Source organism: Streptomyces sp. NPDC048664 (genome assembly GCF_040650555.1).
Lineage (GTDB): Bacteria > Actinomycetota > Actinomycetes > Streptomycetales > Streptomycetaceae > Streptomyces.
Genome location: NZ_JBEZHK010000042.1, coordinates 1 through 55379, shown reverse-complemented (window position 1 = coordinate 55379; position 55379 = coordinate 1). Strand labels below are relative to the sequence as shown.

Here is a 55379-nt window from a genome sequence, read left to right as displayed (position 1 = left end):
CCCAGGGCGAGGTCGCCGCCGTCCTGCGCCTTCAGCGCGAGGATCTCGTCCATGGCGATGTCCCGGACGATGGTGGTGTGCCAGTCGGCGTGCCGCAGGGTCCGGGAGAACACCACCTTCGGCATGTTCCGCCAGATGCGGGCGAACTCGGCCATGGGGCCGGTGTGCTGCGGGTCCGCGTCGGCGGTGGGCCAGAAGCCGGCCATGAGCTCGTAGGTCACACGGCCGTTGAGGAAGGCACCCATCCGCCCCAGCACGTCGTTGAAGTGCCGGTGCAGCTCGTCGTCCACGAGGTGCCAGTCGATCTCGCGGTTGGGGCCCTCCATGTAGCCGTCCAGGGACATCGACATCATCAGGACGATCTTTCTCATGGCAGCTCCCGGGTGTGGCGCACGGCACCGACCGACTGGACGGCACGAGCATCGCGCAGCGCCGCCGCGCGGGCGGGGAGGCGGCCCCGGGAATTCGCCCCTCCCGCCCCTACGAGGAGCCGCCCCCGGCGCCTCGCGGGAACGACACCTCCACCCGGCGGTTCTTGCGGCGGCCCTCCTCGGTGGAGTTGTCGGCGATCGGGTAGTCCTCGCTGTAGCCGCGCACCTCGAAGGTGACGTCACCGCCGAGGGTCGCGGCCAGCTGGTCGTGGACCGCCTCCGCGCGCTGCTTGGACAGGACCAGGCCGTGGGCGTAGGTACCGAGGTCGTCGGTGAAGCCGAACACCCGGACGTTCGTCGCGCTCTGCTTCTTGATCTCGTCCGCGATGGCGTCGATACGGGAGCGGGCCTCGGGGTTCAGCCGCGCGCTGTCCTTGGCGAACAGCACCTCGGCCTGGAGCGCGAAGGTCACGGTCTGGTTGGTGTCCTCCCGGCGCTCCTCACCGCCGAGATCCTCCACGACGGACTTGATGTCCAGCACCCTGGCCGGCGCGAGCGTCGCCCCGTCGGCGAGCTTCAGCCCCGGGCTGGAGGGGTCCACGGAGGGCGGCGGCGGGGTGGTGATTGTTCCGGGGGGTGCGCTGGGGGTGGGCCCGGCGGCGGCCCGGGGGGCGGTGGGGAGGGTGAGCAGGGCCAGCAGGCAGAGGGTGGCGGCGAGACGGGGAGCGGGGCGCATCGCGGGTCATCCCTCGGAGAGGTCGATGGAGGCCGGCGGCATGGCGCCGACCTCGAAGTCGAGGTGGGTGGTGGACTGCGGGGGGGCGGGGAACTGGGCGAACCACTGCGTGGTCGCGCCGTTCCTCACGCCTCCCGTGAACTGTGTGCACAGGCAGCGGCCCGAGGTGTCACGAAGAATGAGGTACTTCTTCTTGCCCTTCTGGTCGATCAGGCTGGCACCGGCGACAGATCCGCCGTTCCTCGCCAGTTCCTGCTCGTCCCCGCGCCAGTCCGCCGCGACCCAGAGGGTTCCCGTGTCGTTGGTGACCGTTCCCTCGACTGTCACGAAGCCTCCGCCGTCCCGCTTGGCGGAGGTGACGCTCAGGGTGAGTCCGTTCTCGCCTTTGACCTCGGCCAGGACGGGGGCCGCCTGAGGGTCCTGTGACTCCTGCCGGGCGCTGCCGCTGCTCCGCGCCGGAGCGGGGGAAGCCGGGGTCTTCTCACCCTGCTTGTCGCCGCCTCCCAGACCACAACCGGCGGCCATGAAGAGCAGCCCGCTCGTGATCGCGACCGCGCTCAGCGCCCTGCCGCCCTTCATGATGCGCCGCAAGTCCATCGGTACAGCTTCCTCTCACTTGGCCAGGTGTACGGAGAACAGCACGGACGCGTCAGGCAACTCACCCGATGCGACATGTTCGGGGTCGATGTCGATGGGCTGCCCGCCACAGTCCAACCGCACGGACTTCTTGGGGTCGGCGTCCGTCGCGAAGGTGCAGCGGGGTTGGATCACCGCGACGGCGGTGGCCGTGGCATGCCGCGACTCCGTGCCAGGAATGATCGACTTGCCGACGGTGTAGCGGGTCTCGATCGACACCTCGTATCCCGGATAGCCGCCCGCCTCGGTCGGTACGGCACCGCCCCGCACGCTCGCGTCGTTCTCGGCGGCCAGCCGGTCGGCCGCGGCCGTGGCTCCCGTGCCCTGAAAGCGCTCGCCCTTCAGCCAGTCCAGCCAGTGGTCGTCATGGCCGACGGCCCCCTGGAGACCGGTCATCAACTCGTCCCGGGAGTCCTGCGCGGCGGCCAACGCCGCAGCGTCCGCCGCGGACTGAGCACCATTGCGGGCGGACGCTGCCTGAGCGAAGACGAAGAAGGCGAACGCGGCGAACAGCAGGATCCCCGTCAGCCAGATGTACAGAGGGAGGGTCTGCCCGCGATCGCCCAGCCGATTCGAGGTGGTCAGCCACCACCGATGACGTTGTCCACGGCCCGCATGATCGCTCCGGAGATGGCGCCGTCCAGGCCCAGGCCGTCGATCATCGTGAAGATCCCCGCAATGATGATCATCAGCCCCGCGTACTCCACGAACCCCGCCCCCGCGTCCCCCCGCATCCGCGAAGCGACCCAGTGCCTCACCCTCGTCATCACGGCTCCCGCCCTTCCGCTTCCTGCGGCTGTCAGCAACCCGAGCACCGTACGTGAGGTGGTACTCACCGCGAGTGGGCCCAGGGGCCCAACTTGGCCGACGCGACGGTGTCATCGTCCCCACCCCTCCCGGGCCGTGCCCAGCCAGTACGCGATGGCTTCGCTGCGCGAGGAACTGTGCAGTTTCGCGAAGATGCGATTGATGTGGTTCTTGACGGTCTTCTCGCTGATGAAGCAGACGGCGGCGATCTGCCGGTTGTTCATGCCGGACGCGATGAGATCCATGACCTCCACCTCCCTGGAGCTGAGCCCGAACTCCAGCCACCCCGCGACGCGTCGGCGCGCTCCCGCCGCCGGGGCGGGACGTGCCCTCGGCGACTGTGCCACATCATGTTGCACATGCGAATACGGATCGCCCGGTTCGTAGGAAGCACCGATCGAGGACGAGACAACGGGGCCCCGCCGCCCCCTCCCCCGACTCACCTCCCGCACGGCGGCGACCAGTTCGGCGGTCGTGAAGTCACCGTGCACCAGGTAGCCGGAGGCTCCGCGGCGCAGCGCCCGGGCCGCCACCTCGGGTTCCCTGCTGTAGGTCAGCATCAGCACGGGTGCCAGGCGGGCGAGCGCGGGCAGCGCGGTCAGGCCGTCCGTGCCGGGCATGCGGACGTCCAGGAGGATGGCGTCGGGGCGGTGCCGGGCGGCGTACGCCAGCGCCTGGGCGCCGTCCGCCGCGTCCGCGACGACCTCGATGTCGCGGTGCGCCGCGAGCAGGGCGGTCAGGCCGGCCCGTACGACCGGGTTGTCGTCGGCCACCAGAACGCGCCGGATCGGGCCGGGGAGTGCCTGGTCAGGCATGTGCGGCCTCCTCTTGGGGGGTGTGGGGTGCGGTCGCGGGCAGGGGCATGCGCAGCAGGATCCGGGCGCCGCCGAGCGGGGAACGGCCCAGGCTGAGGCCGCCACCCAGGGACGTGGCGCGCTCCACCATGCCGAGCAGCCCGAAGTGGCCGGATGTCGCCAGGCGTTCGGGGGCGGTGTCCGGGGGCAGGCCGGCGCCGTCGTCGTCGATGCCGAGGGTCAGGGACACGTCGCCGGACGTGTCTCCCACCGCGCCGCCGACGGTGCCGAGTTCGAGGCGCACGCGGGTGGCGCGCGCGTGGCGATGGGTGTTCTCCAGGGCCTCCGCGACGATCGCGAGGACGCTGTGCGCCGCCCGGCGGGACAGGAGCAGCGGGGTTCGCGGTCGTGCCAGTTCGGTCGCGATGCCCGTGCGGGTGGCGAACTCGGAGGTCAGGGAGTCCAGTTCGGTGCACAGGTCCAGGCGGGCCGGCGCCGTGCGTGCGGGGTGCCTGAGGTCGCCCAGCAGTTCCCTGCACTGCGCGGCGGCCCGGCGTGCGGCCCCGGCCACCAGGGCCGACTGGCGGCGGACGGTCTCAGGGTCGCTGTCGCCGTCCGAGGCGGCGAGGGCGTCGGCCGCGAGGGCGAGGCCGTGCAGGGTCTTGGCCACCGAGTCGTGCATCTCGCGGGCGAGCCGGACGCGTTCGTCCTCCACGGCGGCGTTCGCCGCGAGGCGTGCGTGCGCCTGAGCCAGGGCCTCGCTCGCCGTGCCGAAGCGGAACAGCAGATTGCGCAGGGTGACCCCGATGACGCCCGCGGCGGCGCAGAACCCGGCGACGAGCAGGGTGCTGGTGCCGGCGCCCGGGCGGTGCTCCCAGGCGCGGAAGCCCGTGAGGACGACGGCCAGTTGGAGTCCGGTGAGGACGCCCGCGCCGCGCCAGCCGTAGAGCAGTCCGGACAGCAGCGGGGTGCAGACCGTGGCGTAGGCGAGCGGGGAGGCGGGAGAGGCGGTCAGCAGGAGGGTGGCGCCGAGGAGCAGGTCGAGCGCCATCAGCGCGGGGTGCGCCAGCAGGCGCGGGCCGATCCGCTCCCAGTCCCGCAGCAGGGCGTACGACGTCATGACGCAGAGCACCGCCGCCGCGAGGACCGCGTAGCGGGGGGCGCCGTGGGAGGTGTGGGCCAGGGCGAAGGGCGCCCCGACCACCACCATGGCCAGGCGTACGGCGACGGTCTGCCGGCACAGCGACTGCAGCGCGCCCAGTTGGAGGCGGACGCCGGCCGGGGGCGGGGCGTCGTCGGCCAGGTACCCGGCGGGGCCCTGCGGGCTCCCGGCGGGCGGCGTGGGGGGCGGGGGGCGGTGGCCGCTCGTCATCGGCTCATCGACCCAGGATCGTTCCGAAGTCCGCGCCGGAGCCCAGGAACATGCCGGTGGCGATGAGGATCATCGTGGCCGGAAGCATGAAGACGAGGGTGACCAGCGTGGCTTTGGGGATCGTCTTCGCGGCTCGGCGGCGTGCGTTCTGGGCGTCCGTGCGCCGCATGTCCGTCGCGAGCTGGATCAGGGTCTCGGCGATCGGGGAGCCGAGTTCCTCGCCCTGCTGGAGGGCCGAGACGAACTGGGCGACCTGTTCGGAGGAGTTGCGCCTGCGGAGTTCGTCGAAGGCCTGGCGGCGGCTGACCCCCATGTCCATCTGGCGCAGGGTGATGCGCAGTTCGTCCGCCCAGGGCCCCTCGTACCTCTCGGCGACCCGGTCGAGTGCCTGGCGAAATCCCAGGCCGGCCGAGACGACGACCGCGAGGACGTCCAGGAAGTCCGGCAGCGTCCGGTCGATGACGTCCTTGCGTTCGCGGACGGCTTGCCAGATCAGCGCGTCGGCGGCGAGCAGCCCGAAGGCGAGGGTGCCCGCGGCGAGCAGTGCGTGGCCGCCGGTCAGGAAGACCAGGCCCATCAGGATGCCGAAGGCGCCGTAGACCGCTCGGCGCGCGGCGTAGCGGTGCACGGTGAGGCCGCCCGGGTTGCCGGCCATGTCGATGCGGCGGCGTTTGGCGTCCACGCGGCGGGGCCCCATCAGGCGCAGGACGAGCGGGGCGAAGCGCACACCGAGCCGGTCGAGGGCCGAACCGGCCCTGGACACCCGGGTGGAGCCCACTTCGAGGGCGAGCGCGAGATCGCTCGGGAGTTTCGCGTCCGCACGGATCATCCGCACGCCGAGGAGGACCCCGGCGAGGGAGAGCGCCGTGAGCAGGGCGAGGAGCAGGGGCATCGGGCCGGTCTCCCCTCACACGTCGATCTTGCCGAGGCGGCGGATGACGAAGAAGCCCACGGTGTAGAGGCCGAGCGCGAGCAGCACCAGTCCCTGGCCGAGCGGGGAGCCGGTGACACGGGCGAGGGCGCCCTCGTTGGAGGAGTTGACCAGGACGAGGGAGCCCAGGCCCAGCAGCGGGACGGTGAACGCCGTGGCGTTCACCTCCGAGAGCATGGTGCGCACCTCGCGCCTGGTCTCCTTGCGGTCCTCCAGCGTCCTGGTCAGGTTGCGCAGGGAGCCGACCACCGATCCGCCCGCCTTGTTGGCCAGGACGAGGGTGGTCACGAGGACGATCAGCTCGCGTGACGGGAGGCGTTCGGCGAGTTCGTCGAGCGCGTCGTCCACCGAGCGGCCGAGCGTCAACTGGTCGGCGACCCGGGCGAGTTCCTCGCCCGCCGGGGCCTCCAGCTCCTCCGCGGCCATGGCGAGGGCCGTGCGCAGGGCGAGACCGGCGGCTGTCGCGTTGGCCAGGAGGCGTGCCACGTCGGGGAGTTGGGTGATGAACGCCTCGATGCGTTTCTGGCGCTGCCAGTTGAGGAAGATGGCGGCGCCCCACACGCCGACCAGCGCGGCGATCGGCCCGAAGAAGGGGGCGAGGGAGGTGGCCGCGATCAGCCAGAGGGCCGTGAGGGCCGCGGTGACGTAGACGCAGAACTCGCCCGCCGTCAGGTCGAGTCCGGTCGCGGACAGCCGCAGGTGGACCGCGCGGCCCAGGCGGGTGCGGCGCAGCCGGCGGTCGACGCCCGCGAAGGGCCGGGCCCGGCCGGTCCGCGCGGCCAGGGGGTCCGTCGCATCGCCGGAGAGCCGGTCCGCGAGGGTGCGGCCGCGGGCGCGCCCGGACGCGTACAGGTGCGCGCCCCCGACGGCGAGCGCGCCGGTCAGCACGGTGGCGCCGAGGGCGAGGAGGGCGGGGTTCATGGCTGGCTCCTGACGGGGGCGGGCAGGCGGGCCCCGGTGGCCCGGGCGGCGGCGGTCATCCGACGGCCTGCCTCGTGTGGGAGGCGTCGGCGGCCTCGGTGACCCCGAAGCCGGGCGGCAGCGCCTCGCCCGCGTCGTACAGCCTCTCCGCGACCGGCCGGGGCAGCGGCAGGTGGTCGAAGTGGCCGCGGACGATCCGGTCGGGGGCGAGCGGCCGGGGCGCGAACCGGGACACGGTGGCGACGCGGAACTGCTCGCGGCCGTGCGACACGACGAGCGCGATCTCCACGATCTTGCGGGATCCGTCGCTGTGCCGGGCGAGTTGGACGACCACGTCCACCGCGGAGTTGATCTGGTCCTTGAGCGCCTCGAAGGGGATGAGCACCTCCGACATCGAGCCCAGTGTCTGCAGCCGCATCAGCGCGTCGTCCGCCGAGTTGGCGTGCACGGTGGCGAGCGAGCCGTCGTGGCCCGTCGACATCGCCTGGAGCATGTCGAGGGTCTCGCCGCCGCGGACCTCGCCCACGATGATCCGGTCGGGGCGCATCCGCAGGCTGTTGCGGACCAGGTCGCGGATGGTGATGCGGCCCTTGCCCTCGACGTTGGGCGGGCGGGACTCCAGGCGGATCACATGCTGCTGCTGGAGTTGGAGTTCGGCGGAGTCCTCGATGGTGATGATGCGCTCGTGCGGCGGGATGAGCGCGGACAGGGCGTTGAGCAGGGTGGTCTTCCCGGTGCCCGTACCGCCGCTGACGATGAGGTTGAAGCGGGCGCGGACGAACGCGGCGAGCAGCATCAGCATCTGCTCGTCCAGCGAGCCGAGCCCGATGAGTTCGGGCAGGGTGTAGGCGCGCGGGAAGCGGCGGATCGTGAGCGTGGGGCCGGTCAGCGCGAGCGGCGGGATGATGACGTTGACGCGTTCGCCGGTGGGCAGGCGGGCGTCGACCATGGGGTTCGACTCGTCCACGCGACGGTTGACGGTCGAGACGATCCGCTCGATCGTCTGCATCAGTTGCTCGACGGAGGCGAAGCGCAGCGGGAGCTGTTCCACGCGGCCCGCGCGCTCCACGAAGATCGAGTCGGGGCCGTTGACCATGATCTCGGTGATGGAGGCGTCCGCGAGGAGCGGTTCCAGCACGCCGAGGCCCAGGGCCTCGTCCACGACCCTGCGGATCAGCTGGGAGCGTTCGGCGGAGGAGAGGACCGGCCCCTCCCGGCTGATGAGGTGCCCGAGGACGCGTTCGAGGCGGACCCTGCGCTCGGCCGTCGCCAGGCCCGACATCTCGGCGAGGTCGATCTCCTCGAGGAGCTTGGCGCGGTAGACCGCGACGAGGTGTCCGTCCTCACGGGCCGCCGTGCCGTCGTCGGGGGCGGCGATGCGGGATCGCAGGCTCATCGTCCGTCGTCAACTCCTCTCACATCCGGTGCGGTTCGGGTTCAGTCGTCCGTGGGCATGGTGGCGTGGCGGCTGACGTCGAAGCCGCCGAACAGGGGGATGACCGCCGGGACGGTGACGGTGACGGTGGCCGTGGTGGTCTCGGTGTCCCGCCGTACGTCCGGGCGGGGATCCAGCCAGCCGCTCACCGCGGCCCGGCCCGCGGCGTCGCCGTCGCCGTCGCGCTGCGAGGCCGCGCGGGCCGCCGCCCGGGCTCCCGATCCGGCCTGGCTGATGCCGTAGCCGACGAGGCCCAGCTGGATGACCGCCATGCCGATGACGAGGAGGACGGGCAGGAACCCGGCGAACTCCAGCATGGAGACGCCGCGGTCGTTCCAGCGGCCGGGGCGCGCGGGACGGGGCCGGGGCGGCGCGGCAGGCGCCGTGCCGAATCCGGGGGGAGGCCTCATCCGCCGTTCCCCTCCAGTGCCGCGCCCGCGCTGCCGGTCACCCGCCAGCCCGGGTCGACGCCGGGGAAGAACAGGGGGACCCGGGCCTGCACGGTCGCCCTCATCACCCCCGCGTCCGGGGCGCAGTCGATCCGCGCGTCCTGCCAGGCGCCCGGCAGGTGCGCGGCGCCCGCCGATCGGCACGCGCCCGCCGTGTCGCCGCGCACGGCGTACGCCGCCGTCGCCGCCCGTGCCGCCTCGTCCGCCGCGTTGCCCGCCAGCGAGTACGTGAAGCCGTACAGGACGCACTCCCACAGCAGCGCCATGACGACCAGCACGAGCGGGAACATGCCGGCGAACTCCAGCGTCACCGAGCCCCGGTCGCCGCCCTTGCGCCACAGCCCGAGCGCCCCGCGGTCGGCGGCGGCCCGGCGTCGCCGACCGCCGCCGGGTCCCTCCTGCGCGGCCACCAGGCCCAGTTCGGCCGCCAGCGCCCACAGCGCCTGCTTCACCGTGGAGCGGGTGTCGAGATCCTGGAGGCGGCCGGCGTCGACCACCGGCTGGAGTTCCTTGAAGGCGGCGGGGACGGCGGCACGGGTGACGCGGGTGCCGGTGACCCGGGCCACGAGCGGCGGCTGGATCTCCGTACCGCGCGTGTGCCGGTTGACGACCGTCCGGGTCTCCTCCGCCTTGCGGATCTGGAGCCGGTCCCACAGCCGCACCATACGCTTGGCGGCGCGCACCGCGACCACGTCCGGGGTGACCAGCAGCAGCGCGTGGTCGGCGAGTTCGACGGCGGCGGCGGTGGCGGAGTTCATCTGGGAGCCGCAGTCCACGACGACCACGTCGTGGCGGGCCCGCAGCGCGCCGAGCACCTGGCGGGCGACCCGGTCGGTGACCTCCTCGCCGCGCTCCCCCTCGGCGGGGGCGAGCAGCAGCCCCATGCCGCTGTCGTGGCTGTACAGGGCGTCCTGCAGGACGCGGGGGTTGATGTCGGCGATCTGGGCGAGGTCGGCGACGGACCGCCGGAACTGGACGTCCAGGTAGGAGGCGACGTCACCGCCCTGGAGGTCCAGGTCGACCAGCGCGACCGTACGGCCCGAGGCCCGGGCGGCGAGCGCGAGGTGCACGGCGGTGACGGTCGCCCCGACGCCGCCCTTCGCGCCGGTCACCGTGACGACGGTCCCGCCGGCCGAGGCGTACAGCTCGGGGGTGCCGCTGCCCAGGTGGCGCCGCATCCCGGCCGACCAGGCGGCGGCGGCCTGGACGCGTTCGGCGAGGGCGTCGTAGCCGAGGGGGAGGGTGACGATGCCGCGGGCACCGGAGTCCATCGCGGCGGTGAGCACGCCGGTGCTGGTGTCGGCGGTGACGAGGACGACCCCGACCGCGGGGAAGCGCAGGACGAGATCGCGGATCAGGTCGAGCGCCGGCACCGGCCCGATCCGCTCGTGCACGAGCACGACCTCGGGCAGTTCGTCGAGCGCGTCGGCCGCGTGGCGGGCCAGGGTGTCGATGAGGGCCGTGGAGTCGGGGACGGGCGGGGCGGCGTCGGCGTCGGCGAGCTGGCTCAGCAGGGTGGTGAGCGAGCGGGCCGCGTCCGGGTCGCCCACGGCGGGCAGGATGCGGATCGTCATCGGCCGGACCTCGGGGGGACGGGCCGGCCGGGAGCCGGTACGGGCCTCATGGGCGGGCCTCCTAGTGGTCCTGGTCGAGGGTGTAGGTGCGGTCGCCGGGGGCGACGGCGGTGTCGGAGCCGCCCGCGACCAGGGCGAGCCGGACGTGTTCGGCGAACGACTCGGCGTACGCGACGCGTTGGGCGTCTCCGGTGTCCAGCGCGAAGGTGATGGGGACAGCCTCGGTGGCCTCGCGCCGCCGGTCGTCGCTGGACTGGCCGGGGTCCAGCGCGGTGAGCCGGCCGACGTCGAGCACGCGGGCGTCGGTGACGATGAGCTTGGACTCGTCCTTGCTCTTGTCGTTCGCGGCCTTGAAGGTGGCGTAGATGTTGACCCGCGAGCCGGGGTCGATCTTCCCGGCGACACCGGTCGACGCGTCGATCATGATGGCGATCTCCTGCTGTCCGACGCGCAGTTGCGGTCGGTCCACGATCATGTCGGTCTGGAGCAGCGACCCCGCCTCCAGCCGGGTGACCGCGATCTTCCCGCGGATCTGGGTGAGGCTGGTGACGGCGGTGGCGGACAGCCAGCGCCTGGGCATGGATATCCTCTGGAACTGGTCGGCCGTGAGCTCCTTGTAGGGCGCCACGTCGCCCTTGAGGCGGTACGCCGTGACCTCCGGGCCGACCTTGGAGTTCACGTCGCGGATCACCGACAGCACTCCGGCGAAGGCGCCGACGGCGGCGAGGGCCGAGAGGACCAGCAGGACGACGCCGCGGCGCTGGCGTGAGTTCATGACGCGGACAACCTCGATCGGGGCGGGGACAGGCGGTCGAGCGGTCGTACGGTCGCGCTGTTCGGTGGGGCGGGATGCTGCGGTCGGTCGTGCGGGACGGGCTCCTGGCGGCCGTCAGGTGGCGCCTGGTGGCAGTGCGTGGACGGCCGGGGGCGGCTGGCGTCGCTCGGGGGGTCCCGGCAGCGGCGCGGCGCAGAACCCGCAGCGGTCGCCGATGAGGTCGAGGCCGCACCAGGCGCATCTCTCGCGCCGTACCGACGAGACGAGTTGGTAGAGCACGGACACGTCGTGCAGGCCGGCCGCGAACTCGGTCAGGCGGCCGGTGCCCCACCAGCGGGCGGAGCGCTCGGGCAGGGGCACGGTGGCGACGCTCTGGACGCGCCAGGCGGGGGCGAGGGAGGCGGTCACCCAGTCGGAGGGCGGCTGCCCTGCGGCGACGACCATCCGGGTGCCGAACTCGGGGCCGGTCAGATCCTCCTGGCCCACCCGCGCGAGCTGCGGCCGGGGGTGGGCGAGCACGGCGAACTGGGCGCCCGGGACCCATGACGTGGCGTGCTTGGCGAGCGGGACCGGGATGCGGTCGAGGCGTGCGACCGAGCCGAGGAGCGCACCGGCGTAGATGTAGTGGGCGAGCAGCCGAGCGGAGGAGGCCAGCACGCCGGGGCTGACGTCGCAGACGGACAGCTGGCGTAACTGCTGGGCGAGCAGGGCGAGTCCGAGCGGTGGCAGGTCGACGCCGAGCAGCGCGACACGGTCGCTCTCCAGGACGGAGCGCACGGTGCGCAGCCGCCGCACCGCCGGGTCGTCGCCGGCGGCGGGATGGACGGCGATGACATAGCCGTGCTGCTCGACGAGCGCGTGCAGGGCGGTCAGGGACTCGTCCAGCGTGGGCCGGGGCTGCACGGCGGCGGGCGGCGTCTGGCGGTCGGGCGAGGGGAGCACCAGGTCGGCACTGGTGACTGCTATCGCGGTCGGCACGGCTGCACACCACCCCGTTCACTGCGGCAAGGTGGTCCACCACCGCCCCAGTTGGCCCCTGTGACATCCCTTTGCGTCGTCCTGCACCAGCACCATATCCACGACATGCCCCGATCAACACCGAATCGGAGAGATCGCCTCACACAAGGTGGTTCCATGATCCACACAGAGTAGGCGCATATGCCGCAAGTCGGTCCGGTCGCACGGGGGTTGCCGAGTGAAGAGGGCACCGCGGCGGCCTTGACAAGGTTATTGGTCTGGACCAAATTCGTTCACAGCGTGCGTCAGTGAGGTGGCCACCCCGGCGCGAAGTCCTCCCGCTCCCCCACTCCCCCATCCCCTCGGAGGCTCCAGTGGACCGCGTACCAGGCATGCCCCGCCCCGGACGAACCCTCGCGGGGACCGTCGTCGCCGCCCTCGCCCTCTCCCTCCTCGCCGCCGGTCCCGCGAGGGCCGCGGACGTGAACAACGCGAGGAACGCCGGCTTCGAGTCCGGGCTGGGCGACTGGACCTGTTCGGCCGGCAGCGGTACGACGGTGCCGTCGCCCGCGCACAGCGGCTCGTCCGCGCTGAAGGCGACCCCCGCCGGTCAGGACATGGCGCAGTGCGCGCAGACGGTCGCGGTGCGCCCCGGGTCCACGTACACGCTCAGCGCCTGGGTGCAGGGCGGCTACGCCTTCCTCGGGGCGACCGGCACCGGCACCACCGACGTCTCCACCTGGACCGCGGACGCGCCGGGCTGGAAGCAGCTGTCGACCACCTTCACCACCGGCGCCGCCACCACCTCCGTGACCGTGTACCTGCACGGCTGGTACGGGCAGCCGGCCTACTACGCGGACGACGTGTCGGTGTACGGGCCGGACGGGGGCGGCCAGGGCGACCCGCCCCCGACCGCGCCCGCGGCCCCCACCGGCCTCGCGGTGGCCTCCACCACCTCCTCCTCGGCCTCCCTGACCTGGAACGCGGTGTCCACCGCGACGGGTTACGCCGTGTACCAGGGCGGCACGAGGGTCGCCTCCGCGACGGGGACCTCCGCCACCGTGACCGGCCTGTCCCCCTCGACGCCGTACTCCTTCCAGGTCACCGCGACGAACGCGGCGGGCGAGTCCCCGAGGTCGCAGGCGGTGACCGCCACCACGGCGGCCTCCGGCGGAGGCGGTGGCGGGGGTGGGGCGCTGCCGCGTCACGCGGTGACGGGCTACTGGCAGAACTTCGCCAACGGCGCGACGGTCCAGAAGATCTCCGACGTGCCGTCGCAGTACGACATCGTCGCGGTGGCCTTCGCGGACGCGACCGGCACCCCGGGCGCCGTGTCCTTCACCCTGGACTCCGCCGGCCTCGGCGGCTACACCGTCGAGGCGTTCAAGGCGGACATCAGGGCCGAGCAGGCGGCCGGCAGGAAGGTCGTCGTCTCCGTGGGCGGCCAGAACGGCACGGTGTCGGTGAACGACGCGGCCTCGGCGGCGAACTTCGCGGACTCCGTCCACTCCCTCATGCGGACGTACGGGTTCGACGGAGTGGACATCGACCTGGAGAACGGCCTGAACGCGACCTACATGTCCCAGGCGCTACGGGAGTTGTCGGCGCAGGCGGGGCCGTCGCTGGTCATCACCATGGCCCCGCAGACGATCGACATGCAGTCGACGTCGAGCGGGTACTTCCGGACGGCGCTGAACGTCAAGGACATCCTGACCGTCGTCAACACCCAGTATTACAACAGCGGTTCCATGCTCGGCTGCGACGGCAAGGTCTACAGCCAGGGCTCGGTGGACTTCCTGACGGCCCTCGCCTGCCTCCAGCTCGAAGGCGGCCTCGCCCCCTCCCAGGTGGGGCTCGGCGTCCCGGCCTCGACCAGCGCGGCGGGCGGCGGCTACGTCTCCCCCGCGGTGGTGGACAACGCCCTGGACTGCCTGACGAAGGGCACCGGCTGCGGCTCCTTCAAGCCGTCCAGGACCTACCCGGACCTGCGGGGCGCGATGACCTGGTCAACCAACTGGGACGCGGCGTCCGGCAACACGTGGTCGAACACGGTCGGCCCGCACGTGCACGGCCTGCCGTAACGCGGCGGCGGGCACGACGCAGGGGCATCCGTGCCGGTTTCCCCTCGCGCGGGCGCGGCGGCACCGGCACGGGTGCCGCCACGCTCAGAGGCCCGTGACACCCAGGAGGCGCAGCACGGCCAGCACCCGGCGATGGTCCGCGTCCGCCTTGGGCAGGTCCAGCTTGGTGAAGATGCTGTTGATGTGTTTGGCGACGGCGCTTTCGCTCACCACCAGCTCCGCGGCGATTCCGGCGTTGGACCGGCCGCTCGCCATCAGCTCCAGCACCTCGCGTTCACGCGGGGTGAGCCGGTCCAGCGGATCGCTGTGCCGGCGCACCAGCAACTGGGCGACGACCTGCGGGTCGAGGGCGGTGCCGCCCGCCGCCACCCGGCGCACCGCCTCGGCGAACTCCTCGACATCGGCCACGCGCTGCTTGAGCAGATAGCCGACGCCCGCGGTGTGGGCGGCGAGCAGGTCGGCCGCGTACCGCTCCTCCACGTACTGCGACAGCAGCAGGACCGCGGTGTCCGGATACTGGCGGCGGATCACCAGCGCGGCGCGCACCCCCTCGTCGGTGAAGCCGGGCGGCATCCGCACATCGACCACGGCGATGTCCGGCCGGTGCTCCTCCACCGCCGCCAACAGCCCTTCCGCATCGCCCACTTCCGCGCACATCTCGATTCCGGCCGCTTCGAGCACCTTCACCACCCCGATGCGCAGCAGTACGGAATCCTCGGCGATCACGGCGCGCACGGCAGCTCCACGGTGACGATGGTCGGGCCTCCCGCGGGGCTGCGGCAGGACATCGTGCCGTCGACGGACGCGACGCGCTTGGCGAGCCCGGCGAGGCCGGTGCCCTCGGTGGTCGCGGCCAGCTCCGCGCCGCCCACACCGTCGTCCGCGACGACGACCAGCAGTGTCTCCCCGATCCGCTCGACGGTCACGTCCGCGCGGGACGCACAGGCGTGTTTGACCACGTTCGTCAGCGCCTCGGAGACCACGAAGTAGGCGACCGCCTCGATCGTGGGTGCGGGGCGCCTGGGCAGGTCCACCGCCACCCGCACCGGGATCGGCAGCCGGGCCGCGACACCCGAGAGCGCGGCGTCCAGACCGCGGTCCTCCAGAACCGCCGGATGCAGGCCGCGCACCAGGTCGTTCAGCTCGGCTATCGCCTCTTTCGCCTCGCGGTGCGCCTCCTCGATCACCTTGCGGACGTCGTCCGGAACATCGCCGAGGGTCGCCCGGGCGAGACCGAGGTTGACCGCGAGCGAGACCAGGCGCTGCTGCGCCCCGTCGTGCAGGTCGCGCTCGATCCGCCGCCGTTCGGCGTCGGCCGCGTCGACCACCCCGGCGCGGCTGTCGGCGAGGTCTGCGACCCGGCGGGTCAGTTCCTCCTCACGGCTCGGACCCAGCAGCGCCCGCGCGGCCCGGGTGTCCAGCTGGGCGAGCCCCTTGGCGAGCCAGGCCGTGCCGTACAGAAGGGCGAGGCCGGCGGCGGTGACGTACGCGGCGGTCGTGGTGTATCCGGGGTGGTCCATGCGCCACGCCCGGGGCAGCAGCCAGATCCACACGAGGACCGAGGAGGCCGCCGCGCCCGCCGCCCACAGCACCAGCACGAGGACGCCGCCGAGCGACGCCAACGGGCCGGTGAGGAGGTGATACCGCACCTGCCGGCGGCCGGCGGCCGAACGCAGCCAGCCCACGACGCCTCGCGGCCCCGGCCGCTCGGCCGCCCCCTCGGGGCCGGGTATGACCACCTGGAGCCTGCGCCGGAACCGATCCCGCTGCGCCCGGCTCAGCGCGGGAGCGGCGAGCACCACGGCGCCGACCGGAGCCAGCACGGCCGCGGTGACCGCCCAGAGCGCGGTCGGCACGAAGTAGATCCACGGCAGCCCGAGGACAAGCAGGACGCCGCACTGTACGGCCACGCCCGCGGCGTGGAAGGCGGTGGCTCGGCCCGCTCCCCGGAAGGGCCGCCGCGCGAGGGCCGGCAGCCACGGTGTGATGTGCATGCACGAACGCTAGAGCCGCAGGCCGACCCCGATCCATGACGCCCGTACCCGGATCAGGGGTGCAGTTTTCTCCACCCCGCAACGGAGGCCAGGGTGACTGACGGCGCCGGGTTTCCCGACGGAGGGTTGAGCCGTGGACAGGACGGCTCACGGGGGAGTTTCGATCATGCGTCAGCAGGACCTTCGACGTTCCGAGGAAACGGAAGCGGAAGCGGTGCGCGGGGTACGGCGGGCCGGATGGCTGCTCATGGTCTGCGGGGCGGCACTGCTGCCCTGGCTGTACGTGCTGGCGACAGGCCTGCCCGCCGGCATGGACGCGGCGCACCGGCCTGTCGCATGGGTGGGTCTCGACGCCCTGGAAGCGGCGGGTCTGATCATCACCGGTGTCCTCGCCACCCGCGGCCAGGACCGCCACACGCCGGCGGCCGCGGCGACGTCGGCGCTGCTCGTGGTCGACGCCTGGTTCGACACCACGACCGCGCACGCGGGCTCCGACCTCGTCTCGGCCCTCGTCATGGCAGTCTGCGCGGAACTCCCGCTGGCCACCCTGTGCGCCCACCTGGCCCTGCGGACCACGACGCGGCGCGCCTGAGTCGACCGCGGGAGGGTGGGGACGCGCCCCGGGGACCGCCGCCGGCCCGTGGAGACTCAGGCCGTGGACGGCTCGGCCCGGACGTCGCGTTCACCCCACGGCTGGACAGCCGTCAGTCCACGCGATCGTGACGTGCCCGGTCAGTCGTCCTGGCCGGTGGCGGCGGACGCCGTCTCCCGCGTCCCGGCGTCCTCGGGCTCCCCCGCACCGGCGTCCTCGCCGCCGTCGCTGTCCTCGAAGTAGGCGTCCAGGACCTGGTCGAGGCCGGCCTCCCAGTCGGCGAAGCGCGAGCGGGAGTCGGCGTCGATCTCGATCGGGTACCAGCGGCGGTCGGGGGTGTGCACGGTCACCGTGAACCGCTTCCCGAACCGCGCGGTCTCCGTCTCCACGGCGCCGATCTCGTCCCAGCGGAACTCGCACTCCTGGTCGTCCAGGCTGAGCCGGACACCGGCGGCGTCCGCGACGATGCGGGCACGGCGGTCGGAGGCCTCGAAGACCGGCCCGTCGACGCCGGGCTCGTCGACACCTGGCTCGTCCGCGGCCCGCGCCGGCTCCTCCTGGTCCGCGTCCGTGCGCTCGGGCTCCTTCACCGCGTCCGGCTCGGCGGCCTGCGCGACGCCGTCCGCCTCGGCGGTCTCGGGCTCCGCGGGCTCGGGCCCGGTACCGCCCGGCTCGGCGCCCTCCGGCTCGGCGGCGGACACGGGTGAGATGAGCCCGGGGATGAAGGCCGGGTCGACCCCGGCACCGTCCAGGGGCTGGCTGCTCGAACCAATGCGCTGCTCCACAGCGGCAGTATGGTCGAAGATCCCGCGTCGGACACACCCGCCCCCGCCATCGTTACCAATCTTCCCTTTTTCCCGGGCACAGGACACAGGACCTCTCCCGGCCCAAGGACGCGACCCACTCGCCAGGAGGACCCCATGGACGCCGCCATCGCCGCGGAACGCCTCGCCGCCCTGGAGGCGGAACGCGCCGACCACCGCTTCAAGGGGCTCCCGCCGGACGCCGGCGACCTGACGCTCGCCGAACTGGCCGCCCAGCGCCGGGATCTGTTCACGGGCGGCTTCACCACTCCGCTGCTCACCCTCTCCGCGGAGCGCCTGCGGCACAACCTCGGCCTGCTGGAGACGTACGCGGAGCGCCACGGCCTCGCCTTCGCCCCGCACGGCAAGACGTCCATGGCGCCCCAGCTCTTCCACCGTCAGATCGAGCACGGGGCGTGGGGAGTCACCCTCGCCGTCCCCCACCAGGTACGTGTGGCACGGGAGTTCGGGATTCAGCGGATCTTCCTCGCGAACGAGCTGGTCGACCCGGTGGCCCTGCGCTGGATCGCCGCCGAACTGGCAGCCGACCCCGGATTCCGCTTCCTGTGCTACGTCGACTCCGTGCGCGGCGTGGAACTGATGGACGCGGCCCTGCGGGGCGCAACCGACCTGCCGGTGGAGGTCGTCGTCGAGTTGGGCGCGGGCGAGGGTGCCCGCACCGGGGTGCGCACCGAGGCGGACGCCGCCGCGGTCGCGGACGCGGTGGCGGGCACGGACACGCTGCGCCTGGTGGGTGTGGCGGGGTACGAGGCGCAGGTGCCCGAGGCGTCGCCCGAGCGGGTGGACGCCTGGCTGCGCCGTCTCACCGGGATCGCCGTGGAGTTCGACCGGGCGGGACGGTTCTCGGGAGCCGGGGAGATCGTGGTGAGCGCGGGCGGCAGCGAGTGGTTCGACACGGTCGCCGACGTCTTCGCCCGGATCCCGGCCCTCTCGCTGCCCGTCCTGAAGTTGCTGCGCTCGGGGGCGTACATCACGCACGACGACGTCCACTACCGCAGGCAGAGCCCGTTCAACCGGGTGCCCGAGGAGGGCGCTCTGGAACCGGCGTTCCGGCTGTGGGCCCAGGTGGTGTCCCGCCCGTCGGCGGCCGAGGCGTTCGTCAACGCGGGCAAGCGGGACGCCGCCTACGACCTCGATCTCCCGGTGGCCCTGGCGGTGCGCCGGGACGGCGTCGAGCGACCGGCCGCGGAGATCGAGGTGACGGCCCTGTCCGACCAGCACCTGTGGCTACGCACCGGCCCCGGGGCCGACGTGGAGGTCGGCGACTGGATCGGCTTCGGCCTCTCCCACCCGTGCACGTCCTTCGACAAGTGGCAGCTGATCCCGGTGGCCGAGGCGGACGGCACGGTGGTCGACTTCATCCGCACGTTCTTCTAGGACCACGCCCCACACCCGGCAGGCGCTTCCAGGGCCACGACCGGCCCGCGCTTTTACGACCACGGCCGGCGCGCGTCCCGGTGCCGCCCCCGGCCGTGGCCGGGGGCGGCGCGGGGTCACGGCTTGGGCAGGGTGCAGCCGCTCGCGTTGAGGTTGAGCACGTTGCCGGTGCCGAAGCACGCCGGGATGAGGTAGGTCTCCTCGGCGTAGTTGATGCCCTCGTGGATGGTCACGTTGCCGTTCTGGTCGACCTCACAGGGGTTGTTCTCCGTGCACCGCTCGCCGTCCTCGTTGCCGGTGTTGTTGACGGCGACCACCTTGCCGGTGGCGGTGTCGACGACGGGGGACCCGGAGGTTCCGCCGATGGTGTTGCAGGCGGAGGTGTAGCGGACCGAGTCCTTCCAGGTCCAGCCGCCCTCCTTGAGGCGGTAGACGAACCCGTCGACGGCGCAGCTGTAGGTCTTCTTCCAGTAGCCCGAGACGACCTTGATGGCGGTACCGGCGACCGGGTGGGAGTCGGAGAGGGTGAGCGCGTTGATGCCGTAGGAACTCTTGATCTGCGCGTAGGTGCGGGTGGTCTGGTAGATCGTGATGTCCGTGTCGGTCATCGTGGAGTAGACGACCTTGGTGGCGCGGAGCGTCGCGATCTTGCTGCCGGAGGAGTTCAGCAGGCCGAAGGAGCGGCTCGAGGACTGGCCGGTGATGACCTCGCCGGGGTCCGGGAAGCCGGTCTCCAGGCAGTGGCCGTTGGTGAGCACGAGCGCCGGGTCGTTGTCCGCGGAGTTCGGGAAGCGGATGACGGAGCCGGAGCAGTTGCTGAGCGAGACGGTGCCCGCGAAGGTGACGGCCTGGGCGGCGGGCGCCTTCGCGCTCGCCCGGGTTGTCGCGCTCGCCGTGTGCGCCGTGGCCTCGGACTGGGGTTCCGCGACCGCCGGCACGGCTCCGGCTCCGGCGAGCGCCAGAGCGAAGAGCGCGGCAACGAGAGGCTTTTTCATGTGGGGTCCCCTCTTGATGGGCTTGCCATGAATTTGTCATGTGCATTGTGAACAGGGAGACGCAGGGGAACAAGGAGCCCTTTTCGGCCGCGCCGGCACCCGCCCCTACCGCCGCCGTGCACTCGAACGGGGGAACGGGCGACGGACGCCCCACCCCTCCGCATCCGCCCCACCCCTCTCACCACCGATGCGTCCGAGCCGCCGAATCCCGGGGCGCGCCGAGCCCGAGGGCCTCACCGCCGTCCGGTGACAGCTCGTATCGCCCCGCTCCACGTGGTGGAAAACACGCGGCGCGAAGCGTTACGCACCCGTAAGCTCGCGGGCATGCAGGTGATCCAGTCCACGAAGCTCGCCAACGTCTGCTACGAGATCCGGGGCCCGGTTCTCGAGGAGGCGACGCGGCTGGAAGCAGCAGGTCACCGCATCCTCAAGCTCAACACCGGCAACCCGGCCGCGTTCGGCTTCGAGTGCCCGCCCGAGATCCTCGAGGACATACTGCGCAACGTCTCCACGGCGCACGGGTACGGCGACGCCAAGGGCCTGCTCGCCGCGCGCCGGGCGGTCGTGATGCACAACCAGACCCTCGGCATCGAGTCGGACGTCGAGCACGTCTTCATCGGCAACGGCGTGTCCGAGCTGATCGTGATGGCGATGCAGGCCCTGCTGGACGACGGCGACGAGGTGCTCGTACCCGCGCCGGACTACCCCCTGTGGACGGCGGCGGTCTCGCTGTCCGGCGGCACGGCGGTGCACTACCGGTGCGACGAGCAGTCGGACTGGATGCCGGACCTCGCGGACGTGGAGCGGAAGATCACCGACCGCACCAAGGCGCTCGTGATCATCAACCCCAACAACCCCACGGGCGCGGTCTACGACGAGGCGGTGCTGCGCGGCCTGACGGACATCGCGCGCCGCCACAACCTGCTCGTCTGCTCCGACGAGATCTACGACAAGATCCTGTACGACGGCGCGACCCACACCCCCACGGCCGCGGTGGCCCCCGACCTGCTGACCCTCACGTTCAACGGGATGTCGAAGTCGTACCGCGTCGCGGGCTACCGGGTGGGCTGGATGGCGGTCTCCGGCCCCCGGGCGCACGCGGAGTCGTACATCGAGGGGCTGACGATCCTCGCCAACATGCGCCTGTGCGCCAACATGCCGGGCCAGCACGGCGTGGTGGCGGCGCTCAGCGGCCGCCAGACGATCGACGACCTGGTGCTGCCGGGCGGCCGCCTGAAGGAGCAGCGGGACGCGGCGTACGAGCTGCTGACGCAGATCCCCGGCGTGTCCTGCGTGAAGCCCAGGGGTGCGCTGTATCTCTTCCCGCGCCTGGACCCCAAGGTGTTCAAGATCAAGGACGACCGGCGGATGGTCCTGGACCTGCTGCGCCGCGAGAAGATCATGGTCGTGCAGGGGACGGGCTTCAACTGGCCGGAACCCGACCACTTCCGTGTGGTGACCCTGCCCACGGTGGCCGATCTGACCTCGGCGGTGACCCGTATCGGCCACTTCCTCGACGGTTACAGCCAGCCCTGAGATCCCCTCCGAGATCCCCCTGAGGCGCGATCCACTTCAACTTTAGACGAAATCCAAGCTAGGATGGCTTCCTGTCGGAGCACAGGAGGCCATCCCATGTACGAAGCGATCCGCACCAAGTCCGTGCACTCGATGGCCGGCACGACCCCCGCCTTCCCCCACCGTTCGCGCGAGGAGGAGCTGGACATCCAGCTCGCGGGGCATCTGGTGGCCCTGCTCGCCGTCACCGACGAACTGCGCGCCCTGGAGCCCACCGAGGACCTGGACGAGGCCGCCCGCCGGCTCGCCGGACAGGTGGCCCGACTGCGCGAGGGCTCCGCGCTGCCCGAACCCAAGGACGCGCCGCCGACCCGGACCGCACCCGCCGGACCCGCCGCACCCCTGCACCGCAGGGCCCACGCGCTGGCCAGCCGCGCCCTGCTGGTGGCGGCGTCCCGCGCCGACACGGCGGTGGCGATCCTGGCGGCGCAGCGCATGGACGCGCACAGCGCGGCGCCGGCCGACCCGAGGGAACCGGCCGCCGCCGGCTGACCCCTCCCCGCGGGCCGCACCAGGCGGCTCCCCCGGACGGCCCCGGTCCGCGTGCACCCGCAGCGTCGCGCGGACCGGGCGCCATGAGGCCGCCCCGGCCCCGCCTCCGGGCCCGTCGCACCGCCCGCGCACCGCCTTCGCATCGCCCTCGGACCGGCCACGGGGCGTCGGCGTACGGACTCCCGGAACGGCGACCTCCCGTCGCACACCGGGATCACGCCGCCACCCCCGGCCGCCGACCTGGCGGGACACGGGGCCTTCAGCCGGGGCCCGCTCGACCGAGGAACGGGCGCGGCCGAGGACCGGGCGCGCACATGGGCCGGGGCCCCGCACGCCGTTGTGCGGGGCCCCGGCCCATCTGCGGTGCTGTCTCCGCGACCGGCCTTCGTGACGACATCGCTGGTCAGGGCATGCCGGACCGGCCGCGGAGTTCTCGGTGGGCGTCAGCCCAGGCGCTGCACCAGTGCGCGGTACTCGTCCCAGAGTTCCTTCGGGGTGTGGTCGCCGAAGGTGTTGAGGTGCTCGGGGACCAGGGCGGCCTCCTCGCGCCACACGTCCTTGTCGACGGTGAGCAGGAACTCCAGGTCGGACTCGGACAGGTCCAGGCCCTTCGTGTCCAGGGCGGCCTTCGTCGGCAGGACGCCGATGGGGGTCTCGACGCCCTCGGCCTTGCCGTCCAGGCGCTCCACGATCCACTTCAGGACGCGGCTGTTCTCGCCGAAGCCGGGCCAGACGAACGCGCCCTCGTCGTTCTTGCGGAACCAGTTGACGTAGTAGATCTTGGGCAGCTTGGACTGGTCCTTGTCCTTGGCGACGTCGACCCAGTGGCCCATGTAGTCACCCATGTTGTAGCCGCAGAACGGCAGCATCGCGAACGGGTCGCGGCGCAGCTCGCCGACCCTGCCCTCGGCCGCCGCGGTCTTCTCGGAGGCGACGTTGGCGCCGAGGAACACTCCGTGGTTCCAGTCGAAGGACTCCGTCACCAGCGGCACCGCGGAGGCGCGGCGGCCACCGAAGAGGATGGCCGAGATCGGCACGCCCTTGGGGTCCTCCCACTCCGGGGCGATGATCGGGCACTGCGAGGCGGGCACGGTGAAACGGGCGTTGGGGTGGGCGGCCGGGGTGCCGGACTCGGGGGTCCAGTCGTTGCCCTTCCAGTCGGTGAGGTGGGCCGGGGTCTCCTCCGTCATGCCCTCCCACCAGATGTCGTTGTCGTCGGTGAGCGCCACGTTCGTGAAGACCGAGTTGCCCCACAGGGTCTTCATCGCGTTGGCGTTGGTGTGCTCACCGGTACCGGGCGCGACGCCGAAGAAGCCGGCCTCGGGGTTGATCGCGTACAGGCGGCCGTCCTCGCCGAACCGCATCCACGCGATGTCGTCGCCGATCGTCTCGACCGTCCAGCCGGAGATCGTCGGCTCCAGCATGGCGAGGTTCGTCTTGCCGCAGGCGCTCGGGAAGGCGGCGGCGACGTACTTGGACTCGCCCTGCGGGGGCGTGAGCTTGAGGATCAGCATGTGCTCGGCCAGCCAGCCCTCGTCGCGCGCCATGACGGAGGCGATGCGCAGGGCGTAGCACTTCTTGCCGAGCAGGGCGTTGCCGCCGTAGCCGGAGCCGTAGGACCAGATCTCGCGGCTCTCGGGGAAGTGCGAGATGTACTTGGTCGTGTTGCAGGGCCAGGGGACGTCCTCCTGGCCTTCCTCCAGCGGGGCGCCCAGGGTGTGGACGGCCTTGACGAAGAAGCCGTGGTCGCCGAGCTCGTCCAGGACCTGCTGTCCCATGCGGGTCATCGTGCGCATGGACACGGCGACATAGGCGGAGTCCGTGATCTCCACGCCGAGCGCGGAGAGCGGGGAGCCGAGGGGGCCCATGCAGAACGGCACGACGTACATCGTGCGCCCGCGCATGGAGCCGCGGAACAGGCCCTTCTCGCCCTGGAAGACGTCCCGCATCTCGGCGGGGTCCTTCCAGTGGTTCGTCGGACCGGCGTCCTGCTCCCGCTCGGAGCAGATGAACGTCCGGTCCTCGACCCGGGCGACGTCGGTCGGGTCGGAGGCGGCGTAGTAGGAGTTCGGGCGCTTGATCGGGTCGAGCTTCCTGAAGGTGCCCTTGCGGACGAGCTCTTCACTCAGGCGCTCGTATTCGGCCTCGGATCCGTCACACCAGACCACGCTGTCCGGCTGCGTCAGTTCGGCGATCTCGTTGACCCACGAGATCAGGTCCTTGTGCTGGGTGGGGACGGTAGAGGGAGCCGCGATGTCGCGCGCCACGATCGCTCCTAGATGAGGGGTTCTTTTGTCGAGTGCCCCTTGGGGGCCGCGGCCCGGATGCTTCGTAGCCCGCTCATCCGGTGCCGACCGCACTCATTTGATCCTCTGACGAGATTGCGCATCTGTCCAGAGGACGTCACACCTGAGCAAAGTGAGGATCGCCACGTGTCACCGTGTTTCTTTGCGTGCACGTAGGATTCAGCTGAAGGATTTTTTGCGGTGCCGGGGCTGTCTCGCAGGGCGGACGGTCCGGGTGATATCGGTCGCATCCCGATCGTCCTTGATCCGTAACTTACGGTTGCGTAGGTACGATGCGGCCCATGACTGCGCCCGCCCCCGACGCGCCCATGGACCCGCCGGACGCCGGCCGCGGTCCCGTCGCGTCGCCCTCGCCCGACCCGCTCCACCCCCTTCAGTCGATCAAGCCGATCAAGCCGAAGCTCCGTGGCTGGCTGCACCTGGGCATGTTCCCGGCCGTCCTGGTGGCCGGCCTGGTCCTCACGGCGCTGGCGGACTCGACCCGCGGGCGGATCGCCTGCGGCATCTACGTCCTCACGGCCTGCCTGCTGTTCGGCGTCAGCGCGCTCTACCACCGCGGCAACTGGAGCCCGCGCATGGACGGCGTCCTGCGCAGGCTCGACCACGCGAACATCTTCCTGATCATCGCGGGCACCTACACCCCGCTGACCCTGCTGCTCCTGCCGGGCGGGAAGGGGCAGTGGCTGCTGTGGGGCATCTGGGGCGCGGCGGCGGCCGGCATCGTCTTCCGGGTGTTCTGGGTCGGCGCCCCGCGCTGGCTGTACACGCCCTGCTACATCGCGATGGGCTGGGCCGCGGTCTTCTTCCTGCCGGACTTCATGCGCGCCGGCGGGATCGCCGTCCTGGTGCTGGTCATCGTGGGCGGCCTGCTCTACAGCGCGGGCGGCGTGATCTACGGCATCAAGCGGCCGAACCCGTCGCCCCGCTGGTTCGGCTTCCACGAGGTCTTCCACTCCCTCACGCTGGCGGCGTTCGTCGTGCACTACGTCGGGATCTCGCTCGTGGCGTACCAGCACGGATAGACGGGCTCCGCCCTCCTTCCCCCCACCGGCTCCCCAGGCCGCGGCTCCTCGGCCGCGGCCTTTTCGCGCGCCCGCCACCCCGCCGCCCTGACGCCCGCCACCCACACGAGCGAACCTCATTGACAGTGGCTACCTTTTGAAAGCTACTCTCATTTCATGGCGACTCTCAAGGACGGCTCGACACCGCGGCGGGACCCCGACGGCGACGCCGCACCCCGGCTGGGGCTGCGCGAGCGCAAGAAGATCAAGACGCGCGCGGCGATCCGCAGAGCGACCTACGGGCTGGTGCGGGAGCAGGGGTACGAGGCGACCACCATCGAGCAGATCGCGGAGGCCGCCGAGGTCTCCCCGTCCACGGTGTTCCGGTACTTCCCCACCAAGGAGGACATCGTGGTCACCGACGAGTACGACCGGCTCATCGAGGAGGAACTGCGGGGGCGGCCCGCACGGGAGCCCCTGCCCGAGTCGCTGCGCCATGTGGTCCGCGGCGTCCTCGGCCGCGCCATGTCGGGCGAGCACGAGACGCCCGCGGAGGCACGGCTGCGCGGGCGCCTGCTCGCCGAGGTGCCCGCGGTCCGCTCCCGGATGAGCGAGAACCTGGCCGTGGCCGCCCGGAGCATGGGCGGGGTGGTCGCCGAGCGCACCGGCCGCGACCCCGACGACCTGGAGGTGCGGGTGTACTGCACGAGCGTCGTCGGCGCCCTGCTGGAGGCGTCGCGCCACTGGGCCGAGCACGACCAGCAGGGCGACCTCGGGGAGTACGCGATACGCGCGCTGGACGTGCTGGAGCACGGCCTCGGCCCCCGGAAATCCCACGCCCCCTGACGGGCCCCCGTGCCATGCTGACGAGGTGAACGGACCGGAGATCCACGTCGAGTTCGCCCCCGAGCTGGGGCTCTTCGTCCCGCATCGGCGACGCGGGGGCGCCACGCAGGTCGTCACCGACGGTGCCGCCACACTCGGCCATGTCGTGGAGTCGCTGGGCGTGCCGCTGACCGAGGTCGGGGCGCTCCTCGTGGACGGCCGCGCCGCGTCGGCCTCCCATGTGCCGGCGGCCGGGGAGTCGGTCGAGGTGCGCCCCGTCCAGCGCCCCCAGCGGGTGCCCGGCGCCCCGCTCCGCTTCCTCCTGGACGTCCATCTGGGCACCTTGGCCCGGCGGCTGCGGTTGCTGGGCGTGGACGCGGCGTACGAGTCGACGGACATCGGGGACCCGGCGCTCGCGGCCCGTTCGGCGGCCGAGCGGCGCGTGATGCTCAGCCGCGACCGGGGACTGCTGCACCGCCGGGAGCTGTGGGCGGGCGCCTTCGTCTACAGCACCCGGCCGGACGACCAACTCCACGACGTGCTCCACCGGTTCGCACCCGAGCTGCGGCCCTGGACGCGGTGTACCGCGTGCAACGGCCTACTGCGGGGCGCCACGAAGGACGAGGTGGCGGACCAGCTCGAACACGGCACCCGGCGGTCCTACGACGTCTTCGCGCGGTGCGCCGCATGCGGACGCGCCTACTGGAAGGGCGCGCACCACGACCAGCTGGAGGCCATCGTGGAACGCGCCCTCGCCGAGTTCCCCGGCCCGGCCTGAGGGCTGTCCCACGGCGGCCGGGCGGCGTATCAGCTGTTCAGGGCCCTGCGCAGCAGCGCGGGGTCGGCGGTCGGGGCGTCGCAGGTGAAGTTGCGGCAGACATAGGCCGTCGCCTCTCCCCCGACCATGACCCGGTCGGCGAGCAGCGGCAGCTCCTCGCTGCCCTCGGTGCCCACCGCCACGACGGCGCCCGGCGCCGGGGCCAGCAGCGCCGTCCGGTGCAGGGTCCGGGTGGCCGGGTCGTCGGGCGCCGGGCCGACGACGGCGACCTCGCGCGGGCCGTCCAGGAGCGCCTCGGCGACGGCGAGACCCCAGCCGATGAAGCGGGGCACGCGAGGGCCCAGCGCCTTCACGACGCCCAGCGCCCGCTCCGCCGCGACACGGTGGCGTTCGGAACCGGTGTGGGCGGCGTAGGACAGCAGGGCGCCCGCGGCGGCGGTCCAACCCGAGGGGGTGGCGTTGTCCGTCGGGTCCTGGGGGCGGCGGATCAGCTTCTCCGCGTCGGCGGCGGTGTCGTACATCGCCCCGCCCTCACCGGTGAACTGGGTCAGCACATGGTCGAGCAGAAGGGTCGTGAACTCCAGCCAGACGCCCTCGCCGGTGACGGAGGCCAGCGTGAGGAAGCCCTCCGCGACATCGGCGTAGTCCTCCAGCACACCCGCGTTGGCTCCCACCCGGCCGTCCCTGGAGGTCCGGGCGAGGCGGGCGTGGTCGTCCAGGTGCACCCGCACCAGGAGGTCGGCGGCGCCGATGGCGGCGTCCACGAGGTCGGGGCGCTCGAAGTACGCGCCGGTCTCGGCCAGCGCGGCGACGGCCAGGCCGTTCCAGGCGGCGACCACCTTGTCGTCGCGGCCGGGCGCGGCACGCTCCGCGCGGCGCTCCAGCAGCCTTTCCCGGACCGACTCGATCCGCGCCGCGTCGGCCATGCCCTCGCTCTGCGGAAGCTGGAGGACGGAACTGCCCCGCTCGAAGGTGCCCTCCTCGGTCACCCCGAAGTGGCGGCAGGCGAGTTCGGCGTCCTCGGCGCCGAGGACCTCCGCCAGCTGCGCGGGGGTCCAGACGTAGTAGGCGCCCTCGACGTGCCTGCCGTGCCCGTCGTCGCTGTCCGCGTCGAGCGCGGAGGCGAACCCGCCCTCGGCCGTGCGAAGTTCGCGCACCATGAAGTCGGCGGTCTCCAGGGCCACCCGGCGGGCGAGGTCCGAGCCGGTGGCACGCCACAGGTGCGCGTACACCCGGCACAGCAGCGCGTTGTCGTAGAGCATCTTCTCGAAGTGCGGCACCACCCAGTCCCGGTCGACGGAGTAGCGGGCGAAGCCCCCACCGAGCTGGTCGTAGATGCCGCCGCGCGCCATGCGCCCACAGGTGTCGCTTGCCATCTGCAGGGCGCCCTCGGAACCGGTGCGGGCGTGATGGCGCAGCAGGAACTCGAGGACCATGGACGGCGGGAACTTGGGCGCCCCGCCGAACCCGCCGCGCTGCGGGTCGTACTCCCGGGTGAGCCCGAGCAGCGCCTGAGCGGCCTCGTGCTCGCCGGGGGCCCGCGCGTCGCCCTGGGCCGACTCCCGCGCGGCGAGGTCGTGCGCGATCTTCTGGGCGACCTCCGCCACCTCGCTCCGGCGCCCCGCCCACGCCTGGTGCACCCCCTCGAGAACCTGGCGGAAGGAGGGCATACCGTGGCGCGCGTCCGGCGGGAAGTACGTGCCGAAGTAGAAGGGCTCCCCGTCCGGCGTCATGAACACCGACATGGGCCAGCCGCCCTGCCCGGTGGCGGCCTGCACCGCCTCCATGTACACGGCGTCCACGTCGGGACGCTCCTCGCGGTCGACCTTGACGGACACGAAGTGCTCGTTCATGTACGCGGCGGTGTCGTCGTCCTCGAAGGACTCGTGCGCCATGACATGACACCAGTGGCAGGCGCTGTAGCCCACACTCAGGAAGACCGGCACGTCACGCCGCCGGGCCTCCTCGAAGGCGGCGGGCTCCCAGGGCCACCAGTCGACCGGGTTGTCCGCGTGCTGAAGCAGATAAGGCGAGGTCACACCAGCCAACCGGTTCATACGCCCCAGCCTCTCACAGGGCCTTGCCCTGCCATGGGGACCGCGCCTTTCCACAGGCGGGCGCCGCTGGATCGCAGGACAGTAGGCTGAGCCGAGCAGCACGGGTACTGCGGAGGCTCCTCGAAGGAGGCACACCATGACCGCCGATATGGTGGCGCCCGCGTGGATGCACACCCAGATCAGCGCGGAACAGTACGACTCCTGGTCCGATGAGCAGTGTGCCGGCATCGAGGTCGTGGACGGGATGGTCGTCGTGAGCCCGAGCGCCTCGAAGCGCCACAACCGGCTGGCCCGAATCCTGGCCAATGCCTTGGACGCCGCCGCAGGCCCGGACTGGAACGCAGACACGGACTTCGACGTGCGCCTGCAGGACGTTCCCCTGACCAACCGCCGTCCGGACGTCACCCTCTACCGGGCGGAGACCATCGATCTCACGCCCACCCGCCCCGAGCACGTACTCCTGGTCGTGGAGGTCGTGTCGCCCGGCTCGGAGACCACCGACCGGATCGTGAAGGTGGACCAGTACGCCAAGGCCGGCATCCCCTTCTACTGGCGCATCGAACAGGCCGCCACCGGCGTCCCGATCGCCTACACCTACGTCCTCGACCCCGCCACCAGGGCCTACCGGGAAGGCGAGGTGTTCACCGGCGCGATCAAGGCCGCCGCTCCCTTCCCCGTCACCGTCGACCTGGGATCCGTCTGACGCCGCTGGAAGCTCTCCGGGCCGAGAGCGAAGAGTTCCTCCCCGCGGGTCCGGCGGCCAAGGTGCTGGCCAGGGCGCTGCCGTCGTAGAGGGCCACGCCGAACATCGCGACGCCGGTGCCGCGGGTGGCCGGGGTCACGGTGGTGGCCCAGCACTGGATCGTGGAGTGCATGAACGACCAGCCGCCCCCGAGCAGCAGAGCGCACCCCCACCAGCGCGGGCACGGAGCAGCCGGCCGCAGCGAGGCCGTACGCCACCGTCGTCTGCGCCCCGCCGACCACGATCAGCCGCACCGGAGTCCAGCGCCCGACCAGGCGCCTGACCATCCGCGCCGCGGCCATCGAGCCCACGCCGTACCGCGCGGACACCGCACCCGTCAGCGCCGCCGAGGCGGACTGGGCCTCCAGCAGCGGCGCGAGGTACGTCAGGAAGCCCAGCAGGACGGCTCCTTCGAACATCGCGACGGCCATGACGTACCCCTGCCGGCGGGAACTCAGGGCGATCCGGAACGGGGGCGAGCAGCGCACCGGGCACCGCGCGCGGCGGTTCCGGCAGTCGGCGCAGGGCGACGGCCAGGCAGAGGGCCAGCAGGCCGGGCGGGGCGAGGACCGGCCGCCAGCCGATGTGCTGCGCCAGCGCCCCGGCGACGAGGGTGGCCGCGGCGGTGCCCGACGCGAACACGGTCATGACGCGGCCCGCTGGTACGACCGCCGGGAGACGTCCGCGTTCCGTCCCGCCGTGCGCCACTTCCGGCACCCGCAGGCCGGTGATCTGCGGCTGCGGGACGTCCAGCTCGCCGCCGTGGACGAGCCGGGCCACCACCTGCTGGCCTGCCTTCCGGACGGCAGGGCGACGCAGGAGGCGCTGGGGCGCCGGGTGCGCTCACCGGCCGGCGGTGAGTTCGTCGTCGAAGAACGGGGCGGTCGGCGGCCGGGGCGCAGGCCGCGGTCGCCCCGTGCGGGACCTGCGCCCTCGCGTTCGCGTCCGGGCCGAAGGACACTGGGGGAAAGCTGAGTTGACGCCGGAGGGGGACGTGACATGCGGGACGGCCATCGGGCGGAGGCCGAGCGGCTGCTGACGCGGGCCGTGGAGGAGGAGGTGCGGCGTTCGGGCGGGCGCGCCGACGGCGCCGTGCTGCTGTCGCGGGCCCGGGGGGCACTCGACTCCCTGGCCGCGACGGCCGCGGAGGAGTACGAGACGTACGTACGCACCCTCGACGAGGCGGAGGCGGGGCAGCTCAGCTTCGGCCGGCGCTACGCGCGCGAGGGTGCCGGGTCCGGGCTGGTGGTGGCGGCCGTGGCCGCGGTCGCGGCGGGCGTCGCGGACCTCGCGCTGGGCACGGACGGCGGCACGGCGCTCGCCGCGGGCGCGGTCGCAGGGGTCGTGGGGGCGGCGGCGACCGTCGCGAAGGTGACCGCCTCCCATCTGCCCGCGGCCAGTCGGCGGGCCGGGGAACTCGGCCGGCCCGGGGGCCTGGAGCAGGTTCGTCTTCAGTGGCTGACGGCGCTGGAGGTGCGCGGCATCCGCCCCTTCATCGACCAGCAGCGGGTGATCGCCTCCTCCACCACGCCCCGGAAGGGCTCGCCCCAGCTGCGCCGTGCGGACAAGAGCGCGGCGGCCCGCAGACGCACCGTGCTCGATCAGTCGTTCGATCAACTTCCCGAACCGTCCGGCCCGTTCGCGGGCCGCCGCCGGGAGCTGTCGCGGATCGGCCAGTGGGTCCAGGCGGCGCGCGCCGGAACGGAGACCGGACCGGCGGTGGTCGTGCTGCACGGTGCCCCGGGTTCCGGACGCACCGCCCTCGCGATCCGCGCCGCGCACGAACTGCGGGACCAATTCCGCGGCGCGTGCGTGGTGGACCTGCGCGGCGACAGCCCCGGCGAGCGCCCGCTGTCCACGCGCGACGCCCTGCTCCATCTGCTCAACCGGCTGGGCGCGCCCCGCGAGCAGTTGCTGTTCCGCGAGCGTTCGGCCCCGGACCAGCAGGTCAAACGGCTGAGCGAGCTGTACCACCAGCATCTGACGGACCTGCCGGTCGCCATCGTCCTCGACGACGCCCACGATCCCGAACAGGTGCGCGCGCTCCTTCCCGACCGCTCCGAGAGCCTGGTCCTCGTCACCGCCCGCCGGCCCCTCGACCTGCCCGGGGACCTTCCGGCGCACGTGCACCAGCTGCCCGTCGAGGCGCTGGACTCGGCCGACGCGGAGGAACTGCTGCGGACGGCGGCCCAGGACGACCCGGGACCCTACGACGCCGAGGCGACGGACAGCGTCCGGGAACTGTGCGGCGGCCTGCCGCTGGCCCTGCGCGTCGCCGGCTCCGCCCTCGGCCCGCGCAGCCCCCGCCGACTGGCCCAGGACCTCGGCGCGTACGGCCCGGTCGCCCCGGTCGAACGGGCCCTGTGGCTGCGCTACACGGACCAGCCGGAGACGTCACGGCGGCTGCTGCGGCGGCTCGCGCTGGTGGGCCGCTCGTCCCTGGGCGCGGCGGCGGCCGGGGCTCTGCTGGGCGTGGACGAGCCGGAGGCGGCCCGCCTGCTGAAGGCCCTCGCCCGCGCCGGCCTGCTCGACCATGTGCGCGGCGACCGCTACCGCCTGCACGACGTCGTACGGTCCTTCGCCCAGGCCAGGCTGGCGGACGAGGAGGACCCGGACGAGCGCACGGCCGCGCAGGAGCGACTGATCGTCAACTACGGGGAGCTGGCCGACTCGGTGCTGCGCCTGGTGGACGGCAACATGTCGACCCGCTCCGACCGCTTCGGATCGCACGGCTTCACCTCCCTGGAAGCGGCACTGCGCTGGCTGGACGACGAGTCGAGCTTCATCACCGCCACCCTGCGACACACGGAGGGCGTCGACGAGGCGGCCGTCATGAACCTGCTGGGCGCCCTGTGCGACTACTGCCTGCTGCGTGGCGACCTCTACCGCCTGGGCGAGATCAGCGAGCTGACCCAGGCCGTCGACCAGGGGCTGCTGGTGCGCTCGGTGCAGTGGCGTACGGGCATCGCGGCCCGCCAGCTGGGCGAGCTGGACAAGGCGCGCACCACCCTGGCCTCGGTGGTGGACCTGTACCGCCAGGCCCACCACGACGCGGGCGCGGCCCGGGCGCTGTGCTCCCTCGGGATCACCCTGCACCACCAGGGGAACCTCACCGAGGCGGCGGCGAGACTGCGGGAGGCGATGGATCTGCAGGCCGTGCCGGAGCTGGCGGCGGACCGCGCGTGGACCATGCACGCGCTGGCCGCCGTGGAACGCGACCGGGCGCTTCTGGCACCGGCCCTGGACCTGCTCACCCGCGCCCTGGTCCTGCACCGCGAGAACGAGTCGGTGCACGGCGAGGCCTGGGCCCACTTCCAGCTGGGGCAGCTGGCCCTGCGCCTGGGGGACGTGCCCCGGGCGGAGGAGGAACTGCGCACGGCCCTGGACCAGTACACCCGCACCCGCGACGCGCGCGGCGAGGCCTGGGCCCTGACCCAGCTGGCCCGCGCCCGGCTGGTCGCCGGGGACACGACGGCCGCGGCCGACTCCCTGCGCCGGGCCGCCGGCCGCCACCGGGAGAACGAGGACGCGCGCGGCGAGGCCTGGACCGGCTACTACCTGGGCCAGACCCTGGAGGAGGCGGGCGACCTCGACCAGGCGGTCCGGGAACTGGAACGGGCGCGCACGCTCTTCTCCCGGATGCGGGACGTGTACGGCCTGGCCTGCGCCCGGCATCACTCGGCGCGGGCCACCCGCGACCAGCAGGCGGCCCGGACCGGCTCGCTGCGCAACTCCGGCTTCGCCCGCCAGCTGCTGTCCGACGCGCGGGCGGACTTCCAGCGCATCGGCGTGGCCCACGGCGAGGCGTGGACCTGCCTGGAGCTGGCGGTGGTGGACGCCGGGAACGCCCGTACCCAGCAGGCGCTGGCGCTGTGCGACGAGGCGGTGGACCTGTTCGCGTCGTACGGCGACCGCAGGGGCGGGGACTGGGCCCGCTTCCTGCGCTGCACCCTGCTGCCCTACGCCTCCCCGGGCGGGGTCGAGGTGGGCACGGCGGTGGCGCAGGAGGAACTGGCGCGGCTGGCCCGGGGCGGGCACGCGGCCAGGGACGAGAAGCTGGAGGAGTACCTGGGGGCCTTCGGGCTGCTGCTGGAGCGGGGCGTGCGGCTGGAGAGCGGCTGGCAGGCCTGGGACCTGGGCATGGTGCCGGGCCGGCACGCCCGGGAGGTGATGGGGGTGGAGGTGGTCACGCCGGGCTGAGGCGACCGGGCGCGCACGGCCCGCGCCGCACCGCCCTGCGGCCACGCGGACACACCGGGGCGGCGGCACACGGCATCGCGCCGCGGGCCGCCCTGCGGGGCCGTGCGCCCGAAGGGGTCACGGCCCCGGGGAAGCGTCAGCCCTGCTGGGTGCCGGGCGCGCCGCCGGCCTTCCCGGAGCCCTTCTTCCCGGTCCCGCCCGCGGCGTCCGCGGCGCTCTCGTCGCGGTCCACCGCGAAGTCCACCTTGCCCATGTGCCGGTTCATGGACTTCATCAGGCCCCACACCGCCAGGGCCATCACCGCGAAGACGATGAAGCCGAGAACACCGGGAGTGACCTTGTTCTGGTCGACCTCGGCGAGGGGGACGAGGTGCGTCATTACCAGGCTCGCGCTTGCACTCATGTCAGGCATTGTCCCTCAGGGCTACCGGATGCCCGCGAAGAGGTCGTCCTCGGGCAGGGAGGTGTCCACCAGGGACTTCGCCAGCTCGTACTCCTCGGTCGGCCAGACCTCCTTCTGGAAGTCCAGCGGAACGCGGAACCAGCCGCCGTCCGGGTCGATCTGCGTGGCGTGCGCGATCAGCGCCTTGTCCCGGATCTCGTAGAAGTCCGCGCACGGGACATGGGTGGTCAGGGTGCGCTCGACCCGCTCGAACTCGTCCCACCGCTTCAGCCAGTCACCGTAGGGCGACTCCATGCCACGCTCCAGCAGCGCGTTGTGCAGCGCCTCGGTGCGGGGGCGGTTGAAGCCCTGGTTGTAGTAGAGCTTCTGCGGCTGGTACGCGGGGCCGAACTCCTGCTCCGGGTACTTCTCCGTGTCCGCCGCGCCCTCGAACGCCACCATCGAGATCTTGTGCGTCATGATGTGGTCGGGGTGCGGATAGCCGCCGTTCTCGTCGTAGGTGGTGATCACCTGCGGTCGGAACGCCCGGATCCTGCGGACCAGCTCGCCCGCCGCCTTGTCCACGTCCTCCAGGGCGAAGCACCCGTCGGGCAGCGGGGGCAGGGGGTCGCCCTCGGGGAGGCCGGAGTCGACGAAGCCGAGCCACTCCTGGTCGACGCCCAGGATCTCCCGGGCCTCGTCCATCTCCTTCTTGCGCACCTCGTGGATGTGCTCCTCGATGTACTTGTCGCCCTGGAGCTTCGGGTTGAGGATGGAGCCGCGTTCCCCGCCCGTGCAGGTCACGACCAGCACAGCCACCCCCTCGGACACGTACTTCGCCATGGTGGCCGCGCCCTTGCTCGACTCGTCGTCGGGGTGGGCGTGAACAGCCATCAGTCGCAGTTGGTCAGTCAAGACTCATCCTCAGTAACTCGGCAAGTCGGCGCCCGGCGTCATTCGCTGCATCGGGCGGCTTCTATAGTGACCGAATCGGGGGGCGAAAAATTCCGGGGTCCGCTCCGAAGTGCCCCCTGTGGGATTTTCGTCCCGCTTCCCGCCGAGAGGACGATCATGAGCACGGCCAGCACGCGGCTCCCCGAGGGCCGGTACGGCCGCTCCGCCGACGCGCGGGCCGACCGCACCCTCAAGGTCGTGGGCGCCGCGCTGGGCGCGCTGCTGCTGATCGCCGTCGGCTGGTTCGCCTTCCACTACGTCGTCCAGAACAAGATCAACGCCGAGGTCATCACCTTCGAGGCGTCGGACAACGCGGTCCAGGCCCATCTCGAGGTGCACAAGGACGCCGGCACCACCGGCTACTGCACCCTGCGCTCGCAGTCGGCGGACGGCACCGAGGTCGGGCGTGCGGACTTCCGGTTCGGTGGACGCACCACGCGTATCGACAAGGTCGTCACCCTGCGTACGACGGCCCCGGGCACCACAGCCGAGCTGCTGGGCTGCCACGCCGACTGAGGTCTCTCGGCTCTCGCGTCCGTGACCTGCGTCGACGTATTTCTGACGGCCTATGTCCTCCCCCTTCGCCCGTGGAATTGTTAGGCTCGTGGTTTCGCCCGCTCATGGAGGAACATTCTTCTGGGAGGGCGATGCGCTTGTATCCCAGCACCGACGAGGAGCACCTGTGACCCAGACCAGCGAGAACGTCACCTGGCTGACCCAGGAGGCGTACAACAAGCTCAAGGTCGAGCTTGAGTACCTTACTGGTCCTGCGCGCACGGAGATCGCCGGCAAGATCGCCGCCGCGCGCGAGGAGGGCGACCTGCGCGAGAACGGCGGGTACCACGCGGCCAAGGAGGAGCAGGGCAAGCAGGAGCTCCGAGTGCGCCAGCTGACCCAGCTCCTCGAGAACGCCCAGGTCGGCGAGGCTCCGGCTTCGGCCGACGGTGCCGTCGCACCCGGCATGGTCGTGACGATCGCCTTCGACGGTGACGAGGACGACACCCTGACGTTCCTGCTCGCCTCCCGTGAGTACGCGAGCACGGACATCGAGACCTACTCGCCGCAGTCCCCGCTCGGCTCCGGCGTCATCGGCCACAAGGTCGGCGAGGACGCGGAGTACGAGCTGCCGAACGGCAAGAAGGCCTCCGTGAAGATCCTGAAGGCCGAGCCCTACCAGGACTGAGCCCCCGATCCATCGAGAACGCCCCCGGCACCCTTCGCGGCGCCGGGGGCGTTCTCGTTCGGTCAGGCGTCGAGCACGGTGAGCTTGGCCGGGTTCATCAGCCACAGCAGCCGGTCGATGCCGTCCGCCGTGGCGCCCACCGTGACCACGGCGACGGTGCGCCCCTCCCGGGACAGGCGCACCGCGGGCCGGCCGTTGACCTCGACCGGTTCCACCACCGCACCGGACCAGAAGACACCGGCGAACGCGCGGACGTAGCGCGCCACGCGACGACGGCCCTGGACGGGGAACTTCGAGGCCCGCACGGCGCCCCCGCCGTCCGCGAACGACACGACGTCGCGCGCGAACAGTTCCTCCAGCTCGCTCACGTCCCCCGACCGGGCCGCCGCGACGAACGCGGTCAGCAGCCGCTGGTGCTCGGCCGTCGCGACGCTCACCCGCCGCTCCTCGGCGAGGAGTCTCCGCGCCCGGCTCACCGCCTGGCGTGCGTTCTCCTTCGTCCGGCCGATGATCTCCGCGATCTGCTCGTACGGGTAGTCGAACGCCTCCCGCAGCACATAGGCGGCCCGTTGCGTGGGGGTGAGCTTCTCCAGCAGCATCAGCACCGCGATCTCGAGCGCCTCCGCGCGCTCGGCTCCCAGCGCGGGGTCACCCGCGGTGTCGACCGGTTCCGGCAGCCAGGGGCCGACACAGGTCTCGCGGTGGACGCGCGCGGACCGCAGGGCGTCGATCGCGACCCTGGTCGTGGTCGTGGTGAGGAACGCCGGCGGGTTGAGCACCTGGGACCGGTCGCAGGACTGCCAGCGGATCCACACCTCCTGCAGGATGTCCTCCGCCTCGCCGACACTGCCGACCATGCGGTAGGCGATCCCGAACATGCGGCCCCGGGCGGCGTGGAACACCGCCTCGGCCTCCGCGAGCTCGCCGGGATCGCCCGTGCCCGTGGCCGGGCCGTCACCCGGCGGCACGCGTCGCTGCCTTCGCTGGGGCGGCCATGGGTTCAGGAGAGCCGGTCCCGGTAGTGGGTGGGGGCGATCCGGGCACCGTCCGGGGCGGTGAGGACGTCTCCCGGGACGGCGGCGAACATTCCCGCGGTGTCATCGGTGACGACCGTACGCCCGTCACCCCGGGCGGCGAGCGTGAGCCGGCCGAGTTCGTCCAGGGGGAAGACCTCGGGGCCCGCGATGTCGAGCACACCGCCCAGCGGGGCACCGAGCGCGACGTCGGCGACGGCGCGGGCGACGTCCGCGGCGGCGATCGGCTGAAGCGGCGTTCGGGGGAGGCGGACGGTGTCGCCCTCGGTGGTCGCGTCCATGACGGCGCCGACGAACTCCATGAACTGCGTGGCGCGCACGATGGAGTAAGGGATCGGTCCGGCCGCCAGGACGTCCTCCTGAAGCACCTTCGCCCGGTAGTAGTCCAGCGCGGGCACCTGGTCCACGCCGACGATGGAGAGGATGACGACATGCCGCACACGGCCCTTCTCGCACGCGGCGAGAAGGTGGTCCATCGAGGTGCGGAAGAACGCGAGCGAGGTGTCGTCGAAGGCCGGGGAGTTCGTCAGGTTGACGACGGTGTCGGCGCCGGCCACGGCTTCCTCCAGGCCCTCGCCGGTGATGACGTTCACGCCCGTGGACAAGGAGTGCGGAACGGCGTCGTGCCCCGCCTCCTTCAGGATCTCCACGACCTGGGAACCGATCAGTCCGGTCCCGCCGATGACGGCGATCTTCATGGCCTGGCCCTCTTCTCGCGACGACTACGTCCGATATAGGCCCGTCTCGCGGCTGATCTCGGCACGCCGCGCCGGTGAAGCGCGGAAGGACGGGCGCCGCGCCCGCGGTGTGGGCGCGGCGCCCAGGATGATCAGCCGGCCGCCTTGCGGTACTTGCGCACCGCCAGCGTCCGGAACACCAGGAGGATCAGCACGGACCACAGCAGCGACGCCCACACCGGGTGCTGCATGGGCCAGGAGTCCGGCACGGGGTAGCCCGCCGGGAGGTTCCCGAAGAGCTGGCGGCAGGCCTGCACGGTCGTGCTGAACGGGTTCCAGTCCGCGATGGTCCCCAGGAACGAGGGCATGTTCGCCGACGGCACGAACGCGTTCGACACGAAGGTCAGCGGAAACAGCCAGATCAGCCCGCCGGACGTGGCCGCCTCGGGGGTGCGCACGGTCAGCCCGATCAGCGCGCCGATCCACGAGAACGCGTATCCCAGCAGAAGCAGCAGGGCGAATCCGGCGAGCACCTTGCCGAGGTTCTCATGGGTGCGCCAGCCGACCAGGAGGGCGACCACCGCGAGGACCACCAGAGTCAGGGCCGTCTGCACCAGGTCGGCGAGGGTACGGCCGGTGAGCACCGCGCCACGGGCCATGGGCAGCGAACGGAACCGGTCGATGAGCCCCTTGTGCATGTCGTCGGCGATGCCCGCGCCCGCACCGGCGGTGGCGAACGTGACGGTCTGCGCGAAGATGCCCGCCATCAGGAACTCGCGGTACCCGGAGGCGCTGAGTCCCGCACCGGGCACGTTGATCGAGCCGCCGAACACATAGCTGAACAGCACCACGAACATGATGGGCTGGACGAGCCCGAAAATGATCATCTCGGGGATCCGGGTCATCCGGATCACGTTGCGCCGCGCGATGACCAGCGAGTCGCGCACGGACTGGGCGATCGGGTTCGCGGGTGCCGCGGCGGGGACGGTGTCGGTGGCGGCGGTCACTTGGCGGTCTCCTTCGCCTGCTTGCGGGCCTCGGGGATCTCGGTCCCCCCGTTGTCCTCGGGCTCGTCCTCGGCGGCATGTCCGGTCAGGGACAGGAACACGTCGTCGAGCGTGGGGCGGCGCAGTCCCACGTCGTCCATCTCGACGCCGCGCAGGTCGAGCTCCCTGATGACCTCGGCCAGGAGTCTGGCGCCACCGCTGACGGGGACCGTGAGCCGGCGCGTGTGCTCCTCGACCTTGGTGTCGCCCTTGCCGAAGCCCCGCAGGACCTCGGTCGCGGTCGCGATGTGCTCGCGGTCGTGCACGACGACCTCGACCCGCTCACCGCCCGTGCGCGCCTTGAGTTCGTCGGAGGTGCCGCGGGCGATCACGCGGCCGTGGTCCACCACGCAGATCTCGTGCGCCAGGCGGTCGGCCTCCTCGAGGTACTGGGTGGTGAGCAGCAGGGTCGTGCCACCGGAGACGAGCTGCTCGATGACCTCCCACAACTGCTGGCGGTTGCGCGGGTCCAGACCGGTGGTGGGCTCGTCCATGAACATCACCGGCGGCCGGACGACCAGCGCCGCCGCGAGGTCGAGACGTCGGCGCATCCCGCCGGAGTAGGTCTTGGCGGGACGGTCGGCCGCGTCCGTCAGGTGGAACTGCTCCAGCAGTTCGATGGCCCGCTGCTTGGCCGCCTTCGCTCTCATCTGGTAGAGCTGCCCGACCATCTGGAGGTTCTCGCGGCCGGTCAGGTACTCGTCCACGGCGGCGAACTGGCCGGACAGGCCGACCGAGCGGCGGACGGCGTCGGGGCGCTTGAGCACGTCGATCCCCGCGACGGTCGCCGTGCCGCTGTCCGGGCGCAGCAAGGTGGTCAGACAGCGGACCGCGGTGGTCTTGCCCGCGCCGTTCGGCCCGAGCAGGCCCAGCACGGTGCCCTCGGGGACGTCGAGGTCGACGCCGTCCAGAGCCCTTACATCGCCGAAGGTCTTCACCAGGCCTTCGGCATGGATAGCGCCTGGCATATCACTTCTCCACGGGGTCGGGAGGTTCAGGGATCGAGGTGCGCGGATCGAGGCAATGAGCGTACGGTCCCGGCCGCGCGCGTTCGAGGGGTTTACGCCCGAACGGCAGCGCGACGACCGCGTCGATACGAATGCAGATGCGGATGCGAATACAAGCAGGTGCGCGACGTACACACCCTAACGCGATGTATCGCGTTGCTCAAGAGGCTTCACCCGCGAAGCGGTCCGGCGCTCGAAAGTCGTACCGCCGGATGGTCATGCCCTCAGTCGAGGACCGTGTATCCGGCCTTCCGCAGCGTCTGGCCGACCTCCGCGCAGTGCTCCGGGCCCTTCGTCTCCAGATGCAGCTCGACCTCCGCCTCCGCGAGCCCGAGCCGCGGATCGGTGCGGATGTGGCTGACGTCCAGGACGTTGGCGTCGGTGGACGACAGCGTCCCCAGCAGCGTGGCGAGGGCGCCGGGGCGGTCCGTCAGACGCAGCCGGACCGCGAGATAGCGGCCCTGCGCGGCCATACCGTGCCGCAGGATGCGCTGGAGCAGCACGGGGTCGACGTTGCCGCCGGACAGCACCGCCACCACCGGGCCCTCGAAGGCGCCGGGGTCGCTCAGCAGGGCGGCCACGGGACCGGCGCCCGCCGGCTCGACGACCAGCTTGGCCCGCTCCAGGCAGAGCAGGACCGCGGCGGACAGCGCGTCCTCCGGCACCGTGCGGACCTCGTCCACCAGGTCCCGGACGATGCGGAAGGGCACGTCACCGGGCAGTCCGACCTTGATGCCGTCGGCCATCGTGGCCGGGTCGCGGACCGCCACCGGATGCCCGGCCGCCAGCGAGGGCGGGTAAGCGGCGGCGCCCTCGGCCTGCACCCCCACCACCCGGACGTCCGGCCGCAGCGTCTTCACCGCCGTCGCGACGCCCGCGGCGAGGCCGCCGCCGCCGACCCCGACGACGATGGTGCGCGCCTGCGGGCACTGCTCGAGGATCTCCAGCCCCACCGTGCCCTGCCCGGCGATGATGTCCGGGTGGTCGAAGGGGTGGATGAAGACCGCGCCCGTCGCCTCGGCGTACTCCTGCGCGGCGGCCAGGGTCTCGTCCACCACCTGGCCCTCCAGGCGTACGTCTGCGCCGTACTCGAGGGTCGCGCTGATCTTCGGCAGGGGGGCGCTCCTCGGCATGAAGACCGTGGAGCGCACTCCGAGCAGCGAGGAGGCCAGGGCGACGCCCTGCGCATGGTTGCCCGCGCTCGCGGCGACGACGCCCGCCGCCCGTTCCTCGGGCAGCAGCCCCGCGATGCGCACATAGGCGCCGCGCAGCTTGAAGGACCCGGTGCGCTGGAGGTTCTCGCACTTCAGGAGCACCGGCGCCCCGACCAGCTGGGACAGGTGCCTGCTGCCCTCCACGGCCGTGACGCGAGCGATCCCCGAGAGCATCTTCTGGGCGCCGCGTACGTCGTCCAGCGTCACCATGGGCAAGGAGCGGGTCGTGCTGTACCTCATGACCACCAGTCTCGCAGTTCGCGCGCGTCCGTACCGGGTGTGACCAAGCCGTGGAACGGGATTGCGCAGCGCCGGTACGACCCGCGCTCCGGCCGCGTACCCTGTCCCCCAACCCAGCTCCCCACGCATGAAGTGAGCCCCCGGCCATGCCCACAACACCTGAAATGTCGATGGACATGACGACCGTCGGTGATCCCGGTCTTCTGGACACGCTGCAGCACGAGGTCGCGGTGTTCGCGCGTCGCGCCGAACAGACCCGGCTCGGCGGGGTGGGACAGGTGCGCAACTCCATGGACCGTGCCGCCTACCTGCTGCTCAACCGTCTCGACAACGAGGGTCCGATGGGCGTCAAGGCGCTCGCCGCGAGCATGGGCATCGACTCCTCGACGGTCACCCGGCAGGTGGCTCCGCTGGTCGACACCGGCCTCGTCAAACGCACCTCCCACCCGGAGGACGGGCGCGCGGTCGTGCTCCAGCTGTCCCCGCGCGGGCTGTCCCGCCTGGACGAGGTGCGGTCCTCCAGGCGGCAGCTCATGGCCGAGCTCACGGAGGACTGGACGCCCGAGGAGCGCACGGCCTTCTGCTCGCTCCTCACCCGCTTCAACACGGCCCTCTCCGCCCGGCAGCGGGTGCCGGGGGCCGAGGCGCAGCCGGCTTCCTGAGCCCCGGCCTCCTCGCACCGCGCCGGTCGCACCCGGCCGCCGGGGACGGGTGTGCCGACCGGGGGCTTCCCGGCTCTTGACCCCGGGGGCACCTCCGGTCTCCCATGAGACCGGACCTCTGTTCGCATGCGATCCGGCGCCCCGTACACGCTCGTGGTCCTCTGGCTCACTTCATGGTCGCCCTCACCGCGGGAGGCACGGTGCGAGAACGGCGCGTGTTCCACGGCGAGGGCCGGGACCGGGACGTCGAAGCATTCGTCGCGGGCGCGGCGGGGCGGCTGCTGCACGCCGCCACCCTCCTCACGGCGGAGCCGCCGGACGACAACCCCCGCGCGCGCCGGCTGATCACGCTGGCCCTGGCCCAGACGTACGCGTCGTGGGACCGGCTGCGGGGCGACGACCCCTACGACCGGGCGCGCCAGCATCTGGTCACCCGTTTCGCGCGCGAGGCATGGCATCGGCAGGGCAGGCTCGGGGGCTTCGGCGGCTTCGGGGTTCTGAGGGGTGGCCCCCGTGCGGGCCAGGGCGGTCTGCTCGCGCGTCTGACGCCCCGGGAACGGCTCGTCCTCGTGCTGAGGATGTACGAGGGTGTGGCCGAGGAGCAGACGGCCGCCCTGCTCAACCTTCCGGTCGAACGGGTGCGCGCGATCTGCGCGCGGGCCATGTCGACGCTGGTCCACCCGCCGTCCGGCACGGCGCCGGCGGTGGCGTTCGCGAACGCGGCGTCGTCGTGACGGGGCCCTGCGCGGCCCGGCCCGGCGGCACGGGAACGGGGGTTCCGTATGAGGGTGCTCGACCGTGAGGCGCTGGTGCGGGGGATGCTGGAGCGGACGCCTCCCCCGGTACCGTCCGACCTGTACCCGGAGGTCGTACGGCGCGGCGGCCGTATACGACGCCGCGCGACGGCGGCGCGCCGCCTGCTGTGGCTGGCGCTGCTCGCCGCGGCGCTCGCCTTCGTGATCTGGGCGTCGGTCGCCCGGCCCTGGGTGGAGCCGCCGTCCACGACGACTCCACCGGTCAGCGACTGGTGAGACCCGGGCCGCCGCGCCCCGGCCGGGCGGGGCCAGCCGGGGCGCGCAGGTGACTAGCCGAGCGCCTGCTGGAGGTCCTCCAGCAGGTCGTCGACGTTCTCGATGCCCACGGAGATGCGGACCAGGTCCGCGGGGACCTCCAGGGCGGAGCCCGCGGCGGAGGCGTGCGTCATGCGCCCCGGGTGCTCGATGAGGGACTCCACACCGCCCAGCGACTCACCGAGGGTGAACACCTTGGCGCGGTCGCACACCGCGACGGCCGCCTCCTCGCCGCCCGCCACCTGGAAGGAGACCATGCCGCCGAACGCCTTCATCTGCTTCGCGGCGACCTCGTGACCGGGGTGGTCCGGCAGGCCCGGGTACAGGACGCGGGTGACGGCGGAGTGCCGGGTCAGCATGTCGGCGATCCTGGTGGCGTTCTCGCTGTGCCGGTCCATGCGGACGGCGAGCGTCTTGGTGCCGCGCAGCACCAGCCAGGAGTCGAAGGGGCCGGCGACCGCGCCCATCGCGTTCTGGTGGTACGCCAGTTCCTCGCCCAGCTGCTGGTCGCTCGTGATCAGCGCGCCGCCGACGACGTCGGAGTGGCCGCCCATGTACTTGGTCAGGGAGTGCACGACGACGTCCGCGCCGAGCGCGAGCGGCTGCTGGAGGTAGGGGGTCGCGAAGGTGTTGTCCACGACGAGCTTCGCGCCCGCCTCGTGGGCGATCTGGGCGACGGCGGCGATGTCGGTGATGCCGAGCAGCGGGTTGGAGGGGGTCTCCACCCACACCGCCTTCGTCTTCGGGGTGAGCGCCGCCCGCACGGAGGACGGGTCGCTGGTGTCGGCGACGGACCACTCCACGCCCCACTGCGAGACGACCTTCGCGAAGAGGCGGAACGTGCCGCCGTAGGCGTCGTTCGGGATGACCACGTGGTCGCCCGGGGCGAGCAGCGTGCGCAACAGGCAGTCCTCGGCCGCCAGTCCGGACGCGAACGCGAGACCCCGGCGGCCGCCTTCCAGGGCGGCGAGGTTCTCTTCCAGGGCGGTCCTGGTCGGGTTGGCGCTGCGGCTGTACTCGTAGCCGCCGCGCAGCCCGCCGACACCGTCCTGCTTGTAGGTCGACACCTGGTAGATCGGTGGTACGACCGCACCGGTGAGGGGGTCGGCCGTGTTCCCCGCGTGAATCGCGAGGGTCTCGAAGTGCTGACTGATATGCCTGTCGCTCATGAGCACCGAGGGTAGTGCGCCCACGGCGCGGACGGTGGCGCGCGGGCCGGGACGCCGGTGCGGCGGACCGGTACGGAGGTGCCGTGCGCCGCGGCGGCGGACCGGCGGCGGGGGAAGCGGCAGGGTTTTCCACAGGCCGGCGACCGGGTTGGCCAAGTGTCCGACCGGTCTGGTTCGCTTGGCGCATGGTGATTCTCTGGCTCCTGATGGCGCTGGCGCTGTGCAGCGCCGTCCTGCTGCCTGTCCTCATGCGTCGGCGCACGGGCATCCAGCTCGCGACGCCGGGCGATCCGGACGCCGCCGACCCGGCGAACTACGGCTTCGCGCGCGAGGAGGAGTTGGACGTCCGCATGCCCGGCCCCGACGAGGACCTGCTGGACGTCCTGGACGTGGTTCAGCGCACCCAGGACTACCGGGCCGCCTCGCAACTCCTGGCCGGCACCGAGACGGAGGGCGAGACGCGCTGGCAGCGGGTGCAGGCCTTCGCCGGTGCCGCCTCGCTGGAACTCCAGCAGCGGCCCGGCGGCGTGAGCGAGACACCGGGCGGGCAGTGGCTGCGGGTGTGGCGGGCCGAGGCTCCGAAGGACCCGGGAGCCGCCGCCGTGCAGGCGGAGTTCCTGGTCCAGCAGGCGTGGCGCACCTCGACGCCGGGCACCGACGACTTCCGGATCATCATGGAGGAGGCCCGCTCGGCGTGCGCGCAGGCGGCGTCGCTGGCCCCCGGTGACCCCGTCCCGTACATCATCGAACTGTCGGTGGCCCGGGGCCTCGGCTACTCGCGCCCGGAGTTCGAGCGGCTGTGGCTGAACATCATGGACCGCGCACCGGCCCATATGGGGGCGCATCTGGCAGCGCTGCACTACTGGTGCGAGAAGTGGCACGGCTCGCGGGACGTGGCGTACGCGTTCGCGGAATCGGCGGCCGCCCGCGCCCCGCGGGGCTCGCTGCTGGCCGCGATGCCGCTGTTCGCGGTCTTCGAGCACCTTCCCGAGGTGAACATGGTCCGCGGCCTCTACCGGAGCGAGGTCGTCACGAAAGCGGTCCACGGCGCCCTGTTCGCGGTGCAGTCGGCCCGCCCCGACAACCCGATGCAGGCGCATGTCCGCCATCTCCTGCTCTTCTTCCTCGTCCGCGGCGAGCGCTGGGCGGAGGCGATGGACCAACTGGTCCACGTCGACGGCCATGTGGGCGCCCTGCCCTGGACACTGACCACCGAGCCGGCCGCGCACTACGCGGTGTTCCGGGCCCTGGCGGTGGCCGGGTACGAGGCGAGCGGCGGAAGCCCGGCGACACTGCCGCACTGACCCGCACCGCGCCTCGCGCGAGGCCGCCCGCGGCAGAGCACAAGGGCACACCCCGGTGGGCGCCGCGCCGGTGCCCCGCAAGCACCGATGCCGTGCCGATGCCCCGCCGGGGCTGGCGCCAGTGCCGTGCCGATGCCGGCGCCCTGCCGATGCCGTACTGGCGCTGACGCCGATACCGATGCCTTGCCGGTCTCGCGCCGAGTGCCCCGTCGGTGCCGGTTCTGGTGCAGACGCCGGTGCCCTGCCAGTGCCGTGCCGATGTCCGATGCCCTGTCGGTGCTGGCCACGGTGCCGCGCCAATACCTGCGCCCTGCCGGTGCCGTGCCGGCGCTGACGCCGGTGCCGATGCCGTGCCGGTATGACGCCGGGTTCCCTGCGCCCTGCTGGTGCAGGTGCCGGTGCCCCGCCGATGCGCTGCCTGTCCGGCGCCGGGTGCCCCGTCGGTGGCGGTTCTGGTGCTGACGCCGGTGGCCCCGCCAGTGCCGTGCCGATGCCCTGCCGGTGCAGGTGCCGGTGCTGGTGCAGGTGGCGCGGCGATGCCCCGCCGGTTCCGGTGCCGGGGCCGGTGCCGGTGCCGGTGCCGGTGCCGGTGCCGGTGCCGGTGCCGCCAACCGGGCGAACGCCGGGTGAGGCACGGCGGTGCCACGGGTGCCGGTGGGGCGTGCGGGGGTACGTTCCGGGCGCCGGGGTCGTGGTCGGGGCTCGGGCCGGGGAGCCGGCCGGAGCGCGGCCGGGAAGCCACGGGGTCGCGACGGGGATCCGGTCGGACCGGTACCGGGCTCCGACCGCGTACGCGTCGGGATCCGATCAGGTCCGTACGGCGACGATCGCGAGGCAGAACCGGAAATATGCGTGCGTCAATTTCGCCCATTTCGTTCGCCAAGGCGTCGACAAGATACTGTCATCAGACTGCCGAAACGATTCTTCAGCGATCCGTTCCCCCAAATGCCTGATTGCCCGATCCTGACGCCGCTCGTTAGGTGAGCGTGACGTGGAACGAACCCGAAGATCAGATCCCCGTCGGAGGCCGAGCGGCCCTGTGGCTGGATTCGGCGGGCAGCGAGGCGCTCCTGAAGGGATGTTCGGACATCCTGGAGGAATTCCTCGCGGAGATCGGCACCATGGAAAGCGAATACCTGCGCGCGCTCGATCGAGCGTCCTGATCGGCGGCGCGGAGGAAACGAAAATGGACAGGATCCAAGGCGAGCCCAGCCTCTACGACATCCCGTTCGCCCTGAGAACGGACCCCTACGACACGCTGGGACAGCACCCCTACGCCGTCGATCCGCTCGGCGTCGATTCCTACGGCTCCTACGGTGCCGACCCCTACGACGTGGATCCCTACCGCGCCGACACCTACGGCGTGGACCCCCTCGGCGTCGACGCGCTCCAGGCGCGCCACACCTGGAACACACCCGGTCCGGACAGCTCCGCCATCTCGGATATCTCCGACATCCCCGCGAACGGCTGGGACCCGGACGAGGAACTGGCCCAGATGCTGGCCACCGTCTCCGGCACGGGCCACCTGGACCTGGCACCGCCCCCGCTGGACGGCCACCACCACCATCACCGCCATCGGCGTCCGAGGCCCGCGCCGGCCCATGTCCTCGAAGGCGGCCAGCGAGTCGGCCCCGTCGGGGTGCTGGTCGCGACCATCGCCGCCTGCGCGGTCGCCCTGCTCGGCTGGTCCACCGCCTACTCGTACGGCCAGCTGCGCGCCATCGCCTCGACGGTCCTGCCGGACCCGCTGGCTCTGTGGTGGCCCCTGACGGTGTACGGGCCGTGGTTCGTGGCGGCCCTCTCCATCCTGCGGGCGGCTTTCCAGCACCGCACCGCCCGCCGGTCCTGGAGTGTCATCCTGCTCGCCTCCGCCACCGCGGTGGCGTTGTGCATCTGCAACTCGGCGCACTCGATGCTCTCGATGGTGATCGTCGGCATCCCCCCGGTCACGGCGCTGGTGTGCTTCCGGGAGCTGGTCGGGCAGGTGACGTCCAAGTACCGCCCCCGGCACGCCGCGCCGGTGGACGAGCTGGCCGGCGCCTGAGCCCCGGCCCAGGGCCGCAACAGGCCCTGGACCCGAACGAGACGTGAGCGGCGGGGCTCAGTCCCCGCCGCTTCCGTACGGCCTCGTCAGGATCTCCATCCGGTGCCCGTTCGGATCGTCGAAGTACGCTCCGCGCCCGCCGTCCCTGTGGTTGATCTCGTTTCGGCGGTCGTGGTGCGGGTCCGCCCAGTAGGTGAGCCCCGCCTCCCGGATCCGGTCGAAGATGGCCTCGAAGTCGGTGTCGGAGACGAGGAACGCGTAGTGCTGGGGCGTGATCGACCCGGCCTCCTCCATGAAGTCCAGCGTCACGCCGTTCGCGATCTGCACCGGGATGAACGGGCCGTACTGCGGCGACACGTCCAGCCCCAGCAGATCCGCGAGAAAACGCGCGGACGCTTCCTTGTCGTGCGCGGCGACGATGGTGTGGTTCAGCTCTACGGTCATGGGCCGAGACTCCTTGTCCGTGGATTCTCCCGGGCGCCAGGCCCCCTCTCCACGCTACCGCCGGGCCGGGAGGCCCCGGGCCGCGCACCGCACGCTTTCGGCCGCGTGCGGGCGGCCCGGAAACGCGGGAGGCGGCCTCCCCGGAAGGGGAAGCCGCCTGCCGACCGTGTCGGGGCTCAGATGGTGGCGGTGTCGATCACGAACCGGTACCGCACATCGCTGCCGAGCACCCGCTCGTAGGCGTCGTTGATCTCGGAGGCGCCGATCAGCTCGATCTCCGCGCCGATGCCGTGCTCCGCGCAGAAGTCCAGCATCTCCTGGGTCTCGCGGATCCCCCCGATGCCGGAGCCGGCCAGGGTCTTGCGGCCCGAGATCACCGAGAACAGGTTGAGCGAGATGGGCTCCTCCGGCGCGCCCACGTTCACGAGCGCGCCGTCCGTCTTCAGCAGCGACAGCAGGGCGCCGAAGTCGAGCGGCGCCGACACCGTCGAGATGATCAGGTCGAAGCCGGCGCGCAGCTCCTCGAACGTCTTCGGGTCGCTGGTGGCGTGGTAGTGGTCGGCGCCCAGCCGCAGCCCGTCGTCCTTCTTGCGCAGGGACTGGGACAGGACGGTCACCTCGGCGCCCATGGCGTGCGCGAGCTTGACGGCCATGTGACCGAGACCGCCGAGGCCGACGACGGCGACCTTCTTGCCGGGGCCCGCGTTCCAGTGCCGCAGCGGGGAGTACGTGGTGATGCCGGCGCACAGCAGCGGGGCGGCGACATCGAGGGAGAGGCCGTCGGGAATGCGCACGGTGTACGCCTCGTCCACGACGATCTGCTGGGAGTAGCCGCCGTAGGTGGGCTCCCCGTCCTTGTCGAGCGCGTTGTACGTGCCGGTCATGCCCTTCACGCAGTACTGCTCCAGGCCGGCCCGGCAGTTGTCGCACTCGCGGCAGGAGTCGACCATGCAGCCGACGCCCACGCGGTCGCCGACCTTGAACTTGGTGACGCCGGAGCCGACGGCGGAGACGACGCCCGCGATCTCGTGGCCCGGAACCATGGGGAAGATCGCCTCGCCCCAGCCCTCACGGACCTGGTGGATGTCCGAGTGGCAGATACCGGCGAACTTGATGTCGATCAGGACGTCATGCTCACGCACCTCGCGGCGTTCGATCGTGGTGCGCTCGAGCGGAGCCTTGGCGGCGGATGCGGCGTACGCGGCAACGGTGGTCATGCCGTACATCTCCTGAGGTGTCGTGGGGAGGTCGTTCCCGGCTGCCTTCCCGCCGGGCACAGCTCAAGGCTGCCGGAGTACCGCACGCTCACCCAGACCACGGCTCTGCCTACGTCCAGCGTTCCTACCACCGGCGGGGTCAGGCTCGTACTCCCGCGAGCGGGAATACTGGACGTATGGACGCACAGCCCGATTCCGCAGAGGAACCCGTCGCGGCGGGTCAGGCCCAGGCGCTGGACCGGCGTGCCGAACTCAGTGAGTTCCTGCGCACCCGGCGAGCCCGTCTCAAGCCGCAGGACGTGGGACTGCCCGACTACGGCCGCCACCGGCGGGTGCCGGGGCTGCGGCGCGAGGAGCTGGCGCAGCTGGCCGGGGTGTCCGTGGCGTACTACACACGCCTGGAGCAGGGAAACGGGCAGAACGTGTCCGCGGAGGTGCTCGGCGCCATCGCCCGCGCGCTGCGGCTGAGCGACGCCGAGCACGCGCATCTGACGCACCTCGCCAAGCCCAAGGCGCACGCGAAGAAGCCGTCGCCGCGACCGCAGAAGGTGCGGACCTCGCTGTGCCAGCTGCTGGACGCCTTCGCGGACGTCCCCGCCTACATCACGGGGCGGCGGGCGGAGATCCTGGCGTGGAACCGTATGGCCGCGGCCGTCTTCGGCGACTGGGGTGAGCTGGCGCCGCAGGAGCGGAACTGGGCGCGCATGGTGTTCCTGCGGCCCGAGTACCACGATCTGTTCGTCGACTGGGAGCAGAAGGCGATCGACATCGTGTGCCTGCTGCGCTACGAGGCGGGGTGCCACGCGGACGATCCCCGGCTGTCGGCGCTGGTCGGTGAGCTGTCGGTGAAGAGCGAGGAGTTCCGGCGGCTGTGGGCGACCCACGACGTCAAGGAGAAGAGCTACGGGCTCAAGCGGATGCGGCATCCGCTGGTGGGAGACCTTGAGCTGCAGTTCGAGTCGTTCCGGATGCCGGGCGACGCCGAGCAGGCGCTGGTGACGTATCACGCCGAGCCCGGTTCGGCCTCCGCCGACGCGCTGCGGCTGCTGGCGAGTTGGGGAGTGGACGCCACACGGGCGGGGACCGACGCGTCCCGCGCCTGAGGGCCGGCCCCCCGCGCCGCGCCGGACCCGCCCGCCGGGCGGCACGGCAGGTGCGGGTGCGGCTGCGGCGGGCGGTTCGGTGTTCGGCCGGTTCGGCGCGGGGCCGGCTGTGGAGGCTGTGTCGGCTACGGTGCCGCGTTCTCCTTGACGGTGATGCGCCCCTTGCGGATGGTGGCCAGCCGGGGGGCCTTCCTCGCTATCGCGGAGTCGTGGGTGACCATGATGAAGGTCAGCCCGTGCTCCTTCCACATGCGTTCGAGCACGTCCATGATCTCGTCGCGTGTCGACTCGTCGAGGTTTCCGGTGGGTTCGTCGGCGAGCAGGACCTTCGGCTGCTTCACCAGGGCGCGGGCGATGGCGACGCGCTGCTGCTGACCGCCCGACATCTCGCCGGGCAGATGGCCGAGGCGTTCGCCGAGTCCGACGGACGACAGCGCCTGTGCCGCCCGTTCGCGCCGGTCCTTCGCCTTCACCCCGAGGGGGACCAGGGCGGTCTCCACGTTCTCCTGGGCGGTGAGCGTCGGGATGAGGTTGAAGGACTGGAAGACGAAGCCGATGTTCTCGCTGCGGACCCTGGTGAGCCTGGCCTCGGAGAGGCGGGCCAGGTCGACTCCGTCGAGCTCCACGCTGCCTGCGGTCGGCTTGTCCAGTCCGCCGAGCATCTGCAGGAGGGTGGACTTGCCGCCGCCGGTGGGGCCCTGGATGGCCAGGCGGTCGCCGTCGGCGATGGTGAGGTCCACGGCGTCCAGGGCGGTGATGGTTTCCTTGGCTCGGGTGTAGCGCTTGGTGACGGCCTTCAGTTCGTACATGGGGTGGGCTCCTGGGTGTTGCGTGTCGCCTGCGGCAGCGGGGTGGGGTTCGCGCAGTTCCCCGCACCCCTTTGGGTGGGGCTTGGGTGCGTGGTCGGGGGCGGGCGCGTCGTGGGGTTTTGCGCAGTCCCCGCGCCCCTTTGAGTGGGGGCTACTCGACTCGGCGTAGGGCGTCCGCTGGGCGGAGGCGGGAGGCTCGCCAGCCGCCGAAGGCGCCGGCCACCAGGCCGCCGGTCACGGCCAGGGCGACCGCCAGGGCGATGGTGGTGGCGCTGACGGGGGCGGTGAGGGCGACCTCCAGGGTCTTCGCCGCCGCCCGGCGGCCTCCGCCACCGAAGCCTCCGCCACCGCCGGGACCTTGGCCGAAGCCGCCACCACCGCCACCGCCACCGCCGCCACCACCGAGCTGCGCCTGCAGCGTCGGGCTGATCGCCGTGACGGCGTAGGCGCCCGCCAGGCCCAGTGCGATGCCGAGGACTCCGCCGACGAGCCCGTTGACGACGGCCTCGCCGACCACCTGGCGGGTCACCCGGCCCGACTTCCAGCCCAGCGCCTTCAGCGTGCCGAACTCACGCACCCGGCGGGAGACGGCGGAGGAGGTGAGCAGTCCGGCGACCAGGAACGCGGCCACGAGCACCGTGATGGACAGCCACTTGCCCACGCTGCCGGCGAGGCTGGAGGCCGTGGAGAGGGACCCGGAGACGGTGGAGGCGAGGTCCGAGGAGGTGGTGACCGTCGTCCCGGAGATGTTCTTCTGGATGGTCGTCTTGACGGTCGCGATCTGCTGGGAGTCGGTCGCCTTGACGTAGATCGTGGTGACCTTGTCCTTGGCACCGGCGAGCGTCTGGGCCTGCGTCAGCGGGATGTAGAGGTTGGCCGCCGAGTCGCCGCTGTCGGCCGTGGCGATGCCGATGATCTGGAACTTGACGCCCTTGACGGTGACCGTGCCGCCGGTCTTGAGCTTCGCCTGCTGGGCGTACGCCGAGTCCACGACGGCGACCTTGGCGTTCGTCTCCGACGTCGTGAACGTACGACCACTGGTGATCTTGGACGAGGTCAGCGGCCCGAGGGCCTGCTTGCTGACGTCGGCGCCGTAGACGGAGTAGTTGTCGACGCCGAAGTTCGCGCCACCGCCCTCGACACGGCCCTGCGCCCCGCCGCCCCCGAAGCCACCCCGACCACCGCCGCGGCCGCCGCCGCTCTGGTCCTGCTTGAACTGGCCCCGGGTGAACTGTCCGCTGATCTTGATGACCCGCAGGCTCAGCCCGCCCACGGCGTCCGAGACGCCGTGCTGCGCCCCCACCTTGGCCACCGTGCTGTCCGCCAGGGTCTGGAAGCCCTGGACCATGACGCGGTCGCTGCTCTGCGTACCGGTGGAGCCGCTGTCACGGGCACCGAAGCTGAAGCGCGGGCCCTGCGAGCCGCCCGAGGCGGGAGGCGCGGCGGCCTTGGTGACGGTCATGTCGGTGCCGAGGCCGTACAGCGACTGCAGGACCTTGTCCTGCGCCTTCCCCATGCCCGAGGACACGGAGTTGACCACGATGACGAGGGCGATGCCCAGCGCGAGCCCGGAGGCGACGACGAGGGCCGCCTTTCGCCGGCGGCGCAGTTCGCGCCTCAGGTAGGTGAAGAACATGGCCGCAAGTTAAGGACGCACCGTGATGAACCCATCAAGCGGTCATAAGAGAAGCATGAGAAGGCCGTGGAGGCCTCACGGACGGCCGGGAAAGGCCTCGGCGCCCGCGCCCCGTGAGCGGGGTGCGGGCGCCGAGGCCGTGCGGTGGGGCGTCGGGTGGCGTCAGACCGCCGAGCCCGCCTTCCACTGGTCCCAGCTCATGTTCCAGCCGTTGAGGCCGTTGTCCGGGGACACGGTCTTGTCGCCGGTGTTGGAGACGACCACGACGTCACCGATGAGCGTGTGGTTGTAGAACCAGGCGGCCGGCGTGTTCGGGTCGCCCGCCCCCTTCGCGTCCTGGAGGCCGACACAGCCGTGGCTGGTGTTGGTGCTGCCGAACACGGACGGCGCGCCCCAGTAGTTGCCGTGGATGAAGGTGCCGGACGTGGTCAGGCGCATGGCGTGCGGCACGTCCTTGATGTCGTACTCGCCCTTGCCGTCGCCGTCCTTGAAGCCGACCGTCGCGCCGTTCATGCGGGTCTGGGTGAACTTCTCGGAGATCACCATCTGGCCCTGGTACGTGGTGTGGTCCGGGGCGCCGGCCGAGATCGGGATGGTCTTGACCGTCTTGCCGTCCTGCGTGACCTTCATCTGCTTGGTCTTGGCGTCGACGTACGAGACCTGGTTGCGGCCGATCTTGAAGGTGACCGTCTTCTGCTGCACGCCGACGACGCCGCTCGCACCCTCGACCCCGTCGAGGTTGAGCTTCAGCGTGACGGTGGAGCCCGCCTGCCAGTACTTCTCGGGGCGGAAGTCGAGCCGGTTGGCGCCGAACCAGTGGCCGGCGACCTCCTGCCCGGTGCTGGAGCTGACGGTGATCCCCTTCTGCACGGCCGCCTTGTTGGTGATGGCCTTGTCGAAGTTGATCGAGACCGGCATGCCCACGCCGACCGTCGAGCCGCTCTCCGGCGTGAAGTTCCCTATGAAGGAGTGGGCCGGGGCGACGGTCGTGAACGAGGCGTTCTCGTGGGCGTCGCGGCCCGCGGAGTCCTTGGCGGTCGCCGCGATCTTGTACGTGGTCGAGCGCTGGAGCTGGCCGGTGGGCGCCCAGCTCTTCTTGTCCGCGGATATCTGGCCGGGCACGGCGGTGCCGGACTCGGTCGTCATGGCGACGTCGGTGAGGGTCCCCTTGTCCACCGTCACCTTGGCCGCGCTGTTGATGGAGGCGTTGTCGGAGCCGTCCGCAGGGGTGATCTTGATCTGCGCCTCGGAGGTCTTCTTGGCGGCCGCCTCATCGACCTGGGCCTGCGACGTGGAGTCGCCACCCCCCGACGCCGACTTGTCGCCACCGCTGCACGCGGTGAGCGCCATCACTCCGCCGAGCAGAGCGGCCGCGGTCGCCAGACCACGTCGCCGCATACCGTCCGTCATCACACGACTCTCCATCGTTGCCGAATCCCCATGAACCCGTCAGCCCCCGTAAGAACCTTCAACGGTAGGGCCGGTCGACCCGGTTCCGTATCCGGGGGTGATGTGGTCCACACCACTCCGTACGGGGGTCACGCGGGTGGCTTCCGCTTCGTGCGGGACGCCGGGGATCTCCTCGTGAGACGACGGAACCCCGGGTGCCGGTTGCCACCCGGGGTCACGAATTCCCCGGAACACGTCAGCGAAGCACCGCCTCCTCCTCTTCCTCGTCGCTCTCGTCGTCCTCGTCCAGGGCCCAGTCCGGCGACTCGGGGTCGTAGTCGATCTCCTCGCTGCTCCACGAGGCCTGGGCGAGTTCGACCCCGGGCATCTCGCCGATCAGCTCGGCGGGGTCGACCAGGTAGGCGAGGGCCTCGGCGGCGTCCTCGGCCACCGCGCCCTCCGTGTAGACGCGCTCGCCCTCGGGCATGTCCGGGTCGTTCTCGATCCGGCGCAGGGCGGCCTTGGTGACCACGTCGGGGTCGGCGATCTCGACGACCAGTTCGACGCGAAGCCGGACGAACCGTGATGTCTCAGATGTGCTCATGCCGGGCAGCGTACGGCCCGTGAGGGGCGCGACTTTCCCGCGACCCGCGCCTTTCACTAGCATCGCCCCACACGGCCAATTCGCAAGCGCCACAAAGGGATCGGTATTTCGTGTCCGCCGCACGTCGCTCGACGTCCACCGCCCGCCGCACCATGCTGACCGCGACCGCCGCCGGGACCCTGCTGGGCGCCCTGTGGTTCGTCCCGTCCGCGAACGCCACGCAGGAGTCCCCCGGGCAGCAGATGTCCACGTCGACGTCGGTGTCCGCCTCGTCGGCCACCGCCGACAGCACCACCGTGGACGCGAGCACCGCCGCGGCCGGGGTGGGCGGTACGACCACCGGACTGGCCGACACCGGAAGCGTGGACACGACACCCTACGTGCTGGGCGGCACCCTGTTCCTGTCCCTGGGGGCCGGGTTCCTGGCCTACTCGGTGCGCAGGGAGCGCATGGGCTTCTGACGCGCCGGCACGAGGAGCCGTGCGGCCGCACCGCCGCGCGTCGGGGTCGTCGACAAGATTGCCGACGACCGTGATGACGGTCTCGCCTGCCATGGGGAACCTCTCGGCGGGTTTGCTGCTGGCTGCTTGCTGC

At 72.0% G+C, this 55379-nt stretch carries 56 protein-coding genes (1 of these 56 running past the window's edge); 21 read left to right on the top strand and 35 right to left on the bottom strand.

Translation table 11 applies throughout. The annotated features are described in order from the left end of the window. The 14 genes from AB0C59_RS31990 to AB0C59_RS31925 all read right to left on the bottom strand — a co-directional run. Positions 1–371 carry the 5' portion of a dihydrofolate reductase family protein gene (locus tag AB0C59_RS31990; protein ID WP_363010846.1) on the bottom strand. 205 nt of this gene lie to the left of the window's left edge, so the window shows 371 of its 576 coding nt (coding positions 1–371); the start codon lies at positions 369–371; its stop codon lies off the left edge, out of view. A 109-nt stretch (positions 372–480) separates the two neighbouring features. Further along, entirely contained in the window at positions 481–1107 is a 627-nt protein-coding gene (locus tag AB0C59_RS31985) for an OmpA family protein (RefSeq protein ID WP_363010844.1), read from the bottom strand. Between the two features lie 6 nt (positions 1108–1113). Beyond that, positions 1114–1704: a hypothetical protein gene (locus AB0C59_RS31980; protein ID WP_363010842.1), complete on the bottom strand. Its 591-nt coding sequence runs from the start codon at positions 1702–1704 to the stop codon at positions 1114–1116. Positions 1705–1719: 15 nt separating this feature from the next. Beyond that, positions 1720–2310, bottom strand: a complete 591-nt coding sequence (locus AB0C59_RS31975; protein WP_363010868.1) for a pilus assembly protein TadG-related protein — start codon at positions 2308–2310, stop codon at positions 1720–1722. Positions 2311–2324: 14 nt separating this feature from the next. Further along, on the bottom strand, positions 2325–2510 hold the full coding sequence (locus AB0C59_RS31970) for a hypothetical protein (protein WP_363010866.1): 186 nt from the start codon (positions 2508–2510) through the stop codon (positions 2325–2327). A gap of 111 nt (positions 2511–2621) precedes the next feature. After that, on the bottom strand, positions 2622–3365 hold the full coding sequence (locus AB0C59_RS31965) for a response regulator transcription factor (protein ID WP_363010840.1): 744 nt from the start codon (positions 3363–3365) through the stop codon (positions 2622–2624). Continuing rightward, positions 3358–4716 carry a histidine kinase gene (locus AB0C59_RS31960; protein WP_363010838.1) on the bottom strand — a complete coding sequence of 453 codons (1359 nt, stop codon included), beginning with the start codon at positions 4714–4716 and terminating at the stop codon, positions 3358–3360. Before AB0C59_RS31960 ends, AB0C59_RS31965 begins: the two co-directional genes overlap by 8 nt. A 4-nt stretch (positions 4717–4720) precedes the next feature. Next, entirely contained in the window at positions 4721–5608 is an 888-nt protein-coding gene (locus tag AB0C59_RS31955; RefSeq protein WP_363010836.1) for a DUF5936 domain-containing protein, read from the bottom strand. 15 nt (positions 5609–5623) lie between these two features. Further along, positions 5624–6568, bottom strand: coding sequence for a type II secretion system F family protein (locus AB0C59_RS31950; RefSeq protein WP_363010834.1), 945 nt, complete (start codon positions 6566–6568; stop codon positions 5624–5626). Positions 6569–6623: 55 nt separating this feature from the next. Then, positions 6624–7964 carry a CpaF family protein gene (locus tag AB0C59_RS31945; RefSeq protein ID WP_363010832.1) on the bottom strand — a complete coding sequence of 447 codons (1341 nt, stop codon included), beginning with the start codon at positions 7962–7964 and terminating at the stop codon, positions 6624–6626. A gap of 41 nt (positions 7965–8005) precedes the next feature. Further along, positions 8006–8413 carry a TadE family protein gene (locus tag AB0C59_RS31940; RefSeq protein ID WP_363010830.1) on the bottom strand — a complete coding sequence of 136 codons (408 nt, stop codon included), beginning with the start codon at positions 8411–8413 and terminating at the stop codon, positions 8006–8008. After that, on the bottom strand, positions 8410–10026 hold the full coding sequence (locus AB0C59_RS31935; protein ID WP_363010828.1) for an AAA family ATPase: 1617 nt from the start codon (positions 10024–10026) through the stop codon (positions 8410–8412). Before AB0C59_RS31935 ends, AB0C59_RS31940 begins: the two co-directional genes overlap by 4 nt. A 61-nt stretch (positions 10027–10087) precedes the next feature. Further along, on the bottom strand, positions 10088–10801 hold the full coding sequence (cpaB, locus tag AB0C59_RS31930; protein ID WP_363010826.1) for a Flp pilus assembly protein CpaB: 714 nt from the start codon (positions 10799–10801) through the stop codon (positions 10088–10090). A 114-nt stretch (positions 10802–10915) separates the two neighbouring features. Continuing rightward, the gene (locus tag AB0C59_RS31925) at positions 10916–11779 is read right to left on the bottom strand and encodes a hypothetical protein (protein ID WP_363010824.1); all 864 of its coding nucleotides are present in this window, start codon (positions 11777–11779) and stop codon (positions 10916–10918) included. A gap of 371 nt (positions 11780–12150) precedes the next feature. Between AB0C59_RS31925 and AB0C59_RS31920 the strand changes: the two genes are divergently transcribed. After that, a complete protein-coding gene (locus AB0C59_RS31920) occupies positions 12151–13839 on the top strand; it encodes a glycoside hydrolase family 18 protein (RefSeq protein ID WP_363010864.1) in 1689 nt (562 codons plus the stop codon). Between the two features lie 84 nt (positions 13840–13923). Here AB0C59_RS31920 and AB0C59_RS31915 read toward each other — a convergent pair whose 3' ends face one another. Then, a complete protein-coding gene (locus AB0C59_RS31915; RefSeq protein WP_363010822.1) occupies positions 13924–14574 on the bottom strand; it encodes a response regulator transcription factor in 651 nt (216 codons plus the stop codon). Then, the gene (locus AB0C59_RS31910) at positions 14562–15833 is read right to left on the bottom strand and encodes a histidine kinase (protein WP_363010820.1); all 1272 of its coding nucleotides are present in this window, start codon (positions 15831–15833) and stop codon (positions 14562–14564) included. The genes AB0C59_RS31915 and AB0C59_RS31910 overlap by 13 nt, the downstream gene beginning before the upstream one ends. Before the next feature lie 166 nt (positions 15834–15999). Between AB0C59_RS31910 and AB0C59_RS31905 the strand changes: the two genes are divergently transcribed. Beyond that, on the top strand, positions 16000–16425 hold the full coding sequence (locus AB0C59_RS31905; RefSeq protein WP_363010818.1) for a hypothetical protein: 426 nt from the start codon (positions 16000–16002) through the stop codon (positions 16423–16425). A 140-nt stretch (positions 16426–16565) separates the two neighbouring features. Here AB0C59_RS31905 and AB0C59_RS31900 read toward each other — a convergent pair whose 3' ends face one another. Next, positions 16566–17210, bottom strand: coding sequence for a hypothetical protein (locus AB0C59_RS31900; protein WP_363010816.1), 645 nt, complete (start codon positions 17208–17210; stop codon positions 16566–16568). Positions 17211–17345: 135 nt separating this feature from the next. Here AB0C59_RS31900 and AB0C59_RS31895 point away from each other — a divergent pair, with 135 nt between their 5' ends. After that, positions 17346–18626: an amino acid deaminase gene (locus tag AB0C59_RS31895; RefSeq protein ID WP_363010814.1), complete on the top strand. Its 1281-nt coding sequence runs from the start codon at positions 17346–17348 to the stop codon at positions 18624–18626. Positions 18627–18742: 116 nt separating this feature from the next. Here AB0C59_RS31895 and AB0C59_RS31890 read toward each other — a convergent pair whose 3' ends face one another. Continuing rightward, positions 18743–19621 (bottom strand): serine protease, encoded by an 879-nt coding sequence (locus AB0C59_RS31890; protein ID WP_363010812.1) that lies wholly within the window; start codon positions 19619–19621, stop codon positions 18743–18745. 324 nt (positions 19622–19945) lie between these two features. On the opposite strand from AB0C59_RS31890, the gene AB0C59_RS31885 reads away from it, so the two are divergent. Together AB0C59_RS31885 and AB0C59_RS31880 are read left to right on the top strand one after the other, a co-directional pair. Next, positions 19946–21157, top strand: a complete 1212-nt coding sequence (locus AB0C59_RS31885) for a pyridoxal phosphate-dependent aminotransferase (RefSeq protein ID WP_363010810.1) — start codon at positions 19946–19948, stop codon at positions 21155–21157. A 96-nt stretch (positions 21158–21253) separates the two neighbouring features. Beyond that, positions 21254–21688, top strand: a complete 435-nt coding sequence (locus AB0C59_RS31880; protein ID WP_363010808.1) for a hypothetical protein — start codon at positions 21254–21256, stop codon at positions 21686–21688. 443 nt (positions 21689–22131) lie between these two features. Here AB0C59_RS31880 and AB0C59_RS31875 read toward each other — a convergent pair whose 3' ends face one another. After that, the gene (locus AB0C59_RS31875) at positions 22132–23955 is read right to left on the bottom strand and encodes a phosphoenolpyruvate carboxykinase (GTP) (RefSeq protein ID WP_363010806.1); all 1824 of its coding nucleotides are present in this window, start codon (positions 23953–23955) and stop codon (positions 22132–22134) included. Between the two features lie 320 nt (positions 23956–24275). Between AB0C59_RS31875 and AB0C59_RS31870 the strand changes: the two genes are divergently transcribed. From AB0C59_RS31870 to AB0C59_RS31860, 3 genes are all read left to right on the top strand, one after another. After that, the gene (locus AB0C59_RS31870; protein WP_363010805.1) at positions 24276–25016 is read left to right on the top strand and encodes a hemolysin III family protein; all 741 of its coding nucleotides are present in this window, start codon (positions 24276–24278) and stop codon (positions 25014–25016) included. A 156-nt stretch (positions 25017–25172) separates the two neighbouring features. Then, positions 25173–25841, top strand: a complete 669-nt coding sequence (locus tag AB0C59_RS31865) for a TetR family transcriptional regulator (protein ID WP_363010803.1) — start codon at positions 25173–25175, stop codon at positions 25839–25841. Positions 25842–25866: 25 nt separating this feature from the next. Beyond that, the gene (locus AB0C59_RS31860; RefSeq protein WP_363010801.1) at positions 25867–26598 is read left to right on the top strand and encodes a Mut7-C RNAse domain-containing protein; all 732 of its coding nucleotides are present in this window, start codon (positions 25867–25869) and stop codon (positions 26596–26598) included. A 29-nt stretch (positions 26599–26627) separates the two neighbouring features. Here the strand turns inward: AB0C59_RS31860 and AB0C59_RS31855 are convergent, their stop codons facing one another. Continuing rightward, positions 26628–28655, bottom strand: a complete 2028-nt coding sequence (locus tag AB0C59_RS31855; RefSeq protein ID WP_363010799.1) for a thioredoxin domain-containing protein — start codon at positions 28653–28655, stop codon at positions 26628–26630. Positions 28656–28791: 136 nt separating this feature from the next. Between AB0C59_RS31855 and AB0C59_RS31850 the strand changes: the two genes are divergently transcribed. Continuing rightward, complete coding sequence (locus AB0C59_RS31850) at positions 28792–29358, top strand: Uma2 family endonuclease (RefSeq protein WP_363010797.1); 567 nt, start codon at positions 28792–28794, stop codon at positions 29356–29358. On the opposite strand, the gene AB0C59_RS31845 is transcribed toward AB0C59_RS31850, so the two are convergent. Beyond that, positions 29277–29828 carry a hypothetical protein gene (locus tag AB0C59_RS31845; protein ID WP_363010795.1) on the bottom strand — a complete coding sequence of 184 codons (552 nt, stop codon included), beginning with the start codon at positions 29826–29828 and terminating at the stop codon, positions 29277–29279. The two genes, AB0C59_RS31850 and AB0C59_RS31845, sit on opposite strands and share 82 nt — an antisense overlap. On the opposite strand from AB0C59_RS31845, the gene AB0C59_RS31840 reads away from it, so the two are divergent. After that, entirely contained in the window at positions 29827–30372 is a 546-nt protein-coding gene (locus AB0C59_RS31840) for a hypothetical protein (protein ID WP_363010793.1), read from the top strand. The genes AB0C59_RS31845 and AB0C59_RS31840 overlap by 2 nt on opposite strands. A gap of 24 nt (positions 30373–30396) precedes the next feature. Continuing rightward, positions 30397–33597, top strand: a complete 3201-nt coding sequence (locus AB0C59_RS31835; protein ID WP_363010791.1) for a tetratricopeptide repeat protein — start codon at positions 30397–30399, stop codon at positions 33595–33597. Between the two features lie 136 nt (positions 33598–33733). Here the strand turns inward: AB0C59_RS31835 and AB0C59_RS31830 are convergent, their stop codons facing one another. Together AB0C59_RS31830 and mca are read right to left on the bottom strand one after the other, a co-directional pair. Continuing rightward, positions 33734–34009 carry a hypothetical protein gene (locus AB0C59_RS31830; protein WP_363010789.1) on the bottom strand — a complete coding sequence of 92 codons (276 nt, stop codon included), beginning with the start codon at positions 34007–34009 and terminating at the stop codon, positions 33734–33736. A 12-nt stretch (positions 34010–34021) separates the two neighbouring features. Beyond that, positions 34022–34894, bottom strand: a complete 873-nt coding sequence (mca, locus tag AB0C59_RS31825; protein ID WP_363010787.1) for a mycothiol conjugate amidase Mca — start codon at positions 34892–34894, stop codon at positions 34022–34024. A 156-nt stretch (positions 34895–35050) separates the two neighbouring features. On the opposite strand from mca, the gene AB0C59_RS31820 reads away from it, so the two are divergent. Together AB0C59_RS31820 and greA are read left to right on the top strand one after the other, a co-directional pair. Further along, a complete protein-coding gene (locus AB0C59_RS31820; protein ID WP_363010785.1) occupies positions 35051–35449 on the top strand; it encodes a DUF4307 domain-containing protein in 399 nt (132 codons plus the stop codon). Positions 35450–35615: 166 nt separating this feature from the next. Then, complete coding sequence (gene greA / locus AB0C59_RS31815) at positions 35616–36116, top strand: transcription elongation factor GreA (protein WP_363010783.1); 501 nt, start codon at positions 35616–35618, stop codon at positions 36114–36116. Positions 36117–36178: 62 nt separating this feature from the next. Here greA and AB0C59_RS31810 read toward each other — a convergent pair whose 3' ends face one another. The 5 genes from AB0C59_RS31810 to ilvA all read right to left on the bottom strand — a co-directional run bounded on the left by AB0C59_RS31810 (position 36179) and on the right by ilvA (position 41334). Further along, the gene (locus AB0C59_RS31810) at positions 36179–37084 is read right to left on the bottom strand and encodes an RNA polymerase sigma-70 factor (RefSeq protein ID WP_363010781.1); all 906 of its coding nucleotides are present in this window, start codon (positions 37082–37084) and stop codon (positions 36179–36181) included. Between the two features lie 32 nt (positions 37085–37116). Beyond that, positions 37117–37848, bottom strand: a complete 732-nt coding sequence (locus AB0C59_RS31805) for an SDR family oxidoreductase (RefSeq protein WP_363010779.1) — start codon at positions 37846–37848, stop codon at positions 37117–37119. A gap of 131 nt (positions 37849–37979) precedes the next feature. Then, complete coding sequence (locus tag AB0C59_RS31800; protein WP_363010777.1) at positions 37980–38834, bottom strand: ABC transporter permease; 855 nt, start codon at positions 38832–38834, stop codon at positions 37980–37982. Then, positions 38831–39841 carry an ATP-binding cassette domain-containing protein gene (locus tag AB0C59_RS31795; RefSeq protein WP_363010775.1) on the bottom strand — a complete coding sequence of 337 codons (1011 nt, stop codon included), beginning with the start codon at positions 39839–39841 and terminating at the stop codon, positions 38831–38833. Before AB0C59_RS31795 ends, AB0C59_RS31800 begins: the two co-directional genes overlap by 4 nt. Positions 39842–40104: 263 nt before the next feature. Continuing rightward, positions 40105–41334, bottom strand: coding sequence for a threonine ammonia-lyase (gene ilvA / locus AB0C59_RS31790; protein ID WP_363010773.1), 1230 nt, complete (start codon positions 41332–41334; stop codon positions 40105–40107). Between the two features lie 164 nt (positions 41335–41498). On the opposite strand from ilvA, the gene AB0C59_RS31785 reads away from it, so the two are divergent. From AB0C59_RS31785 to AB0C59_RS31775, 3 genes are all read left to right on the top strand, one after another. Beyond that, on the top strand, positions 41499–41996 hold the full coding sequence (locus tag AB0C59_RS31785) for a MarR family transcriptional regulator (protein ID WP_363010862.1): 498 nt from the start codon (positions 41499–41501) through the stop codon (positions 41994–41996). A 173-nt stretch (positions 41997–42169) separates the two neighbouring features. Continuing rightward, positions 42170–42730: a sigma factor-like helix-turn-helix DNA-binding protein gene (locus AB0C59_RS31780; RefSeq protein ID WP_363010771.1), complete on the top strand. Its 561-nt coding sequence runs from the start codon at positions 42170–42172 to the stop codon at positions 42728–42730. A gap of 48 nt (positions 42731–42778) precedes the next feature. Beyond that, positions 42779–43027, top strand: coding sequence for a hypothetical protein (locus AB0C59_RS31775; protein ID WP_363010769.1), 249 nt, complete (start codon positions 42779–42781; stop codon positions 43025–43027). Positions 43028–43080: 53 nt separating this feature from the next. Here the strand turns inward: AB0C59_RS31775 and AB0C59_RS31770 are convergent, their stop codons facing one another. Further along, positions 43081–44235: a cystathionine gamma-synthase gene (locus AB0C59_RS31770; protein ID WP_363010767.1), complete on the bottom strand. Its 1155-nt coding sequence runs from the start codon at positions 44233–44235 to the stop codon at positions 43081–43083. A gap of 185 nt (positions 44236–44420) precedes the next feature. Here AB0C59_RS31770 and AB0C59_RS31765 point away from each other — a divergent pair, with 185 nt between their 5' ends. The 3 genes from AB0C59_RS31765 (at position 44421) to AB0C59_RS31755 (ending at position 47583) form a co-directional block, all read left to right on the top strand. After that, complete coding sequence (locus AB0C59_RS31765) at positions 44421–45539, top strand: hypothetical protein (protein ID WP_363010765.1); 1119 nt, start codon at positions 44421–44423, stop codon at positions 45537–45539. A 986-nt stretch (positions 45540–46525) separates the two neighbouring features. Next, on the top strand, positions 46526–46702 hold the full coding sequence (locus AB0C59_RS31760) for a hypothetical protein (RefSeq protein WP_363010763.1): 177 nt from the start codon (positions 46526–46528) through the stop codon (positions 46700–46702). A 23-nt stretch (positions 46703–46725) separates the two neighbouring features. Then, entirely contained in the window at positions 46726–47583 is an 858-nt protein-coding gene (locus tag AB0C59_RS31755; RefSeq protein ID WP_363010761.1) for a DUF2637 domain-containing protein, read from the top strand. A 57-nt stretch (positions 47584–47640) separates the two neighbouring features. Here AB0C59_RS31755 and AB0C59_RS31750 read toward each other — a convergent pair whose 3' ends face one another. Together AB0C59_RS31750 and AB0C59_RS31745 are read right to left on the bottom strand one after the other, a co-directional pair. Continuing rightward, on the bottom strand, positions 47641–48027 hold the full coding sequence (locus AB0C59_RS31750; RefSeq protein ID WP_363010759.1) for a VOC family protein: 387 nt from the start codon (positions 48025–48027) through the stop codon (positions 47641–47643). Between the two features lie 176 nt (positions 48028–48203). Continuing rightward, positions 48204–49244: an NAD(P)-dependent alcohol dehydrogenase gene (locus AB0C59_RS31745; protein WP_363010757.1), complete on the bottom strand. Its 1041-nt coding sequence runs from the start codon at positions 49242–49244 to the stop codon at positions 48204–48206. A 176-nt stretch (positions 49245–49420) separates the two neighbouring features. Between AB0C59_RS31745 and AB0C59_RS31740 the strand changes: the two genes are divergently transcribed. Further along, positions 49421–50347, top strand: a complete 927-nt coding sequence (locus tag AB0C59_RS31740) for a helix-turn-helix transcriptional regulator (protein ID WP_363010755.1) — start codon at positions 49421–49423, stop codon at positions 50345–50347. 125 nt (positions 50348–50472) lie between these two features. On the opposite strand, the gene AB0C59_RS31735 is transcribed toward AB0C59_RS31740, so the two are convergent. The 4 genes from AB0C59_RS31735 to AB0C59_RS31720 all read right to left on the bottom strand — a co-directional run bounded on the left by AB0C59_RS31735 (position 50473) and on the right by AB0C59_RS31720 (position 54785). After that, on the bottom strand, positions 50473–51156 hold the full coding sequence (locus AB0C59_RS31735) for an ABC transporter ATP-binding protein (protein WP_363010753.1): 684 nt from the start codon (positions 51154–51156) through the stop codon (positions 50473–50475). A gap of 151 nt (positions 51157–51307) precedes the next feature. After that, a complete protein-coding gene (locus AB0C59_RS31730; protein ID WP_363010751.1) occupies positions 51308–52792 on the bottom strand; it encodes an ABC transporter permease in 1485 nt (494 codons plus the stop codon). A gap of 162 nt (positions 52793–52954) precedes the next feature. After that, the gene (locus tag AB0C59_RS31725; protein ID WP_363010749.1) at positions 52955–54202 is read right to left on the bottom strand and encodes an Ig-like domain-containing protein; all 1248 of its coding nucleotides are present in this window, start codon (positions 54200–54202) and stop codon (positions 52955–52957) included. 235 nt (positions 54203–54437) lie between these two features. Beyond that, complete coding sequence (locus AB0C59_RS31720) at positions 54438–54785, bottom strand: hypothetical protein (RefSeq protein WP_363010747.1); 348 nt, start codon at positions 54783–54785, stop codon at positions 54438–54440. Between the two features lie 152 nt (positions 54786–54937). On the opposite strand from AB0C59_RS31720, the gene AB0C59_RS31715 reads away from it, so the two are divergent. Next, on the top strand, positions 54938–55246 hold the full coding sequence (locus AB0C59_RS31715) for a hypothetical protein (RefSeq protein ID WP_363010860.1): 309 nt from the start codon (positions 54938–54940) through the stop codon (positions 55244–55246). The last annotated feature ends 133 nt before the right edge of the window (positions 55247–55379 follow it).

Coding starts and splice junctions, on each gene's coding strand:
- AB0C59_RS31985 (WP_363010844.1), bottom strand. CDS start 1,107: ATGCGCCCCGCTCCCCGTCTCGCCGCCACCCTCTGCCTGCTGGCCCTG.
- AB0C59_RS31980 (WP_363010842.1), bottom strand. CDS start 1,704: ATGGACTTGCGGCGCATCATGAAGGGCGGCAGGGCGCTGAGCGCGGTC.
- AB0C59_RS31970 (WP_363010866.1), bottom strand. CDS start 2,510: ATGACGAGGGTGAGGCACTGGGTCGCTTCGCGGATGCGGGGGGACGCG.
- AB0C59_RS31965 (WP_363010840.1), bottom strand. CDS start 3,365: ATGCCTGACCAGGCACTCCCCGGCCCGATCCGGCGCGTTCTGGTGGCC.
- AB0C59_RS31960 (WP_363010838.1), bottom strand. CDS start 4,716: ATGACGAGCGGCCACCGCCCCCCGCCCCCCACGCCGCCCGCCGGGAGC.
- AB0C59_RS31955 (WP_363010836.1), bottom strand. CDS start 5,608: ATGCCCCTGCTCCTCGCCCTGCTCACGGCGCTCTCCCTCGCCGGGGTC.
- AB0C59_RS31950 (WP_363010834.1), bottom strand. CDS start 6,568: ATGAACCCCGCCCTCCTCGCCCTCGGCGCCACCGTGCTGACCGGCGCG.
- AB0C59_RS31945 (WP_363010832.1), bottom strand. CDS start 7,964: ATGAGCCTGCGATCCCGCATCGCCGCCCCCGACGACGGCACGGCGGCC.
- AB0C59_RS31940 (WP_363010830.1), bottom strand. CDS start 8,413: ATGAGGCCTCCCCCCGGATTCGGCACGGCGCCTGCCGCGCCGCCCCGG.
- AB0C59_RS31935 (WP_363010828.1), bottom strand. CDS start 10,026: ATGACGATCCGCATCCTGCCCGCCGTGGGCGACCCGGACGCGGCCCGC.
- cpaB (WP_363010826.1), bottom strand. CDS start 10,801: ATGAACTCACGCCAGCGCCGCGGCGTCGTCCTGCTGGTCCTCTCGGCC.
- AB0C59_RS31920 (WP_363010864.1), top strand. CDS start 12,151: ATGCCCCGCCCCGGACGAACCCTCGCGGGGACCGTCGTCGCCGCCCTC.
- AB0C59_RS31910 (WP_363010820.1), bottom strand. CDS start 15,833: ATGCACATCACACCGTGGCTGCCGGCCCTCGCGCGGCGGCCCTTCCGG.
- AB0C59_RS31905 (WP_363010818.1), top strand. CDS start 16,000: ATGCGTCAGCAGGACCTTCGACGTTCCGAGGAAACGGAAGCGGAAGCG.
- AB0C59_RS31895 (WP_363010814.1), top strand. CDS start 17,346: ATGGACGCCGCCATCGCCGCGGAACGCCTCGCCGCCCTGGAGGCGGAA.
- AB0C59_RS31890 (WP_363010812.1), bottom strand. CDS start 19,621: ATGAAAAAGCCTCTCGTTGCCGCGCTCTTCGCTCTGGCGCTCGCCGGA.
- AB0C59_RS31885 (WP_363010810.1), top strand. CDS start 19,946: ATGCAGGTGATCCAGTCCACGAAGCTCGCCAACGTCTGCTACGAGATC.
- AB0C59_RS31880 (WP_363010808.1), top strand. CDS start 21,254: ATGTACGAAGCGATCCGCACCAAGTCCGTGCACTCGATGGCCGGCACG.
- AB0C59_RS31870 (WP_363010805.1), top strand. CDS start 24,276: ATGACTGCGCCCGCCCCCGACGCGCCCATGGACCCGCCGGACGCCGGC.
- AB0C59_RS31865 (WP_363010803.1), top strand. CDS start 25,173: ATGGCGACTCTCAAGGACGGCTCGACACCGCGGCGGGACCCCGACGGC.
- AB0C59_RS31855 (WP_363010799.1), bottom strand. CDS start 28,655: ATGAACCGGTTGGCTGGTGTGACCTCGCCTTATCTGCTTCAGCACGCG.
- AB0C59_RS31850 (WP_363010797.1), top strand. CDS start 28,792: ATGACCGCCGATATGGTGGCGCCCGCGTGGATGCACACCCAGATCAGC.
- AB0C59_RS31840 (WP_363010793.1), top strand. CDS start 29,827: ATGACGTACCCCTGCCGGCGGGAACTCAGGGCGATCCGGAACGGGGGC.
- AB0C59_RS31845 (WP_363010795.1), bottom strand. CDS start 29,828: ATGGCCGTCGCGATGTTCGAAGGAGCCGTCCTGCTGGGCTTCCTGACG.
- AB0C59_RS31835 (WP_363010791.1), top strand. CDS start 30,397: ATGCGGGACGGCCATCGGGCGGAGGCCGAGCGGCTGCTGACGCGGGCC.
- AB0C59_RS31830 (WP_363010789.1), bottom strand. CDS start 34,009: ATGCCTGACATGAGTGCAAGCGCGAGCCTGGTAATGACGCACCTCGTC.
- AB0C59_RS31820 (WP_363010785.1), top strand. CDS start 35,051: ATGAGCACGGCCAGCACGCGGCTCCCCGAGGGCCGGTACGGCCGCTCC.
- AB0C59_RS31805 (WP_363010779.1), bottom strand. CDS start 37,848: ATGAAGATCGCCGTCATCGGCGGGACCGGACTGATCGGTTCCCAGGTC.
- AB0C59_RS31795 (WP_363010775.1), bottom strand. CDS start 39,841: ATGCCAGGCGCTATCCATGCCGAAGGCCTGGTGAAGACCTTCGGCGAT.
- ilvA (WP_363010773.1), bottom strand. CDS start 41,334: ATGAGGTACAGCACGACCCGCTCCTTGCCCATGGTGACGCTGGACGAC.
- AB0C59_RS31785 (WP_363010862.1), top strand. CDS start 41,499: ATGTCGATGGACATGACGACCGTCGGTGATCCCGGTCTTCTGGACACG.
- AB0C59_RS31780 (WP_363010771.1), top strand. CDS start 42,170: ATGGTCGCCCTCACCGCGGGAGGCACGGTGCGAGAACGGCGCGTGTTC.
- AB0C59_RS31775 (WP_363010769.1), top strand. CDS start 42,779: ATGAGGGTGCTCGACCGTGAGGCGCTGGTGCGGGGGATGCTGGAGCGG.
- AB0C59_RS31770 (WP_363010767.1), bottom strand. CDS start 44,235: ATGAGCGACAGGCATATCAGTCAGCACTTCGAGACCCTCGCGATTCAC.
- AB0C59_RS31765 (WP_363010765.1), top strand. CDS start 44,421: ATGGTGATTCTCTGGCTCCTGATGGCGCTGGCGCTGTGCAGCGCCGTC.
- AB0C59_RS31755 (WP_363010761.1), top strand. CDS start 46,726: ATGGACAGGATCCAAGGCGAGCCCAGCCTCTACGACATCCCGTTCGCC.
- AB0C59_RS31750 (WP_363010759.1), bottom strand. CDS start 48,027: ATGACCGTAGAGCTGAACCACACCATCGTCGCCGCGCACGACAAGGAA.
- AB0C59_RS31745 (WP_363010757.1), bottom strand. CDS start 49,244: ATGACCACCGTTGCCGCGTACGCCGCATCCGCCGCCAAGGCTCCGCTC.
- AB0C59_RS31740 (WP_363010755.1), top strand. CDS start 49,421: ATGGACGCACAGCCCGATTCCGCAGAGGAACCCGTCGCGGCGGGTCAG.
- AB0C59_RS31735 (WP_363010753.1), bottom strand. CDS start 51,156: ATGTACGAACTGAAGGCCGTCACCAAGCGCTACACCCGAGCCAAGGAA.
- AB0C59_RS31730 (WP_363010751.1), bottom strand. CDS start 52,792: ATGTTCTTCACCTACCTGAGGCGCGAACTGCGCCGCCGGCGAAAGGCG.
- AB0C59_RS31725 (WP_363010749.1), bottom strand. CDS start 54,202: ATGACGGACGGTATGCGGCGACGTGGTCTGGCGACCGCGGCCGCTCTG.
- AB0C59_RS31720 (WP_363010747.1), bottom strand. CDS start 54,785: ATGAGCACATCTGAGACATCACGGTTCGTCCGGCTTCGCGTCGAACTG.
- AB0C59_RS31715 (WP_363010860.1), top strand. CDS start 54,938: ATGCTGACCGCGACCGCCGCCGGGACCCTGCTGGGCGCCCTGTGGTTC.